This is a genomic window from Natrinema limicola JCM 13563 (assembly GCF_000337475.1).
Classification (GTDB): domain Archaea; phylum Halobacteriota; class Halobacteria; order Halobacteriales; family Natrialbaceae; genus Natrinema; species Natrinema limicola.
On the sequence record NZ_AOIT01000055.1, the window covers coordinates 57672 to 103556 of the forward strand.

Here is a 45885-nt window from a genome sequence, read left to right on the forward strand (position 1 = left end):
TCCCCGACGATGATCGACGTGAGGTCGTGGCTGGTGTCAGGGTTCGGTCGCTTCTCGCGCATGAACGCGACGAACGTCTCGCGGTCCTCGAACGTGCGGTCGGGACGGCGCTGTGAGAACGCTGGCGAGAGGACTTCCTCGAGCGCGTCGTAGTCGTGCTCGTCGAGCGCGTCGTAATACCGACGGACGAGAGCGTGACCGTCGTCCGTCGCGGCGTCCGTCACGTCCGACTCCGGATCCATATCACCGCATTCGTCGCCATCGACAAAAGCGTACGACTCCGATTCCGAACCGTGTGCTTTTCTCGCGCCCGTTCGTATCCCCTTGCGTGGAGTGTCACGTCTACTACGAGGGCGACGACGACCCCGATAAGTGTACCGCGCGTCGCCTCGAGAAGTTCGACAAAGCGACCCTCTATCGGTCGATGGGGCAGGTTCCTTACGGGATCGTGCTCAACCCCCACGCCGAGCAAGCGCTGTCGCCGGCCGACGCCGACGACGGGCTGGGGACACTAGTCGCCCTCGACTGCTCGTGGGAGTCCGCTGAGGCGGCCTCGTTCAAGATGCGCGGCATTCATCGGGCACTCCCCTTTCTCGTCGCCGCGAATCCGATCAACTACGGCCGCCCGTTTCAGTTGACGACCGTCGAAGCGCTCGCCGGCGCGGCCTGTATCCTCGGTGACTGGGAGTTAGCTGAGGACATCCTCGAACCGTTCCGCTGGGGCGAGACCTTCCTGACGCTCAACGAAGAACCGCTGCGCCGGTATAGCGAGTGTGCGGACTCGAGCGAGGTCGTCGCGGTTCAGGACGATTATCTGGCCGACGAGGAGTGACGGAGCGGGCAGCCACTAGAACCGCCAGCCACGGTCATCGTCACCCGTCCGACGACGGTTCTGAACGGCGCGCGAGCCACGACTCGTATCCAGCGTAGCCGAGCACGACTGTGGCGAACATAACGAGGAGCCCGATGGGAACGACCACTCGCCCACCAGCAGTCATTCCCGTCTGTTCGATCAGCACAGTGAACCAGACTGCAGTCATGAGGAACCCGATCCCGATCGCTGCCAATACGATCCGCATCGGGCGCGTCGTTCCGGCTGTTTTCGGCTCTACAGTTGGGGTCGCGGTGAGTCCCGCCTCGAGCGTCTGCTCGACCGTCTCGACGTGCCGATCCGGAACCGGAACGACCACCGGGTTCCCTCGTACTCGGCGAAGCACGACGAGCCGCCACCGTGACAGCGGCCCCAGCGGAACCCGCCAGACGCCGGTGACGTTCTCGAGGCCCACGACGGTCGCGCCACCGAATCCATCGTCGTCGCCGAGGGTCAGTCGTCGTTCCCGTGGCTCGAGTGCGACCGGCGTCGTGAGCGGGCTGGTGACGACGACGATGACCAGCACGGCGGCGACGAAGACCGCCAGCAACTCGGCCGCGACGGCGATCGCGGTCACGATGAGGAGTCCACCGACGACCGCCGAGACGGCGATACCACGTTTCGTAACGCGGGCCGCCCCGGTGTACTGTGTGACCCACTTCGATCCGTTCGAGCCGTAGTTCACGAGGAGCCAGAGATACAGCAGCGACAGCGGTCCGCCGACGAGTGCGAGCACAACGAGCACCGCCAGCACCGATGCGTCGCCGGTCCCGAAGACAATGAGCGCCACGCCGCCGAGCAGGGCCAGAAGGCCGACCCCACCAAAGAGACCGTACGGTGCGTACGTCGCGAGCCCTGCGAGCCAGCTCTCACGCGGGTCGAACGTCCACCTAATCGGACCGGTCGCCATTATCGGCCACTTCGTGTTGCCTGCACCTAACTGTTGGTTCTCGAACCAGTTACTCGAGACGCGAACGCCCCGATCGGATCACAGCGATTAAATGCTCCACGAGCAAAGGCCAGGTATGGCCAGTTTCGACGTCGCTGAGAAACGGATGCTCGAGAAACAGATCTGCATGCGCTGTAACGCTCGCAACTCCAAAGACGCCAAGCGCTGCCGCAAGTGCGGCTACAAGAAGCTTCGCCCCAAGGCGAAGGAAGCGCGCGCGGCATAATCGGGCGTTTTTCTTACCGATCTACAACGACCATAGCCACAGCACCCGGGACGCGCAGCGCTCGCGGTGCTACTCGTCGGGATATTTCGGCGCTCGCTTTTCGGCCCGCTCGAGCGCTGTCTCGACCACATCGCGCACATCACCGTGGAAGACGCCGCCGTGGCCAGCGTACATATGTTCGACAGTATCGGGCATGCGCTCGAGAAGGTCTTGAATGCTCTCGATGAGTCGCTCGCGGGATTGGCCGGCCATGTCGGTGCGGCCGAAGCTGCCGTAGTCGAACGCGCCGTCGTCGTGGACGACCACGTCGCCGGAGAACAGCGACGACTCAGAGACGAGCGAGACGTGGTCGTCGGCGTGGCCCGGCGTGTAGACGACCTCGAACTCCTCGTCACCGATCACGACCGTGTCGCCGTCGTCGATCGCGTGGGTACGCATCGGATGATCGGCGTAGGCGTACACCTCGGGGTCGAACGCCTCCACGACCGCCTCGAGCTGGGCGACGTGGTCGCCGTGCTGATGGGTCATGACGACAGCCTCGAGCCCGTCGGTGTGGTGCCGAATCTCGTCGACGATGCCCTCCATCGCACCGGCGTCGATCAGTGTCGGCCGGTCGTCGACAGCCAGATAGACGTTACAGGTGAACGTCTCCGCGTCCTCGGTGAGGTGGTGAACTTCCATACAGGAGTCGTCGACGGCCGGGGGCAAAAACGGTATCATCGATGACTGCTCTGGACCGTCCGACAGTTCTCCGGTCGGCCCACTATATGACGAGATAGTTATATTCGATGCCCGGACCGGTCGTGTTGGGCCACCTCCGGAACGTCCCGGCGACTTGGGAATCCCTAATAAACCAGTGACCACTGAATTTTTCAATCCGAACCGCATAATGGGCACTGTATGGGATTCGGGAGCTACGACGAATCCGAGCAGCAGGAGGTAGACGCTGATTTTGACGACGATGACGCAGTCAAGTCGGGATCGAACAGCCACAACGGAACCATCGAGTTCGAAAACGGCGCATCGAGCGACGAACTCCTCGATCGGCTCAAGGAGATCAAAGACGAAGACGACACCTGATGAAGTCCGGGGTGCGGGCGCTGGGCATCGCTGAATCGTACCACGACGATCGAGGTCGAAGCACGCTCGCCGGTGCTGTCGTTCGCGCCGACTGCATCTGTGACGGCCTCGCGTACAGTTCCTGTCATCTCGGTGGCACTGACGCGACTGATGCCGTTCTCGGACTGCTCGACGACCTCGAGCGACCGGACGCCCGGTACGTCATGCTCGGCGCTGTCGCCCCCGCATGGTACAATATTCTCGACCTGTCTCGGATTCACGAGGCAGCCGAGCGACCGGTGATCGCCGTCACCTTCGAGGCGAGCGACGGACTCGCGGCTGGTCTTCGTGACGCGTTTTCGGGTCCCGAACTCGAGACACGCCTCGAGACCTACCGGGCACTGCCCGAGCGACGGGAACTGTCGCTCGACGGCGACACCGTCTACGTCAGAGCCATCGGCCTCGAGCCCACCGAGACGGACGAGACCGTTCGAGCGTTTACGCCCGCAGGTGGCCGTCCGGAGCCGATTCGCGTCGCCCGACTGGCGGCTCGCGCGGCCGATTCGTACGCCCGGTCGCTCGAGTGACGGCGATTGCGACGGCGACCGGCACCTGCATCCCGAAAGAGGTAGAAGGCGACCGCCTGAGCCATCAGTATGGGCGAGATGGAAGACCTCTGTGTCACGGAGTGTACGCGCTGTCCGGCGTTAGTCGACTCTCGGAGCCGAATCGTTAACGGCGTCGGCCCCGAGGACGCCGACCTGCTGTTCGTCGGCGAAGGGCCCGGGGCCAACGAAGACGACCAGGGCGAGCCGTTCGTCGGCCGCAGTGGCTCCGTCCTCGACGACGGCCTCCGAACCGTCGGTCTCGCACGCGCTGACGTTCGGATCACTAACTGCGTGCGCTGTCGGCCCCCCGAAAACCGCGATCCGACGACCGAGGAACTCGAGCACTGCCGGGGCTATCTCGAGCGCGAGATCGACCACCTCGATCCCGAGGTGATCGTCACGCTGGGGAAAGTCCCGAGCGAGCACCTCCTCGATCGGTCGGTCGCGGTCACCAAAGAAGCAGGCTCGCTCGAAGAGGTCCGGATCAACGGGACGCCGCGGCGACTGTTGATCTGTGTCCACCCGGCGGCGACACTGTACGATCGCAGTCAGGCGGAGACGTTCGAGAACGCACTCCAGCGGGCAGCGGAGCTCGCGGACGTCGACGACAGCGACGGTGGGCAAACGCGACTCGACGGCTTTTGAGGGCCGGCAGTCGGACCCGCGTTACACTTCACTCGAGGAGTCGAAGTCGACGAAGGCAGCTAGAACGCGTCGGTTTCGACGGTAACGTCGCCCATCGTTGTATTGTGCGCTATGTACCATACAACCAAATGTCTTGCAAATTAGCTGTCGAGGTGAAGAGTCGAATACATCACGAGTTCGGGAGGAGAACTGACTAGAGTTGGAGCCCGTCACAGAGCGTAGTCGACACCTTCAAATGCAGTTGTGCTCATTTGCTACTATATTAATTGTGTATGAGTAATATAGAACGAACCACAGACGACACGTGGTCGCGGATCGCGACCACGATCGAATTCTTCGGACCACAGTGGTTCGGGTCGACGATGGGGACGGGTGTGCTCGGTATCGCACTCGCGCTGGTCGCCACACGGGCCGATCTCGCCCCCGTCGCGACGCTCGCCATGGCGTTCGTCGGCCTGACAGTGGTCGCGACGGTCGCGTACCTGATTCCGTGGTGCTTGCGACTCGTCCTCTATCCCAACCGGGTGTGGGCTGACTTGACCCACCCGATCCGAAGCCAGTTCTTCCCGACGATGCCGATCACGCTGATCGTACTTGGCGTCGGCATCGCTCAGACGATGGGCGACATCGTGCCAGCGGCGATGCTGCGACCGCTACTGACGGTCCTGTTCGCCGCCGGGAGCGTCGGCATCTTCGGCTTCGGCTTCCTGCTGGTTACGCTCATGTTCACCAACGACCGGATCGGTCCCGACGACGGCGTCTTCGCGTGGTACATCCCGCCGGTGTCACACCTCGTGATTCCGTTGCTCGGGTTCCTGCTCGTCAGTGAGTACTACGCCGGCACGCTCGCCGGACAGACGATCTTTACCGTCTCGGTGGTCGCCCTCGGCGTGGGGACCTTCCTGTTCCTGTTTTTCGGCTCGATCGTCCTCTACCGGTACGCCTACGAGACGCTGCCCCACGAGAAACTCGCCCCGACGTTCGCTATCGGGCTCGCGCCGACGTCCGTCCTCGTCATCGATCTCGCGCGACTCACCCACGCGTTACAGGCCGGCGTCGGCTTCGACATCACGGTCGCACCGCTGGTACCACTCTTGAAGGTGCTGGCACTGTTGCTGTGGGGCTTTTCGGCCTGGTGGTTCGTCCTGACGGGCGCGCTCGTCGCCTACTACGTCACGCGTCGGACCCACCCGTTCTTCTTCACGTGGTGGGCTTACACCTTCCCGATCGGCGCGTTCGCCGTCTCGGCAGACGTGCTCGCGACCTTTCTCGGTGTCGCGGTTTTCGGCCACGTCCTGCTTGGAGTGACGGCGCTGCTGCTGGTCATCTGGACGATTACCGCAGGACAGACCTGGCGGCTCGTCGCCCGTGGCCGCGCGTTCACAGCCGATTAACACCACCAGTCAGCCGCCGTGTTGTCGATACCAGACGCGGGACCCGATCGGTGACTCGTCGTCCGCGAGGTCGAGCCGTCGCAACACCAGCTCCCGGATCGCAGTCGTGACGACGAGTTCGATCGTCTCGCCGGCGGCGGTTCGGACCTCGAAGACACAGTGGCCGTCCCGGTCGGTAATCGACTCGATCGTGCCGACGGACCAGCGCTCGAGGTCGTGTGTCGGTTTCCGGGCGTGGATTCGGTCGTGAGTCATGGTCATACGGACGGATGGCGATCGGTTGAGCGTCGTGGTCGACTCGAGCGCGTAGTGTGGTGATCGATCCGTGTCAATCAGTAGTCGCCGAGCACACCGAGTCGTCGCGCCCGGCGGGTCGCATACTGGAAGACGACATATCCAAGCGCCAGATAGCCGGCCGCAGTGACGAACAACAGCGCGAGGTCAAACGCTGTGAACTCCCAGAGACGGATACCGTCGACCATCGTCCGCTGAAGGAGGGCGCTGCCGTGGGCAAGCGGGAGCACCTGCATCCACCCGAGGTCGAACGCGGGAGCAGAGATGAGAACGATGAATCCAAACTGGAGGAGGTTCAGCCAGTTGCCGATCTGTTTGTAGAGCACCGTCACCCCACCGGCTGCGAGTCCGAGTCCGAGCACCGAGACGATGCTCAGCGTCGCGACGACGACGATCGTGAGCAGGTTCAGTTGGAGCGTCGTGCCGGTGAGAAGAATCATTACGACCAGAATGACCGTCGAGGTAATGAACGTCCGGACGATCTTCGCGACGCCTTTCAACAGCGCCACGGGTGCGAACCCGAACGGCGTCATCACGTGGCGCTCGAGGGTTCCCCACTGGACCTCGCTCGCGATGTCGTTCGAGATCGAGGAGTACGCGCCCACCGACAGCGTCCACAGGAAGTAGCCGACGATGATCCCCTCGATCGAGTCGGTCAGCGCTTGTCCGGCGATCATCTGTCCGCCATAGAAGAGGACGCCGAAGAAGAACACCGAGATGACGATGCCGCCAATCGCGTTGGCGGGATAGCGGACGAAGATCAGAAATTCGCGGGTGAGTACTGCCCGCGCGAGGTGATAGTAACCGGCCGGACGCGGCGTTTCATCCGTGCCCTGCTGGTTGGCCATTATCGGTCCCTCCCGGCCGTCAAGTCGACGAAGACGTCCTCGAGATCCGGTTCGATCGTCCGGACGCGTTCGAGGGAGACGTCTTCGGCGCGGAGGTGGGCCAACAGCGTGTACAGTCCATCGCTGTCCGTCGTCACGGTGATCCGGTGCCCTCGCTCGCGCGGTTCGACGCTGATCGTCTCGAAGCGCTCCTCGAGGGTCGAGACGATGGCCGAATCGAGATCCCGACTCGTAATCTCGATGGAGTGCAAATCGGTGCCTGACAGCAGCGCGTCGACGGTGTCGTCCGCGATAATCTCGCCGGTGGACATAATGAGGACGCGGTCACACACCGTCTCAACGACGTCCATGTCGTGGCTGCTGAGCACGACGGTGAGAGCTTCTTCCTCGACGAGGCGTCGCAGTTCCCGCTGGAGCGTTCGCGAACTCTCGATATCCAGTCCAAGGGTCGGCTCGTCGAGGAACACAACCTCGGCACCGCCAGCGAGGACGCTGGCCAACGAGACTTTTTGTTTCATCCCTCGCGACAACTCACGAACGGGGACGTCCGCTTTCTCCGCAAGTCCCAACTGTGTCAGAAGCCGCTCATGGCGGCCGCGAACTGAATCCGGGTCGACGCCGCTGATCGTCGCGAAGTACCGCAGGTTCTCCCTGACGGTCAACCGCCAGTAGTCGTTCCGGGCACCCTCGAGCATCGCATCAACGTGCGCGTACGCGTCTCGAGGGCGTTCATAGACATCGACGCCGTTGATCCGAACGGACCCCTCATCTGGAAGCACCATGCCCAGAATCGACTTGATGAGCGTCGTTTTTCCGGCACCGTTCGGTCCCAACAGACCGACAATCGAGCCGGTTTCGATGTCGAAGGAAACGTCGTCGACGGCGGTAACGGACTCCGTTCTGTCACCGAAGCGCTTTCGCAGACCAGTAACGGAAACAGCGATGCCGCTGTCATCGGTCGACGGTGTGTTAACACGGGAAGCGCGGTCCAACAGCGGATCGGTTCCCTCGCTGCGAGTCCCGTCGTCGAGCGACAGCTGATCGGCGGCGCTCACAGCCGATCGGTCACCGAGACGGTGATCGACGGGCTCACCGTTTGGCTGCCGCTCGTTTTCCCGCGCGGTCACGAGCGCTATTTAAGTACCCCAGCTACAAAAGTGCGAGGCCAACGCCTTCGGCAGCCGTTGAACGGCGAGAGTCAACGGTATATTGCCGACGACTGATTACAGGGATCCACATCAAAGCCCCATCATCAAAGACTGAGGGGCGTATGCGCCGAGAGAGTAGGTGGGTAGTTTACAGGTCCTCGAGCCACCCGAAGGAAACGTCTTCGTCGTCGATCGAACCGACGTAGGGTTTCACGTCGATGACGGGCGTTCCGTCGACGAGATCGAGTCCTTTGACGTGCAGCGTCGTCCCATCGCGCTCGAGCAACTCGACGGTCGTCTGGGCGAGTGGGTTCGGTCGGTGAGGACTCCGCGTCGCGAAGGTGCCGACCTCGAGGTCGTCGGCGTGTGGCGGTCGAGCGGTCGCGTGGTACTCGTCGATCTCGTCTAAGTGAGCGAAGATGACGATGTGTGAGAAGCCGTCGATGCCCTCGAGGCCGTCCTCGTAGTCGTCCTCGAGGACGATTTCGCCGGTCGTCTCGTCGACCGCGTCGTGGTCGACGGCTGCGGGCGTGTCGTACGGTGAGCGAACGTGTCCGATTGGGGTGAACGTGATGGTCATGGATGTCGTGTGTTTGTGATCCGAAGTGGGTTACTGTGCGTGCGATTCAGGCGGGCGGCCTCGCTTCGAGACCGAAAGCACTGCGGCGGCTGCGACGAGCGGGAACACGGCGAGCACGCCAAAGAGCAGCGAGTAGGAACTGCTCGAGAGGAGCCAGCCGGCCAGTGAGGCACCGAGTGCGCCGATTCCGAAGTTGACGGTAAAGACGAGCCCGAAGCCGATGCCCTGTCCCGCGTCGGGCGTGTGTTTCGCAACGAGTGACGATTGGAGCGGCGCGAGGGTAAAGAGGAGGGCACCGAAGACGAGCCCGACCCCGATGACGGCAGTGCCGGAGAGTCCGCCGAGCGCGAGCAAGGCGAGACTCGTCGCGGCGAAGACGCCGAGCAGGACGCGCTCGATCTCGAATCGCTCGCCGAGGTGACCGCCGACGATCTGGCCGACCGAACCGGTCAGCAGGATCAGCGAGTAGAGCCACTGCCCAGCACCGACGGATGCCCCGGCGAGATCCAGACTCGGCAGCGACGACAGCGTGTCGATGAACTGTGGGAGGAAAGTCAGCGTACCGCGATAGTAGATCCCTGCGAACACGTAGACGGCGATAATCCCGAGGAAGACGGGAGTGACGAGCGCACGGAGCTGGGTGAGGACGTCACCGATCGAGTGCGACGACGCCGTGTGGTCGTTCGAGTCCGAGGGACCACGGAGCGCAAAGAGCACGCCGAACCCCAGCAGTGGGACCGCGAGCAGTCCGAGGACGGTCCGCCAATCGCTGACTGCGAGTCCGGCGGTGATGAGCAGCGGCCCGATGCCGATCCCGAGATTCGCGCCGATGCCGTGGTAGGCAAAGCCCTTGCTCGGCGCCTCCGCCTCGCGGCTGATGAAAGCAAGCGCTGGCGGGTGGTAGAACCCGGCACCGACGCCTGCCAGCGCGACCACGACTGCCAACGTCGCAAACGAATCGATGAATGGAACAGCCAGGAACACCCCTCCGGTCAACAACAAGAAGCCGGTGATCACTGTGTCCGCGCCGAACCGATCGCTGAGAATGCCGGATGGAAGCGCCATCGCACCGTACAATCCGGTCATGAGCGTGACGAGCAGCCCCAGCTCGTACGTCGTCACCTGGAACTCGGTGATCCAGATGGGGATAAACAGCGGAATCGAGAGGATGACGAGGTGATCGAGTGCATGTGCCCCCGTCGTATAGCCGATGAGCCGCTGGTCCGCTGCCGGGACGCCACGTGCGTCAAAGAGATCTCGTATCGTGTGTCTGAGTCGCATTAGTCTTGTATTCGCCACGCAATTATTATTCGGCGTTCGATCGTTAATAGTGCCTTCGGTACCGGAGACAGCTGCACCCCTTGAGAGGCGACACTGCCCGCATCGAAATGGCCCCTCCTGGCGATTATTGACTCCACAGAGAAGTGGCTGATCTCGTATGAGCAAACACACAGTCACTGTATGGCAACGGGACTACCGACCATCTCGCACCGATTTTGGCTATAGTGTTTACAATGATAAACAATATTTCACCGAATCGAGAGAGACACCGTCGATGGCAGCCAACGGGATGGCAGTCGACCGACAATCCCGATCGCGGGCACCCGCGAGACAGTCTCTGATTGCAGGCATCCGTGACCGCCCCGCGAGGATGATTGCCCGAATGGTAATTCACTTCAACGGGCCACACCGAGTAGACGTATGAGCACCGTCTCGTCTCCACCGGAGGAAACGCTCGCCTCCGTCATCATTGTCGACTACGGGCTGGGAAACCTCCGTAGTGTCACTCGTGGCTTAGAGCGTGCGGGTGCCGACGTCGAGATCACCGACGACCCTGCGGCTTTCCACGACGCCGACGGCGTCGTCCTCCCAGGTGTTGGCGCGTTCCGCGAAGGCGTCGAGAACGCCGATCCGCTTCGCGAAGATCTCCTCGAGGTCGCCGAAAGCGGCACGCCACTCTTTGGCATCTGTCTCGGTATGCAGATGCTGCTCACGACGAGCGAAGAGGGCGAAACTGACGGCGAGTCGGCTGTCCAGGGGCTCGATCTGATCCCCGGGACGAACGTCCGATTCGCTGAAGGCCAGAAGGTCCCCCACATGGGCTGGAACGAACTCGAGGTCCAGCGCGAGCACCCGCTCGTCGAGGGCGTCGACAGCGTTGCGTCGGAGACGCAGCGAGAAGACGGAGCCGTCTCTGGGGGCTCCGTCGACGGGGACTACGCCTACTTCGTCCACTCCTACTACGCAGCCCCCGACGACGAGAACGCAGTCGTCGCGACGACGGACTACGAACGGGAGTTCCCCTCGATTGTCGCGAACGAGGCTGGCAACGTCTTCGGCACGCAGTTCCACCCCGAAAAAAGCGGGGAGACTGGGCTACGGATTCTGCGGAACTTCGTCGAAATCTGCGCCGAGGAGTAGCTCCATCGCGTATTCGATTCGTTCTGACTCGAGGGTTTCCGACCAGAGTAGCAACACGAGCGGTAGTGACCAATGACACGAGCAGCGAAGTTGAGCGGGAGAGAAGAGACACACCCCACGGTGCCGCTGTAAGACGGCGGAATAGCGACTCTATCGGATAATCTCAGTGGAACAGTTTTGATCGAGTAGAGCGGCGAATTCGAACACCCTGATGATCAACTCGAAAGACGGTATCGTTAAATATGACTGGTGTGTTATCGTCCATTGAGTGTTTTGAACGCAGAACCACCGCTCGAATCGATAAAGTGGATTGCAGTCCATTCTGGCTGTTCGCTCGAGCGGCCTACTGAATCCATCGGCCGGTCGATTCTCCCTTTCGAACCCCCGTTTCTCGTGATCTAACACTGCTAGGCGCTTACAGCGGCATTACGGGGTGTGTGTCTCCGCATACAGCGGCACTACGGGGTAGAGAACGACTGGAGCAGTCCCTATGGAAACCCTTTTGCATTTATACAGGAGAAATCCGGTACTCGGCCGCGGCCAGATCAGTCCAACTACTTTTCGAGCTTGGGCTGCTCGCTCGCGATACAGCGGCACTGCGGGGTGACCGTCAGGAGACTCCTGTGTCGATTACAGCGGAACTCCGGGGTCCTGTTTCACAAATACAGCGGCACCGTGGGGTGCTTTTTCTGCCGTTTATCCCCCTCAAAATGCAAAATAATGTGGATACAGCGGCACCGCGGTTCGAACAGGTTAAGTGCTCTCCGGGGAATGTCTCCGACAACTGAATGCCTGATTCGATGGATTACTTCGGCAGCGAAAACGAGATCTTCAGGAACAAGGAACTCCTGCAGGTCTCGCACCTCCCCGACGGCGACCGAATCATCGGTCGTGAGGACGAACTGACGGATCTTGCGAACGCGATCAAACCGGCCACACGCGGGAACACACCCAACAACGTCCTCGTCTACGGGAAGACGGGAACCGGGAAGTCCCTCTGTTCGAAATTCATCACCAACCAGGCCATCGAGCGTGCGAAGGATAACGACGTCTCGATCGGCGTCGCCTACGTCGACTGCCTGCAAGAGTCGACAGAGACACAGGCTGTCCAGTCGGCTGGCCACCAACTCAACGACCAGGCGACAACGGATATCTCGATTCCTCACTCGGGGTTGAGCACCTCGGAGTACTATCGGCGGCTCTGGCGGATCGTCGATAGTCGGTACGACGTCGCGCTGATTATTCTAGATGAAGTGGACAAGATCGAGGACGACGACATCCTGATGCAGCTCTCGCGGGCGGTCGAATCCGGCAAACTCACCGAGAGTACGATCGGCGTCATCGGCATCTCGAACAAGGTTCGCTACAAGGACTCGCTGGACGAGCGGATCAAATCCAGCCTCTGCGAACGGGAGTACGTCTTTTCGCCGTACGACGCGACCCAGATCCGTGAGATCCTGCGATCGCGTTCGGATGCGTTCCACGAGAGCGTCCTCGAGGACGGCGTCATCCCCCGCGTGGCCGCACTCGCTGCCCGTGAACACGGCGACGCCCGGAAGGCAATCGACATTCTCCGCTTTGCTGGAGAGATTGCCGAGGAGAGTGACCTCGAATCTGTCACGGAGGACTGCGTCGATCACGCCCACGAACGTGAAGAGACGAGTCGACTCGCCGAACTCATCTCCAAGAGTCCGAGTCACGCGAAGCTGGTCCTCGAGGCAATGGCGCTACTCACCCAGCAAAAGGAAGGCGATAACGCACCGGTGACGACGAACGAGGCCTACGACCTCTACAAGCGGCTTTGCGAGCGCGACGAGTCCGATCACCTGAAGCTCCGGCGCGTCCGCGATATCCTCTCGGAACTCGAGTTTCTCTCGATCATCGAGCAGGAACGCAAGTGGGCCGGACGAGGAAAAGGCAATTATATGGAGAATCGGCTGATCGACGATCCGAAGGTCATCATCGCTGCCTGTAACGAGTCCGAGTAGTGGGAGCAGCGATTCGCTGGGCGAGAGGCTGCTGTCACAGGAGCTCGCGCACGTCCGAGTACCACATATCGTGGTAGTCGACATGGCCCACTCGGCGCGCGATCGCGACAGCGAGCGAGTGCCAGCAGCGTTCGGTTGGGTCGTCGTCGTCCAGATTGTACTCGCTGTCCTTGCAGGTACAGTTCCCGTCTTCGACGATGTACTCGTCGTCGTAGCCGACGACGATCGTGAAATCGCGGTAGGCCTTCACCCGGTTTTCCCCCACTGCTTCGATGGCTCGAGCGCCGCGGTCACCGTGGATCCGCGTGATCTGGCCGACGATCTCCGGCGTGAGTTCGCCGGCTTCCTCGAGAGCGGCTTGCCATCGCTCGACGGGATCTGCCTTCGACACGTCCGAAACTGTGCGCTCAACTGTAAAATCGGTTTGGTTGTCCGGCCAGCGGGGCCGCTCGAGACCACACCGTTTTTCGCTCGCTACCGACGAGACGTGGTATGCGCGTCACCGAGGGCGGGGTCGAACTCGAGGTGCCCGGCGAACAGACCGACGGCATCGAGGAGGCGGTCTTCTACAACCCGCGACAGGAGTTGAACCGGGACCTGACGATCGCAACACTGCGGGCCTACCGCGAGCGAGAAGAGCGTGCCACGTCGTATTTAGACGCGATGACCGCAAGCGGCGTCCGCGGCGTGCGGGCAGCAGCCGACGGCTGGGACGTCACCTGCTGTGATGTCGACGAACAGGCAGTCGACCTGGCGCGGGAGAATCTTGAGCGAAACGACTGCGAGGCAAGGGTCGAACACCGCAACGTCAACGCCGTGATGCACGACGAGCCGTTCGACGTGATCGATCTCGACCCCTACGGGACGCCGATGCCTTTCGCCGACGCCGCGTTCGCCAACTGCCGGGATCTGGTCTGTGTCACTGCGACAGACACCGCGCCGCTGTGTGGGGCCCACTTCAACAGCGGCGTCCGCTCGTATTCTGCGGTGCCGCGAAACACGGATTATCACGCCGAGATGGGCGTGCGCGTGCTCATTTCTGCGCTCGCCCGCAGCGCCGCCCGCTTCGACGTGGGCGTCGAGCCGATCCTGACTCACGCGACCAGCCACTACGTCCGGACGTACCTCGAGCTCGAGCACAAGGCCACGTCGGCCGACGCGGCGATCGACGAGTTAGGCCACCTCTACCACTGTGAAGACTGTCTCTACCGCGAGGCCGATCCCGGCCTGATCGCCGATCCGCTCGAAACGTGTCCCCACTGCGGCGGGAATCGCATGCTGATTGCCGGACCAGTCTGGCTCGGCCCCGTCCAGGACTCGGCGTTCATCGCCGCCGTCCGGGACGAAATCCCCTACACCTTCAACACTGCACCACAGGCGCGCGAACTCTGTGATACGGTCGCGGCCGAACTCGACGAGCCGACCCACTACGACCAACACAAGCTCTGTCGGAACTGGGGGCTGCCTGCCAATGCGATGGACGACTTCCTCGCCGACCTCCGTGACGCCGGCTATGAGGCCTCGAGGGCCCACTATGGCGGCACGACGTTCAAAACGGACGCGAACGTCGGCGAGATTCGCGCGGCGACCGAAGACAGTCTCGAGTAGTCGGCTATCGGAGCCGATCGAAGCCAGCGGCTACAGTGTTAACGCGCTCACCAGCCCGACACTGCAGGCACACATAGGCCCTACAACAGCCGGTTATGTGCCTGTGCCGTGTGATTACATATTGTGGGTGAACCCGAAACAGGGAGTGTGACCGACCACGGATGGGGGCGCGAGTTCGTGGGGCAGGCCGTTCGGCTCGCGAGAGACGAACAGGTGACGCTACTCGCTGCCGGCGTCGCGTTCTACGGCTTTCTCTCACTTGTCCCACTCACGCTACTGGTACTTGGAATCGCGGCGTCGATCGGCGGCGAGACGCTTGCAGCGCAACTCTCGGTCGCGGCCAGCGACATCCTCACGCCGGCAGCTCGAGAGGTACTCGCCGAGACGATCATCGACGAGACTGGCCGGCAAAGTGCAACCGTCGTCGGCATCCTCGGCTTGCTGTGGGGTTCGAGTCGAGTCCTGCGCGGTCTCGATCGGGCCTTCTCTCAGGTATACGGGACAGTGGGATCGAAATCATTGCTCGATACGTTCTGGGATGCGACAATCGTCGCAATCAGTATCACGTTGGGCCTCGTTGGGGTCGGTGTACTCGAGTTCCTGATCCTGGTCGTGCCGGGGGTTGAGTTGGCGGTCGTTGGCCAGCTGTTCGTCCTTGTGGGATTGCTCGTGACGTTTCTCCCGCTGTACGTTATCTTTCCGGACGCCAGTGTTGAGATCCGTGAGGCGCTGCCGGGAACGGTCGTCGCAGCCGTCGGCTGGGTCGTGCTAAGCGGGACGTTCTCCCTCTATACCGATTTCGCCACTGGGTACACGATCTACGGTGCGCTCGGTGCCGTTTTTCTCGTGCTCGTTTGGCTGTATGCCGGTGCGATTATCCTCGTCTTCGGGGCGGTCATCAACGCAACCATCGCCGACCGTGAAGTGGATCGGCAGCTACAAAGTCCCCGCGGACGACAGGTCTCGACAGAAGCGATGACCGACGACGCCACGGGTGCCGACGAGGGGGCGACCGAGGACCGCGCCAGCGACCGCGCGAGCGCCCGGACACACGACCGCGCGGACGATCCCGAAGTACTGCGCGAGGAAATCGAACGGCTACGCGATCGCGTCGCAACCTTCGAGGACGACGTCGAAGATCGCACCGTCAGAAAAGAGTCCCTCGAGAGCGAACTCAAGCGTTACGTCCGGAGACGCGTTCGCCGCGGCCACGCTCGCGACTGGGGGCCATATATCGTCTTGCTCTACGGGACCGCGATGTCGATCGCGGCGTTTTACTTCCTCAAGGGGCCGTGGGCGATCCTCTCGATGCTGGTCGTCTGGACCTCGACGCTCGGCGTCTACGTGCTGATGGTCCTGTTCGGATTCGGCATCTCCATGCTCGACGTGCCTGGCCGCCTGCGCGATGCGATCGGCGAGCGACGCTCCTGATACGACTGGCCAAACGTCAGTGAATACTCGAGCGCGTCTCGATGGCTGTCGCCGTCGGCAACAGCGTTGTGGGTGCGATCGAGGGATGAACCGTTTTGTCCGGCAGTACGAGTGGTCGTCGATCGGTCCCGGTCCCGGAATCACCGTCGTTCTCCCAGCTGTTTTTGACTCGTCGGTCCCTGTTCGATCGGAGCCGTTTCACGGGTCGCGAGAGCCAGCTCGGTCAGGTCGACTGACGTGTCCTGGCCTCAGACGGTCTGTTGTGACGATGTCCTGGTGGGCCCGCAGTGCGGGGGGTTTCGGTCCCACCGGAACTGATTGACAGGAGTCCGTCTCATACGGTCTACTGTAAGTCATTGCCGGTGCAACCGCGACCGCCCTGCGGTTGCACCGGTACATCGTTACAGCAAACCGTCTCAGTCATTGACTGCGTCTCGTTCAGTTCTGCTTCCATCGTCGGATGCATTCGAGAGCGGAAGTGATCCCTCGAGCCGAATGGCGTCCGCGGTACGCTCTCGAACGATCGTCCGTTCGAGCGTCACGGTCATCTCGACAGCCCCCTCCCAGCCGAGCGACGATGTGATCGATTCGACGGCCGACAGATCCGGCCTGACATGGGCGATGTCGCCTTCGACTGCAGTGATGACGCCGACCGCCTCGCCGTTACCGTTCTCGACGGCCTTACCGACGTCGTCGTCGGAAAAAGTGGCGCACATGTCCATCGGTACTGCGACCTGAGACAAGCACGTGGTGCCTGCAACAGCCGGCGACACGTCTCTCTGTCGATCGGAACACAGAGCAATGCACCGAGGCCGTCGAACGCCGCGGCGAACCGCTCGCCGTCGAGAGCAGCACCGTTTCTCGAGAGCGTCGTCCACCGCTTCCCGGCCGTCGGCGACGGGCACCTTGTCGTCTCGGATCGCCTCGAGCCTCTCGCGGGCGTCGCTGCGGTCGCGCTCGTCGATGGCGTCCCACCGTGGGGCGTGCCCGTCGCTATGGCCGGGTCAAAAGTGAACGTCCTGTCGGCGTGTTCAGCCGTCGCCGTTCACCGATCGCGCTCGAGCTGATCGCCGCCGAACTCGTCATCGCTCTGGATTCGGGAGGCCTGCGGGCCGTCCTGATCCTGATACTTCGAGCCACGCTCGCTGCCGTAGGGGCGTTCGGCTTCCGTCGTGAGTTCGGTAAAGGTGAGCTGGGAGATGCGCATCCCCGGCGTGAGCGCGACCGGTGCCGTTCCGAGATTCGAGAGTTCGAGGGTGATTTGGCCGCGATAGCCGGGATCACAGAGGCCGGCGGTCGCGTGGACGACAACGGCGAGCCGGCCCAACGAGGAGCGACCCTCGACATGGGCGATCAGGTCCGGCGGGATCTCGACGCGCTCGTGGGTCGTCCCCAGCACGAAGTCGCCGGGATGGAGAATGAAGTCGTCACCGTCCTCGACGATCGTTTCCGTGACGTATTCGTCGACTTCCTGTTCGGAGTTGGGGTGGATACAGGGGATGTTCGTCCGTTGGAACTCGAGGAATTCTCGTCCCAGCCGAAGGTCGACGCTCGCAGGTTGGATCTGCAATTCTGGGTCGTCGAGAGGCTCGACGACGAGGTCGCCGGCCTCGAGACGCGCTAAGATGTCCGCATCGGAGAGGATCATACCGAGTAGGAGCGAGTACGGGGCCCTAAATTCCTCGGTCCGCGCTCGAGCGGCCAGCGAGCCGCCACGCATCACCATGTGTGGTGATAGCTAACTCTTATTGCCTATATGGAATTATAGGCTGAACGGCCTAATAAATTATAATGATACATGATGAACGGCGGTGCATGGATGGGGAACGGGATCGCTTCAACGGCGATACGAAAGTCTTGCATCAACGTGCGGTTCGGGTTCCACTTCCCGACACCACGGCCGAGCGAGCCTTCCACGAGAACATGATGACCGTGGCGGACGCTCGAGAGCGGAAGGCGGAGTTACTCGCCGATCCCGAGATTCCACTGTTGGCTGCCTACGAGGCGGAACTCGAGCGCATTGCCGAGAGTTTCGAGCGGCGGCTCAGGCGGATTGCAGGCGATGACTACGAGGAGGTCGCGATGGCATATGCTCGTGGCGATCGCGACGACCGAATCGGAGCACTGGTAGCCTACTACTTCGAGGGACTGTGGCGGATTCAACAACGAACCACGATTACGGAGATGATGTTTTCACCAGTTATCCTCCGGTATCCGGAGAGCTTTACGATGAATATCCGCTTTACCGATGGATACACGACGACGAAGTCGATCTGCTACGAGTCCCCAGAACACTCCACCGAGGACCTGGCCGACGAATACGCCGAGGCGTACTACGAGGACAGTTGTTACTCACAGCAGCAGGCGGCAACGTATCTCAAAGAGACCGCACAGATCATCCGCGAGGAGTTTCCCAACCCGGACGACACCTCCTTCGAGGAACGCAAATACGGCGGCATCGTCTCGGCCGGCGGCCGGCGCGGCTCGGTTTTCTCCGCGATGCTCGAGCCGCTCGAGCCGGACCCGGACCGGTTTTCGGAACCAGTCGACAAGCCAACCCTCGTCGAAGCGGGTCCGGAGGCGAAACGGACGGAACGAGAGCTTCTCCGCAACGAAGCCATCGTCCTGTGAGCGAGCGGCAAAGCCGCCTGCAGAGTGGCGACGGGCGACGACTCGTTCTGGACTCGCTCGAGCCGTTACCGCCCGAACCACACGAGCGCACCGACTGACAGCAATCCGAGGAACGCACCGGCGGCAAGTGTCGGAAACGCCGCGGCGTAGCCGCCACGGTCGAGTGCCAGTCCGAAGACGATCGGTGAGACGACCGTCGTCGAAAAGCCAGCCAGCGACTGGACTGACAGCGCGGTGCCGACGTGTTCGTCGGCGACGACCTCGGTGACGAGCGTCGACGTGGGCGCGCTATCGAGCGCGAGGACGACGCCGTAGACGAGCGTGACAGTGACAAGTGCGGCCAGTGGGAGCCCGCCAAGGAGTCCGAACGTCGCGCTCAAAATGGTACTGGCACCGAGGCCGGCAGCAATCGTCTGCGGCCGACCGATGCGGTCGCTAAGCCAGCCACCGGTGGCGTTGCCGACGCCGCTCATAGCATTGACCTCCTCCCGCGCCTAAAGTCCTGTCTCTTACCCACAAATGGAGCCGCTGTAGTGAGAGAACGGATCAATGAATACGACCACAACTCCCGGTATTCACGGGCCTGACCAGCCGTAAGGATCGATTTCGACGATATCGCACATCCGCATTCGTCCATTCTCTCCGCTGAGATTGCCACCCGAATCGATCCTCACCTCGAGTTTCCGGTCGCAAATCGAAGCTGCGAGCGTCTAAAACGCTTGTTTGGAACACCGCGAACATCTGGGTAAGAGACAGGCCTGAAGACGCGGGTATGCGCTTACACTATGTATCATCGCGCCGACGACCAGCCCCGGCACGACCGCCGAGTCGGTCGCCACAAACGCTGGTGTCATCACAAGAAAAGCCAGCAACCAGTTGCGGACGCCGAACAGCTCCCAGTTGTGCCACGAGTGAAGTACCGCGGGGGCAAGCCCCGCGGCTTCACCGTTTTGACCGCACGTCCCGAAACGGGCCGTGCGGTCGCAGGCGAGTTTAATTCCCCTCGGACTTCCCGTGACGAGTCGTCTGGAATTAATACCCGAACGCTCGGTGCGTCCGTGAGGGTCGGCCGCTCCACCACGGCCCGGCAACTCCCGTCTCATCACGCCAAAGACGCGGGTTTTGAGAGGAGTCGCATTCCTCGCAACTGCCGGCAGTTGCTTCGGATTAAGGTCTTTAATCCACGTCGCAACTGTACTCTCCAATACGGTGGTACCCATCATATAGCTTACTCGATTCACCTTCGGGGTCAAGCCCCGAGGCACTCTCGCTGTATCTCTGTAGACGCCAGCGACGAAGAGTCCGGAGAGAAATCGCAAGACAGTGCCGACGAGAACGCCGTCGGCAACCGCGGCGAACGCGAGACTCGGGAGCGCCGTCCCAGTTGCACCGACGGCGATCACCCACCGCGGCGAGTAGTGATCTGCGAGCCAGCCTGCGGGAACGATCGCGACGAGATAGCCCGCCTGAAGTGCGCCGAACACGACCCCCGCTTCGGTCCCCGAGAGGCCCCACTCCTCGACGATCAGGGGCAGCACCGCCGAATAGTTGAACCAGACAAGTACCGAAAAGAACAGCGCGACCGATGTCACGACGAGAACCCGACGACGCTCCTGCATGACAGACCGTGTGATTCTCATGCACATCAATGCTATCGCCATCTGGACCGGTTGCCGGTTCCGCAGTCGCGATAGGTACAAGTAAAGGGATTCCCGTCCTCGAGTCGGCTATGAAACAGGCCATCGTCGCTCGAACCGACATCGGCATGGGACAGGGGAAACTCGCCGCACAGGTCGCCCACGCGTCGCTGTCGGCCTACGAGAAGGCAGACAGCCAGCTGCAATCACAGTGGAAACAGGGCGGGCAAAAAAAGGTCGTCCTCAAAGGCGAGAGCGAACGACAACTACACGAACTCTCTGAGATCGCCGACAGTAACGGCATCCCCAACGCGCTCATCCGCGACGCCGGCCACACCCAACTCGAGCCCGGCACCGTCACCGCGCTCGCTGTCGGCCCGGCAGCCGACGATCGCGTCGACAGCGTGACCGGCGACCTCTCGTTGTTCTAACCGTCACAGCGCAGTCTACGACTCGAGCCAGCCTCGAGCGCCAGTGAATCATACGGGCTGCTGTAACTGTTTCCCGGCGCAACCGTAACACGGTCGCGGGTGCGCCGGAACTGACTGACAGCGGTCCGTATCAGTCCGAGCGGTAGCCCCGCGGTTCCTCCCTGACGACCGACTCGCCGTCGGCAGACGAGGACGGCACGTCGGAGCCGACGTCCGGGAGCAGCGAGCCGATCTCGATCGACTTGCTGCCGAGCACGGCGAAGCCGGCGAAGATCGTCAGGAAGCCGGCGATCGCGATCGCATCGATCGTCTCACCGAGCAGTGCCCAGCCGCCGAGCGCCGAGACGACGGGCACGACGTAGAAGATCAGGTTCGCGCGGATCGCGCCGGCCGAATCGATGAGCCCGAAGTAGGCGACGTAGGCGATGGCACCAGCGAAGACACTCACGTAGCCAAGCGCCAGCAGCGCCTCGGTCGTCCACGTGATCGCAGCCGCCGACTCGCCGCTCGCCCAGGCTAACAGGTGGCTCAGCGCCGCGGCGAAGGGCAGCCCCCAAGCGACGCGGACCGGACTCGAGAGGTCGCTGTCGGCCCGGCGGATCAACACGGCACCCAGTGCGGCGCTGATCGCGGCGACGAAGAGGATGCCCTTCCCGACGGCCCCCGCCAGCAGATTTGCGGGATCCGGGCTGACCACGAGCCCGACGCCGACGAGGCCGAGTCCCATCCCGGCCGCGCCGCGCCGAGAGAGGCGTTCATCGGAGAGCAACGCCGCGGCGAACACCGGCGTCATGATCGGGTTGAGACTGTAGATGATCGAGGAGACAGCACTCGAGACGTACTGCTGGCCGACGAACAGCAAGGCGTTCGTCACCCCGATCGCGAGGACGCCGGTCGCGAGAATGCTGGCGACGTCGCCGCGACTCTGCGGGAGCAGCGTCGACCGCGAACCGGTCAGTCCGACGTACGCCAGCATGACTACCGCCGCAATATCGTAGCGCAGCGCCACGAACAGCAGCGGCGGGAAGTACGAAAGCCCGGCCTTCGCGGCGACGAAGGTCCCGCCGAAGAGTAGACTCGAGAGCGCGAAGAAGACGGCACTGCGACGGGACATCATTCTCCCGTCACCGCCGTGGAGACCAGCTGCGCCGACTCGAGGGCGGCCGGCGCGTGAATCGCGAAGATCATCGTACTACACCGTATGAGCTGTAGGTTTATAGTTTCGTTCAGAAAATATTTCACGACAAGAAAGGGTGGCGAGCCGGGAAAGCGGCCGGGACCCTGCTATCGCTGCACCCTCTGAAAACCTTGCACGGTGCGAAACCAATTTGCCGTGGCGGCGACGAGAACCCGTATGGAATCGGCGCTCGAGGAGATCGAGTTTCTCGCACTGTCGTCAAATCGCGTTGAGGTCCTCCGGTTGCTCTCGGAAGGGCGACACACGCGGACCGAACTAGCTGCGGCGACCGGAGCCTCGCAGGCGACGCTGGGTCGGATCCTCGGCGACTTCGAGGACCGGTCGTGGATCAGACACGACGGCAACGCGTACGTCGCGACCGCGACAGGGCGACTGGTCGCGGCGGGGTTCACTGATCTTCAGGAGATCCTCGAGACGGAGGCCAAACTCCGCGAGATCGTCGACTACTTGCCGACCCACGCGATGGAGTTCGACCTCCGGCGGCTCTCGGACGCGACGATTACCACTCCCAGCGCGACGCGGCCGAACGCGCCGCTGAGTCGGTTGCTCGAGTTTCTCCGGACGGGCGAGGAGGTTCGGACGTTTTCGCATACGTTCAACGAGCAGACGCTGGGCGTCGTTCGAGAGCGTGTGACTGCGGGCGAGCAGCAGTTTCGAGGCGTCTTTGGGCAGAACGCGATCGACGCGCTGGCCGACGAGTCGGGACTTCGCCGTCAACTCGAGGCGCTGCTCGACGCCGACACCGCTGAGATCAGAGTTCGAGAGGAGGGCGTCCCGATCGCGATCATGATCGTCGACGCGGACGTCTGTCTGCTCTTGCGCGACGAGAACGGCATCCTGCGGGCCGCCGTCGACACTGACGACGACGCCGTCCGCGCGTGGGCCGAAGACTCGCTCGATCACTACTGGCGGACGGCGACGCCACTCGAGGCCGACGCGCTTTCGGAGTAACGGGCACAGCAGCGTGCTCGGGGCGGCCGCGTCAGGACGGGATCGACTCGAGTCCCGGTATCGGCCGTGCGTGTGCGGGCAGTTCCGGCCCAACTGCGATGGATGCTGGCTCCGGCTGTGTCTCGTCGTCCCCGGTTTGCTCGATGACGTACTCCTGGCCCACCGTCGATGCCTGGAGGTCGCCGACGGGTGCGTGCTCCTCGGTCAGCAGCGGCACGTCGTCGGTGTTCGGCGCGTCCATGTAGGCGTCGACCTCGCTACGCAGGTCGATTCCCAGGTCGCGCTGGTCGTTTCGTGTCTCGAGGTCGGCCTCGGTGAAGTTCGTCTCGGCTTTCGTCGCGGCGATTTCGATGTTCTGGACGGAGTCCCAACTCGAGGTGCGGAAGCTATACGTCGACGCGAAGGCCTCGTCGATCGTCTTGTACTGTGCCCGGTAGAACGCCGAGCCGGAGCCGCTGGGTGCGGCGATGACGTTCGCGAGCAAGACGCCATCCTCATCCAGGTGGCTCTCGGCCAACTCCATAAATTCCACTTGGGTCAGGTGGATGGGAACCTGATCCTTCTGGTAGGCGTCGAGAACGATCACGTCGTATTTCTTGTCGGTCTCCTGGAGGAAGATCCGCCCGTCTTCCGTGTGCGCGGTCAGGTTCTCGCTTTCCTCGAGGCGGAAGTATTCCTTGGCCGTCCGCGTCACTTCGGGGTCGAGTTCGGCGACGTCGACGTCGACGTCGTACTTCCGCTCGAAATCCTTCGGCCCGGTGTAGCCGCCCCCGCCGATGAACAACACGTTCTCGACCTCGTCGGGATCGTCGACCATCAACATGGGGAGGTGGAAGTAGCGCGTGTACTCGAAGACGTGCCGGTCGGGGTCCTCGAGGTCCATCGCGCTGTGGCGTGCCCCATCGAGATACAGCGTCCGGACGTCGCCGTCGTCGATCACCTCGAGTTCCTGGTAGGCGGTCTGGGTCTGGTAGACGACGTCGCCGCGATGGTCGAACGCCACCGGGCCGAGGCCGGCCGCAACGACGAGCAGCAGCGCGATCGCGACGCTGGCCGAGGCTGGCTTCGGGGAGAGTCTGGGCAGCGTCAGCGCGAACGCGGTCCCGACGAGGATGAACCCGAACAGGAGGCCGATGGCGTCGATGCCGAGTGCGGGAACGAGGACGTACGTCGTCGCACCCGCGCCGACGATGCTGCCGATGGTGCCGAGCGCGTAGACGTGGCCCGACGCTTCGCCGGTGCCGTCCTTCTGAGAGAGTTCGGCCGCGTAGGGACTGATAAAGCCCAGCAGATAGGTCGGCGGTCCGAAGAGGAGGAGTACGGCCGGCAACGAGGCGTACCGGGCCGGCAGCGGGATCGCCGACGCCGAGAGCAGCAGTTGGTCGCTCGCGTAGATCACGATCGCGACGTAGCCCGCCGTCCCAAGCAGGAGCCAGCTCATGCGCCGGTTCGACGCCGTCGCTGCCTTTTTCCCGCCTTGCCAGTAGCCGAGACTCAACGCGGCCAGAAAGACGGTGATGATGCTCCCCCAGGTGTAGATACTGCTGCCAAACTGGGGGGCAATGATCCGACCGGCGAGAATTTCGAGACCCATACTGGTGACGCCGGAGACGAACACCGCGACGTCGGGTTTCGTCGGCCGAAAGGCGGCGGGCTTCCCCATACTCATTGTCGGCCTAACGTGGGCCCGTGACGAGAACCTGTCGGCGCAATACGGACTCGCCGGCTCTCGAGTCCCGTCGAGGTGCGTCAGTTCGTCGTGATGACTTCGATTACGTCGCGGGGCTCGACCTCGTAGTCTTTGCCCAACTGGCGGTTCGTCCGGCAGTCGATCGCATGCAGGAAGCCGTCGCCGATATCCGAATGGAGGCTGTAGGCGAAGTCCTCCGCGGTCGAGTTCGGCGGGATCAGATAACAGTCAGGCAGCACCTCGCCACGTTCGTTGCCCAGCCCGTTTGCGCCGCCGGGGAACACCGGCGTCACGCCGAGGACGTCGAACAGCGCCGTCTCGAGGGCTGCCTGGACGCCCGTCGCGCCGAACTCGTCGAGGAAGTCTCGAATCTGCTCGAGACCCTGTTCCTGATCACCGGAGACATCGCCGGTGATCTCGAAGTCGCTATCGCCTGGCCGGTAGTCGACGACGCCGGCCTTGTCGGCCGACTTCAGCGCCTTCTCGGCGTGGGCGCTGCAGGGAACGATCGTCAGGTGGTCGTAGTCGGGATCGTTCGTGATCTCTTCGTAGTTTGCCTGGGCCTCGGGGGTGTCCATCTTGTTCGCCGCGATGACCATCGGCTTGGTCTCCTTGCGGATCTCGCGGGCGAGTGCGAGTTTGTCATCGTCGTCCCACTCGCCGGGCTCGAAGCCGATGTCGACGCGCCGGATGAGGCGTTTGATCTCGTCGTCGTTCGTCTTGAACGCGCTCATCTGTTCGGCGAGTTCTTCCTCGATGGCGTCGTCTTCGGTGGTGTAGCCCGTTTCGTAGCGTTCGATGCCCTTCTTCAGGATGCCCAGATACCACTGATCGAGTTCCTCCTCGAGGAAGCCGATGTCGTCTCGCGGATCGTGGCCCTCGGTGGGTTCGCCCTCGGCGTCCGTTTTCCCGGAGAAGTCGACGACGTGGACGAGGACGTCGGTTTCGTTCAGGTCTGAGAGGAACTGATTCCCGAGTCCGTTGCCCTCGTGTGCGCCGGGAATCAGTCCGGCCACGTCGACGAGTTTCGTCGGGACGAATCGCGTCCCGTGGTCGCAGTAGCCAACCGATGGCGTACACTCCTCGTCGAACTCCGGTGCTGCACAGTCGACGCGAACGTAGGCCTCGCCCACGCTGGGGTCGATCGTCGTGAACGGGTAGGCCCCCTCGGGCACGTCGTTCATCGTCGCCGCGTTGAAGAAGGAGGACTTGCCGACAGAAGGTTTGCCGACGAGTCCGATCCGGTAACTCGTACTCATTGTTCGTCCGTGGTGCGGCCCGCCTAAACGGGTTTCTGTCCACCGGCGGAGTGGTACGAGGCAACGTAGCAAAAGCCTCGACAACTGGCTCGAGGCCGGGGCGACTCGCCCTAAACGTGCGTCGGCGGTTCGACTGCCGTCTCGATGTCGAGTTCCGCGGCGACGTCGTCTAACAGGTCGCCTTTGACTTCCGAGCTCCGCCAGCCGATTTCGGCGACCAGCGGCGGCTCGAACGTAGTGCGGATCGTCTCGAGCCGCTCGTCCTCCGTCGCGACGCGTTCGCGGAGGTAGCGTGCGCCGCGGCCGTTCTCGTCGGGGCCGGGCGACGGCGTGAGTTTGTTGGCGACGAGGCCGCGAACCTCGAGATCTTTCTCTTGCAGGTTCTCAATCGCGCGCTCAGTCTCGTTCAGCGAGAGTTCGTCCGGGTTCAAGACGAGGAAAAAGGCAGCGTCGTCGTGCAGCGCTGCACCGGCGAACTCGAAGAACTCCTTTCGCTCTTCGAGTCGCGCGAGGACGGGATCCCCCTCCATCACGCGGCGTGGTTCGTTGTTGCCGACTGCGGCCTTCTCGAAGAGATCGATACTCGTCCGGCGCTTGTACATTAGCCGATCGATCCACCCCTCGAGCAGTTCCGGCAAGCCGAGCAGCCGGAGCGTGCTGCCGGTTGGCGAGGTGTCGAAGACGACGCGGTCGTACGGCTCCGAGTTACGCATCACGTCGACGAAGCGGTCGAACAGGGCCGATTCGTAGGCCCCCGGCGTGCCGTGAGCCATCTCGAGTTGGCGGTTGATCTCGTTGACCATCGACGCCGACACCTGTTCGGAGAGGTCCTGACGGATCTCGTCTAGGTGACGGGTGACTTCGTCCTCGGGGTCGATCTGCATCGCGTCGAGTCCGTCGACGCCGTCGACCGGCTGTGGAGAGTCATCAAACGGCTGGTCGAATACGTCGGTGACGGAGTGGGCCGGGTCGGTCGAGACAACGAGCGTTCGCTGACCGTCGCGCGCACAGCGCAGCGCGTAGGCACACGAGACGGTCGTTTTGCCGACACCGCCTTTCCCACCGAAGAAGACGAATGGCTCCATCAGAAGTGGTACTGCTGGCCCTTGCGCTCGAGGTACGTCCCACGGTCCCACAGCCGCCGTTCCCACGCCTCGAACTCGTCTTCGAGGTAGGGAAGCAGCTCTGCCGTGTAGTACGAAACCGGTGACGGAATGCCGAATGCGTCCGGGAAACACGCCAGAATGAAGGCGTCCTCGGCGTCCTCGGCTTCCTTCTCGATTTTCTCGTAGGCCGGATGCGAGATCATGCCGTGATAGAGCCCTCGCAGCCACTCTTCGAGGGTCTTACGAAACGATTCGATCCGATCGGCCAGATCCATGCCTGTCTCTGGGTGCCGAACGCTCAAAACTCCCGTGGCTCGCTTTCAAGACGCTGTGGCCCCTGGAGCGAGATATGGAGACGGATGGGGAACTCCCGGTAACAATCCTCTCGGGCAGTCTCGGTGCTGGCAAAACGACGCTGCTTAACCACCTGCTGTCGAACGCCGGCGACAGGACGCTGGCCGTTCTGGTCAACGATATGGGCGAAGTCAACGTCGACGCCGAACTTGTCGCGGAGGGATCGGAACTCGAACTCGACGACGGCGTCGCCGAACTCTCGAACGGCTGTATCTGCTGTGAACTGCAGGACGACCTCGAGACCGCCGTGGTTCGACTGGCCCGCGACCGCTCGTTTGACCACCTCATCGTCGAGTCGTCGGGCATCTCCGAGCCCGCTCCCGTCGCGCGGCTGTTCACGACTGAATCCCGCGTTGCGGCCCTATACGACGTCGACACGCTCGTGACCGTCCTCGACACGCCTGCCTTTCTCGAGGCGTTCGCGGGCGAGGGAACGCCACAGCGCCGAGGGACCGAGGACGACCGACCGCTGTCGGATCTGCTCGTCGAACAGGTCGAGGTGTCGAACGTCGTCTTGCTCAACAAGGCCGACCTATGTACCGACGCGGAACTCGAGGAGGCCACGGAACTCGTCAACGCGTTGCAGCCCGACGCCGAGACGATCCGCACCGAATTCGCGGCAGTCGACCCCGATCAACTGCTCGGTGCTGGCCTGTTCGACCCCAGCCGAGTAAACGACCTGCCGGGCTGGAAGCGCGCGCTCGAGGCAGCCGACGACGATCATGGTCACGAGACGACCGCAACCCACGACGAACATCGTCACGGCGGCGACACCCATCACGACGAGCACCACGGCCACCACCATCCCGACGAGGTGTACGGCGTCACCTCCTTTGTCTACCGACGCCGCCGGCCGTTCCACCCCGATCGATTCGCCGCGTTTCTCGAGGACCTCCCCCCGGCGATCGTCCGCGCGAAGGGGACTGCTTGGATCGCCGACAACGACATGCGGGTGGCGATCGCCCAGGCCGGGCCGTCGATCCGTGCCACCGCGCAGGGCCCCTGGATCGCGAGCCTTCCCGAAATCGAACGCGACATGTATCGATCGAACCGCCCCGACCTCGAGTGGCACGACGAGCACGGCGATCGACGCACCGAACTCGTCTTTATCGGCACCGACTACGACGAATCGGCGCTCCGGTCGGCCCTCGAGGATGCGCTTGTCACCGACGAGGAGTGGTACGCGTCGCTCGAGGGCCCCTTCCCAGACGAGCAGAACGCGGACGTCGTCGTCCGCGAGCCCTGATTAGCACGCACAGCTCCGGCCGGTCGAGCGCTCGAAACGCATCTCGGCACCGCAGTCCGGACAGACTGGTTCTCCCTCGAGATCGACGCCTCTGATCCGGACGTCACAGCCGTCACACCAGTACGCGCCGTCGGAGCCGTCGTCAGGACGGCTCTTTGGGGCGGGTGTGGCGAGGGTCGCTTTCACCGAGTCGATGAGACCCATAGTCGGTCGTTGTCCGTGGACGCCAATAAGGGTGTGCCACTAGATAACATTGCACGCGATAATGAACGCCTAGCGGTGTCGGCACGCAGTTCGCCTACCAGAGCACTAACGGCACCGAAAGCGCGATGATAAGCGCCGCGAGGATCGGAATCAGGTAGAACAGTCGCTCGGCGCGGATCGCCGACGGGACACTGCCGGTCGCTTCCGGGTAAAACGTCCAGACCTGCCGATAGAAGGCGACAGCGGTGGCGACGGCGAACAGCACAGCTGAGAGCACGATCGCGGTCTCGAGGCCCAGCCCCAGTTCTTGACCATATAGCGGGCCGAACGACAGCAGGACCATAAACGAGAGCCCGACGACCACGACGAACGGAACGGGATCGACGGGTGTTCCGTGACGGTTGCGAAGGTGCATATGTGCCGTTCGTTCTCAAGGAGCAAAGAGCTATACCGTGATCGCTTCGGTTCTGAATGGAGTGGCCACAGCAGTCGGTGAACTGCTGCCGACGAACAGTTAAGTAGCGGTGCCATCGTCTCCCTGTATGAGCGATGGCGATGCCGACGCGGAGGGGTTCGAGGCCGGTGTGGAATCCTCGGAGGGAGATCCTCGAGTCCTGCTCGTGATGAATGCCGTCCTGTCGACGCTCTTTGGCTGGACGATCGTCTGGGGGTTGTCGTATCTGGGCTTTCTCGAGTTCGGGGTCATCAACGTCGCCACGGCGGCGATACTCCTGTTCGCGATGACGTATCTCGTGACGATGTCTTAGAGCCGCAACCGGACTAGCGGCCGTAGATGAGCCGCCGACCAAGGTCGTCGAGTCGCTCGGTCACCCGCCCCATCCAGGCACCCGGCGAGACGCGCCGGAGCGTCTCGTCGTCGACCTCGATCGCGGCGTTGCCGAACGGATCTCGGGCGTCAGTCACCTCGGCGTCGCCGTCATCGTCGTCGCTGGACGACGCGATGTCGACGACTGTCGACATGGAACAGCGGCCACAGGCTTCGGTTTTCTTTCCTCCCATGCGTATCCCTTGCACAATAGTACGGCTCCGAGGGCTAAAACCTGCCGACCGAGTGAGGCAAGTAGTTGGGAGCGGGGTCGATCGGCTCCCGTCTCGGATCACACCACCGACGAGTATTTGCCATTCCGACGGCAACCGGTGGTATGGGTGAACAGGTCACGGAACTGGATAGAGCAGACCGAGCGCCGGTCTGTGAACGGCCACCGACACTTACCACCGGAACACGATGAGTGAACGAGCGACGCCGGACGAATTACCGGCGGAGATCCGCGAGGCCGTCCCCGACTGGGACGACGAGTATTTAGACCGGGTGTCCGACCGGCTGATGTACAACTATGATCTCGAGAAACACTATCGCGCCGGCGGCCAGCGGTGGGACCTCTACGGCGAGATGCGTGTGCGCAGCCAGAAGCAGTTCTTTCACCCGGCGTTGAGTTACGCCGACCACGAAGCAGAAGAGTACCTCTTTGCCCGACGTGAGTCGACGCCGACGGTGGCAGGGCTCGAGCACCTCGTCGACCTCGGCCACGAACTGGCGGACGAACACGTCGTTGCCGACGAGGAACACTTCGGGACGGATTTCACGTTCGTCCTCGCTGCCGACGAGTTGCCTGATGACATCCGCGAGTTCGTCGATGGCTTTCGCGACCGGACGTTACTGAAGTTCGGCTACCACGGCCACTACGAGGTCAATCTGGTCGTCGTCGTCCCCGAGAAAGAGACCCACGTTGCCAGCGAGGCTGCCGATGTTGCGGAGGCGTTTACCCTCTGGGACGACGTGACGACTCCCGAGGAGGGCTTTCTCTCGCGGTTCGCGAGGCGTTTCTGGCAATAACGGTCGCGTGACAATACAGCCGTCGCGGTCGAGCACTTTCGTTCTGGCAGTAGCAGCGTTCCGCGACGAGCGAACGTGGCTGCGAAAAACGGATCGTCCGCGGGTCGTTATACGACCAGACAAACGTCAGTGAATACCCGATCGCGTCTCGACGGCTGTCGCCGTCGGCGACAGCGTTGTGGGTGCGACCGAGGGATGAACCGTTTTGTCCGGCAGTATTAGTCGTCGCCCGGTTCGGCGGCAGGCGTCTCGGGGCCACGACGGACGTTGCTAATGTTTCTGTACCCCAGCCTGACGAGTGCGAGCGCCAGGACGATGAGCACGAGTCCGATCGCCATCTGGACGACCGAAGAGAGTATCGCCTCGAGCGAGTCCGCACCACCCTGCAGCAGGTTCAGGTACAGGTTCTCGTAGAACACCAGGATCGACAGCCCGAGGATGGTAATTGTCACCATGATCGCCATCGGGACCCCGGTGGAGACGAGCTGTTTGCTGTCGTCCCAGTTTGCCAGCCAGACGGTCGCGGTCAGCAGCGCCAGCGCCGCAAGCAGCTGGTTTGCCCCACCGAAGAGCTGCCAGAGGACGACCCACTGCCCGGAGACAACCAGCACGTACGCGGGAACGACCTGAAGAATCGGGTTCGTGTACCGGCCGCGGAAGAACGACGCGGGATCGGCGCTCAGTCCCGTGTCAGTCCGCCCAGCGGGCGTTCCGACGATCTCTTCCATCATGTATCGACCCAGGCGGACAGCTGTGTCCGTCGAGGTCAGCAGGAAGCTACACAGCACCAGCGCCATGAACACGGCACCAACAGTCTCGGAGACGCCGAGACTCGTCAGGATGATACCGCCGCCTTCGGCGAAGTTCGGCAGCGCAGCACCGATCCCACCCTCGGGATCGGCGAAGCCGGCGACCGCAAGCGTCGAGAGCGCGACGGCCGCGAGGAGCCCTTCGCCGAGCATGCTGCCGTAGCCGATCAGTCGGGCGTCAGTCTCTTTGTCGAGTTGTTTGGCAGTCGTCCCCGAGGAAACCAGCGAGTGGAACCCGCTGATCGTCCCACAGGCGATCGTAATGAACAGCAGCGGGAACAGCGGTGCTAGCCCGGCTTCTTCGACGCCCCAGAAGCCTTCGAACGCGCCGATGGAGCTATCGATGACGAGCGACTGGGACGACGTCCCGAGGAACGTCCCGACGATGATCGCGACGGTCGCGCCGCCGACCCCAGTGTACAGCAGGAACGACGACAGGTAGTCACGCGGCTGGAGCAACACCCACACGGGCAGCGCGCTCGCGATCGCAGCGTAGACCATGACGAAGGGGATCCACGCCGCGGTGTTCCCGCCGAGGGCACCCGCACCGAAAACCCAGTTGCCGGCACCACCGAACAACACGATCGTCCCGGCCGGGTAGTCGCCGGCGAACAACGCCAGCGGATACTGGAGGCCGACCCAGACGGCAGCGAAGACGCCTGCGACGAACAGGATCGTCCCCGGAATGAACGGGCCGTTGAACTGGTAGAGGTAGACACCGAAGACCAGCGCCAGACCGATGTAGAGCAACGATGCCGTGACGACCTGCGGGTACGCGTTGAAGACGATCGCGACGACCAGTGCGAACACCGCGACGACGAGCACGATCGTCAGGAACGCGAACCACAGCAACATGTTCTTGCCGCTCTCGCCGACGTACTCGCCGATCATGTAGCCGATCGACTTCCCCTCGTGGCGAAGACTACCCGACAGCGAGACGAAGTCGTGAACAGCACCCATCAGCGGGTTCCCGATGGCGATCCACAGCAACGCAGGCACCCACCCCCAGATCGCACCGGCCGTAATCGGGCCGACGATCGGTGCCCCACCCGCAATACTCGAGTAGTGATGCCCCAGCAACACCGGTTTTTTCGAGGGGACGTACTCCTGTCCGTCCTCGTATTTGTGTGCCGGTGTTTCCGCCTCCTCGTCGAGTTCGACGAACCGTGTGAGATACCGCGAGTACCCCACATAGCCGGCGGTAAACGTCACCAGTACTGCCGCAATAATCCATATTACTTGTGTCATGGTACCTCTATACAACTGAAGCGGGTCGAATAACCTTAATTGTTGTTTGTTTTTATTTGGGGGCGTTGGCTGTCTGTTTCAAGGTTAAATGATGCATGAATGCCATTATATATGGGAATTTTGTCCGACCGACAGCGGTCGACGTGTTTCGTGCCGCGAATTGCTCATTGCGTGCCAGCCAGCACGAAGGTGATAGCCAGTTGCGTGTGGCGCTACTCGAGAACGGCCGCGAGCGCGTCCATCGTCCGGTCGACGCGGTCGAGACGCGCGTTGTGTCCCATGTGACCGATCCGGAGGACGTCGTCGGAAAGATCGCCAAGACCGGTCGCAAGGACGATATCGTGATCGTCGGCCATCGCTGACTGGACCGCTTGCGCCCGGCCTGGAATCTCGAGTGCCGTCACGGTCGGCGATGGCCGTGCCTCATCGGGGTACAGTGAGAGTCCGAGGTCGGCCGCTCGGTCGCGACAGTGCGCTGCGGCTTCCTCGTGGCGCTCGAAGACGTGCTCGAGTCCTTCCTCGAGCAGCAGATCGGTCGCGGTATCGAGCCCATAGAGGTTCGACACGAGATGCGTGTAGGGGAACCACTCTTCCTCAGCGGCGTCACGCCACGGCTCGAGGTCGGTGTAGAGACTCGGCGTCTCGACGGACTCGATTTTGTCCCACGCGCGGTCGCTGATCGAGCAGACGGTCAGGCCCGGCGGCGCACTGAAACACTTCTGAGAGGCACCGAGACAGACGTCGATTTTGTCGGTTGGGACCGGCGTCCCGCCCAGCGAGGAGACGGCATCGACGACGCTGATGACGTCGTGGTCGTCGAGGACCTCGAGAATCGGTTCGATGTCATTGAGCACGCCCGTCGGCGTCTCGCAGTGGACCATCGTCGCCACGTCGAACGAATCGGCTGCGAGGTGAGATTCAATTGCCTCGAGATCGAGTGGCTCGCGCCACGGCGCGTCACAGACGACCGCCTCGCCGCCGGCCATCTCGACGAAATCAGCGAAGCCCTCGCCATAGAGGCCGTTTGCGATACACAGCACTCGGTCGCCCGGTTCGACCAGCGACGCGATGGCAGCCTCGAGTCCGAGAATGCCCTCGCCGCCGAGGATGGCGATATCGTCGTCGCCGTAGATCCCCTCGAGTTTCTCGAGTAGGTCGCGGTAGAACGCGAAGAACTCGGGTTCGACGTCAGGATTCGGCATTGGCTCGCTCATCCGCTCACGGACGGCCGCCGGGACCTCGGTCGGACCTGGCGTCATGCGGAGTCGATCGTCGCTCATACGGAGGCTACCGCTGTGTTCCGGCATAAAACCACTCGAGACGGTGCTGTGTCGCCCACGGGGCGCTCGACTTGCCGCCGGCAGAGCAATGGCCGAACTGGCCGTGACGGATGCTATTTTAAGCTCCCTGCGCCGATACTCCTGGTTATGACGACACTCGACGGAGAGACGATCATCGTCACCGGCGCGAGCCGGGGACTCGGCGCGTCGATGGCAACCCGGTTCGCTCGCGAGGGGGCGAACGTCGTACTGACCGCTCGCAGTGAAGCCGACCTCGAGGCGGTTGCCGCCGACGTAGCCGACGCAGCTGGCGAGACGCTCGTCGCGCCGGCGGACGTTACCGACGAGGCTGCGGTCCGCGCGGTCGTCGACGCAACGGTCGATAAATACGGCACCGTAACCGGTCTCGTGAACAACGCCGGTATCGGGCTGTTGAACATGTACGGCGAACAGCGCGTGCTTCACGAAGTCGACGCCGACGACTTCCGGCAGATTCTGGCCGTGAACGTGACCGGCGTCTTCCTGTTCTCGAAGTACGTCGTCCCCGAACTGATCGACAACGGACGCGGGACCATCATCAACGTCTCGTCGGGGCTGGGCCGTCGCGGTGCAGCGAAGTGGGGCCCGTACGTCGCCTCGAAGTGGGCACTCGAGGGCATGACCCGAACGCAGGCCGCCGAACTCGAGGAACACGGCATCACGGTCAACGCCGTCGACCCTGGCGGCCGCGTCGAAACCGGTTTCTGGGAGCATCTTCCGGAATCGGAACGAGATGCGATTCTCGAGCCCGACGTGATGAACGACGCGGCCACGCGCTTGCTCGCGCAGGGACCCGACGGCATCACCGGCGAGTCGATGGCCGCTGATGAGTGGGAGCGACGATTGGCGTAACGGGTCCCGTTAGGAGGTAGCGGGTGTCATAGCAGTCTTCGCTGGTGTGGATTACAGGGTCCTCTCTGGTGAATGGCCCGATAAGTGATACTGCTGGACAGAACGACGTGAAGCCGGTCGTACATATGCGGCCGTCACCTATGGGGACGGCCGCGAATTCCCGCCCGGCTTCGTATTGACTGCTGTCCAGTAGTATGAGTATGCGTATTTCATGATGGAAAAGTTACTATAAGTCTAGCAAATGAAAATCACTAGTCGAGAGGTATCCACGTATATGACTGCTACTCGGATCCGTCGCAGGTTTCATACGGGCTGCTGTCCCGATGTCCCGGCGGGACCGCAGGACGGGTCGCCGTTGCACCGGCAATGACTGACAGCAGCCCGTATCAGGATCAGTTCGCTCGAGTTCTTGGTCTCTGGATCGTCTTCACGGGCATTATCGCCACGATGATTCTCAACGCTCTGCTTCCGTTGGAGTTTCTTGGGCCAGTAAGTGGGTTCGCGTACAACTATGTGATTGGGCCGGGACTGCTCCTTCTCGTCGGGTCCGCTGTTGGGTGGGTCTCGACGCGCCCGTGGCGAGCCACTATTGGAACGGCGTTTCTCCTCTGGGGAGCGATGACGCTATTCCTCGGGTGTACCGGTGGCGCATGTCCAATCCCAGAAAATTACGAGCAGTGGCGGAATATCAAATTCGCCATTGACGCAGGAATGGTCGGTCCGACCCTACTCGTTGACTCTCAACCGGGTGCCTGCGCATTCACCTGTCCCTACAGGATCAGATTACTTCCACTCGCTATCGGGTATGGGTCAGTGGCTTTCGCATTGATTGCAGACGAAGAGTACAGCGGGTCTGATTGAAAAACAACGGCGATATTGGCCGAGAGAAGTTCCAGAGTCAGCCGATCAATCCGAAGAACGTCCGGAGAAGTTGAGCCCCCGCCGGGATAACTATCGGCCAACAGTATATCACTCGAGCCACCGTAGGTGAATCGAGTACGAACATGGCTGACTGCGACCGACGGCACGCGACTGACAGCGACCTGTTTGCGGCGCTGTACGATCGGCTGCCGGACCGCTTCTTGATCGGTCCTCATCGCGAGTACCTCGCGACCGATCTCTCCGGACCCGTCCTCGATCTCGGCGCGGGTACCGGTGCGATGATTCCGTACGTCGACGACGTCACCGATGGCAGCCTCGAGTATCACGCGATCGAACCGGACCCGAAGATGCGACGGCGGGCCGCCCGTAAGGCAGAGACAGCCGGCGTGCAGGTACACCTCCGCGACGCACGCGGCGAGTCGTTGCCCTACGCCGACGATAGTTTCGACACTGTGCTCTCGAGTCTGGTCTTCTGTACGATTTCAGGATTTGATACCGCCCTCGATGAAGTCGCCCGTGTCCTGCGGCCGGGCGGGGAGCTGCGCTTTCTCGAGCACGTTCGCAACGACGGCTGGCACGCGCGAATCCAGGACGCGCTGACGCCGCTGTGGTCGCGTGCGGCTGGCGGCTGTCAGTTAAACCGCGAGACGGTCGCACGCTTTGTCGACCACGACGCGTTCGAGGTCCTCGATGTCGAGCGCGCAAACGTAGGGGTGTTTCCAGCGACCCCGATCGTCCGCGGGCGGCTCCGACGGCGACAGCCGCCGAATCGGTCGCTTCTCTCGAGTCTCATGGGAAACTGACTGACAGGGAATCGTGGAATCGTCGTTAAGTCCATTCCTGTGGTAACAGAGCGCATGAAACGGAAGACGCTGGTCGCGATCGACGGCTCCCCGCAGGCCAACGCAGCGCTCGCGTACGCGCTCGAGGAGTTTCCCGAGTCGTCGATCACGGCAGCTCACGTCGTGCAGGTGTCGGAGGGATACTGGACGGCGTTTTCCGATTCGACGACGAAAATGCCGGGCTACGACGATGCAGTGGCACACGGCGAAGAGCTACTGGAAGCGGCTGCACAGACGGCGGCTGAGGAAGACCTCGAGATCGAGACGGTCATCAAAACGGGCAAGCCGTCTCGGGAACTCGTCGAGTACGCCGTCGACGAGGCGTTCGATCAGATCGTTATCGGCAGCCATGGCCGCCATGGCGTCGATCGGGTGATGCTCGGTAGCGTCTCCGAGACGGTCGTTCGCCGCGCGCCGATGACGGTGATCGTCGTTCACGAACAGTAGCGGGTCGGATTCTATTCGGCCAGCGTATGCGACACAAACCCATAGTACGTCACGATCGTAGGATCACGATAGACTATGTTCGACGACAGAGCCGATGCTGGCGAACGACTCGCCGCGGAACTCGAGGCCCGCGACCTCGAGATCGACGTCGTCCTCGGGATTCCACGCGGTGCCTTGCCCGTCGCGCGACCGGTTGCGGACGCACTCGACGCCGAGTTAGACGTCGTCGTCGCGCGCAAGCTGGGAGCCCCGGGGAACCCCGAGCTCGCCCTGGGTGCGGTCGCCAGCGACGGCAGCGTCTGGTACAACGACGACCTGATCGCTCGAGTCGATGTCCCCGAGGAGTATCTCGAGGAGGTCCGGACCGAAGAAGCGGAGAACGCACGCCAAAAGGCGGCTCGGTACCGTGAGACAGAGGGATTACCGGAGCTGGAGGGAAAGCGGGTCGCCGTCGTCGACGACGGCGTCGCGACAGGGGCGACCGCAACCGCCTGCCTCCGACAGGTCCAAGAGAGCGGCGCGGCGTGGGTCGGGCTGGCCGTCCCCGTCGGCTCGCCCCGATCGGTCGACCAACTCGAGCGCGAGACCGACGAGCTGATCGCCTTACAGGCACCAGCGGATTTCCGCGCTGTTGGCCAGTACTACCGGAATTTTGGACAGGTGACCGACGAAGAAGCGATCGCGTATCTCGATCGAGACGGCTGATACTAGCGGCCGGAACGATCGCAGCGGATTGAGTTATTCGATCGGTGTCCGGCGATTCCGCATCTCTGCACCGCAGTTCGGACAGGAATCAGGCGCGGTTGCGTGGACGACGGTTCCACAGTTGAAACACTCATATGTCGATTCCGTCTTCGGGTCGAGTTTGATGTCTTTCATTGGAGAGACGATGGACGGGTTGGCTCTGGTGGTTGACGCATCTAGGAATAATAGGGATATTAGGATGAACCTATCCGTCAGTTATCTAGCGTCGACAGGAGAATGGGGTTCAGTATTCAACCATTGGACAGCGCCGCCGGAACGCCGAGTTCGTCGAAGACGACATCGAAGAGCTTCCGCTGGGCGGTCCGGACGTGCCGGTAGAACGCCGCGGGAGAAATCTCGAGGGCCGCGGCGACGTCTTCGCCGGACTGTTCGCGTGGCGACTCGAAGTAGCCGCCGTAGTAGGCGACCTGAACGACCTCGAGTTGGCGGTCGGTGAGTCGTTCGCGCAGCGTCGACCGGAAACCCCGCGGCGACGTCCGCTCGACGGTCTGTTTCGATCGGAGCTCGGCGTCCGCAAACGTTTTCGAGACGATATCGGCACTCTCCCGGACGTCGGCGGAACGCGGTACGTCGACGACGACTCGCACGCTCGAGGGGGTCGCCTCGACACCTCGTAACACGATACCGTGATCCGCGAGTTGGAAGGCGAAGACGGGCCGTGAGAGCTGCAGCCGGATCGTCCCGCCAGCCTCGTTCCCAGTAGTATCGGGGGTGTCCGCCTCGCTGCCGGCTCCATCTGCGCGTCCGTCGCTGCTGATGACCTGTGCGCGCTCGACGCCGACGAACTCCGCGGCTACAGCCGCGACGGCGTCCGGTGAGGCACCGTCGACTGTCACGAACACCGACGCCCCATCGTCGTGCTGGCGAACACCGCCGTCGAACGAGACGGTACACTCGACCTGCCGGGCGAGTCGGGCGAACAAAAACGTCTCATCGGCCACGTCGAACTCGAGTCGCGTGCTCGCATCCGACAGCAGTGCGTGTTTGCGCTCGACCGCCGCGATCGCGGCGGCGATCGTCTCGCCGAGTTCTGCGAGGACGGCTTGGATCATGTCGTCGAACGCGTCGGGGCGATCCGCGTAGACGGTCAACACACCATACGGGAACTCGTCGTAGGCCAGTGGGACGCTCATCGCGGACTGGTAGCCACAGGTGAGGGCAGTTGACCGCCACGGTTCGTCACGGAGCCCGTCGGCGACGTTCGAGATGACGGTCGCCTCGCGGTCGGTGGCCGTCCTGACGGCCGGCTCGCTCGCGTCCGCAAGCGCAAGCGAGACGGTGTCTACGTACTCCTGGCCGTCGATCGTGTCGCTTTGTGCCCGCGACTCGAGGCGCTCGCCGCCGGCCTCCGGAGCGCCGATCCAAGCAAACGAAAACCGATCGGCGGTCGTGAGCCGGTCACAGACGGCGTGTTCGATCTCCTCGCGGGTTTCTGCCCGGACCAGCGCCTGATCGAGCTCTCTGATGATCTCGTTGATTCGATTGAAGCGTGTGAGCTGTCGGTTCTGCCGCTTGAGTTCACGATCGCGCTCGCGCAGCGTTCGCTCGCGCTCGAGCCGGTCGAGTGCCGCTTCCGCGGTCGCCGCCAGCAGGTCGGTCAGCTCCCGGGAAACGTCGTCGAACGCCCCCGACTCGCGCGATCCCGCCACGAAGACGCCGTGGTCGCCGAGGGGGACGTACGCAGCGCTTCGCAGATCGGTTTCAGGATTCGAGAGTAACGGGGAGTCATGAACGTCTGCGAAGAACCGCGTTTCTCCGTCGACGAAGACCCGACCGGGGATGCTGTCCTCGGATGCCCGGTGGTCGCGAACCGGCCCGTGTAGCCGCTCGATCCCCGACGAGGATGCGGCTGGCCGTAACACGTTCTCGTCGGTGTCGAACAGGTAGGCAGCGCTGGCCTCGAGATCGAGCACGTCCGTCGTGTCGTCGACGACGATATCGGCGATCTCACGGTCGGTTTCGGCGTACAGGAGCTTTCGAGTCGTTCGATGTAACGCCGTCAGCGCCGCTTCGCGGTGCTTGCGTGTCGTGATATCGCGACAGCTATAGAGGATCGTCCCATCCTGGATCGAGACCTCGCGGACGTTGACCAGCAGCGTGTGCTCGCGGCCCGCCTTGTCGGTTGCCGTACACTCGATGTTGGTCAAGACACCGGTCTCCGCGAGCTCTTCGCGATCGAAGAGGTCTGAGCCGAGCAGTTCGTCGATCGTCCCCATCTCGTAGATCTCGTCGTCGGTGTAGCCGAAGATGAAGTGGACGTTCGGACAGACGTAAGTGAACGCCCCATCGTCGTCCGTGATGAGGACGGTGTCGGTCATGTTGTTGAGCGTCACCCGATGGAGTTCCTCGGATTCACGGAGTTCTTGCTCGAGGCGGGCGCGTTCGGTGACGTCGGTTGCCCGTGCGAGCAGTGAGACGACGGTGCCCGACTCGTCGTAAACCGGACGGACGGTTACCTCGAACGTGGTGGGCGCATCGATCGCGTCGACTCCGCCGCGGTCGGAGGTCTCCGCGGCGTCGGCACGATGGCGTGTCAGTTCGCGGTGGGCGACTGTGCCGGCTGCCGCCTGTTCGATCGCGTCCTCGATCGCAGTCCCACCGTCTCCGATCGACTGCCACCAGGGAAGGGCCGACAACTGCCGGCCGCGAACGTCACCCGCAGTCGCGTCGATCGCCGCAAGCGCGGGGTCATTGGCCTGCCGAACGGCACCATCTGGCTCGAGCACCCACGCATACGTCTCCGAATCCTCGAAGATCGCGTCGAACTGACGGGCGCGGTCTCGCAGTCGACGGCGCTCGTGTCCGTCCGCGAGCGCTTGCTCGATGGCCGCCTGGCAGTCCGCGGCTGCCGGATCGGTCGCACTCGCGCGAGGAACGTACGCCGAGACGTCCGCCGCGATTGCCACGCTGGCCAGCGTTTCGTCACCGTCGGCCGGCGCGAGCACGATCGGGAACTCGAGATCGCGCTCGCGCACCCGCTTGCAGAGTTCGAGCCCTGTCTCACCGTCGGCAAGCGACTGTGCAGTCAGCAGACAATCGATAGACTCGGTCTCGAGTCGCTCGAGTGCTCCGTCGACGGTCGAGACGGCAGTCACTGCGCGTGTCTCGTCTGCAAGCGCACGCGAGAGAACGCGATTCGAGTCGGATGGCTCGGCAACGAGGAGGCGAGTGTCGTCGAGCGTCCGTGCAGAAGCCATTCGTTACGAATAGGGGCTCCCGCGGCTACAAAGCATCGCTCGAGGCAAGCGATTGCTGCCACTCGGAACGCGATTGGAAAAGCGTGGCCCTGGCCCAGTGACCGCAGAGCCGAGGTGTGGGAGGAACTGACTGTGGTCCCTCTTCCCAGTTGTGACCGAAGCGGTTACCGATAGTCGTCCAGGGTTACGGCCCCGTCCGTGGACATCGCAACCCAAGCGTCGTCTCGAGCGATATCGGCGATGACGAGGTGTGATCGACCATCGATCTCGTCGATCGCTGCTACGATGTCGCTCGACGTGTCCACCTGCCGTCCAGCCGACGTCGCTTCGGGTGTCATTATTCGATCGTATACCGACAGCAGTGATGAACGTTCCGAAACTCACTCGATCGATGGTTGAATATCGGAGAAATTTCCTTCATTTCGTATAAATCGAGATGTTATAACCAGTAGCAAGTAACAGCCGGAACTGTTATGTACCCGGTGCGGTCGCGTCTGCGACAACCGACTGGACGTGCCCGACCACACCGCTTTTCAGTCTAACGTGTGGCCCGTCAGGATCCTCACCGTAGACCACCGCGATCTCGCCGATAAGCGGTTCGGTATCCTCGGCGTGTGGATGATCGTCGTCCTGTACGAGTTCGACGGTGAGTCCTCGTTGCAGGTCGTCGGCGCGTGGACGGTCGGTAGCCATAGTCGAGTCTGCAGCGAGACGCTTAAAAAGCACACTGCCTGCAATAGCGATGATCGTCTCATTCGGACTCCTGTCAGTCAGTGCCGGCCGGCCGCGACCGTCCTGTGGGTGTCCCGGGACAGCGGGACAGCAGTCCGTCTCACGCCTCGTCGAACTCGAGGGCGACGGAGTTGATGCAGTAGCGTTTGCCGGTCGGGTCGGGGCCGTCGTCGAAGACGTGGCCGAGGTGGCCGCCACAGGAGGCACACAGGACCTCGGTGCGGCGCATCCCGTGGCTGGTGTCGAGTCGCATTTCGATCCGGTCGTCGTCGGTGTCGTAGAAACTGGGCCAGCCACAACCCGACTTGAACTTCGTCTCGGAGTCGAACAGTTCGGCCCCACAACCGGCACAGACGTACGTCCCGTCGTCGGTATGGTCGACGTACTCGCCGCTGAACGGCGGTTCGGTGCCCGCCTCGCGGAGAATCCGATACTCCTCATCGCTCAGCCGGCTGCGCCACTCCTCGTCGCTCGTCGCGTGGTCTCCCTCGTTGCTCATAGGCAGTGATAGGGTCGAAAGGCTCAAGAGTCTGTCTCCGGCTCGACCGCTGTTCGTCTTCAGCGCGACTCGAGCCACCCGACGGCGTCCGGTTACCGGCTGGTGATGATATCCGTACTCCCGCAGTTCGGACACTGTGTCATGCGGCCCAGTTTGGGGACCTCGATTCGCCGCCATGCGTCGTCCCCGCCGGGCGCTTCGAACCCACAATTTCGGCACCGTGACCGTTCGTGTGCTGAAAGTTCGCTTGCCATGTTCCGACATATGTCGGAGGGTGCCATAGTTGTTGGTTCACTGAACAATGACTTTCAACGATTCCGATGAGTCGGACGACCGATAGCAGCTGCGGACTGACTGTCGGACACCGGTCTGTGAGTACTCGCGCGTCCGATCGGTGTGAGCCGTGCCGTGTGTCCGACAGTATGACAGGGGGATGGAACGTGGACGGCGCTACTGGGAGAGGGCTCCGACGACACTCGTCACCGAAGCACCCATCCGTTCGCGTGGATCGATCGGAGATCGCCTCGTCGGTTCGGCCACCGCCGTCGAGCGCCCGTTGTCGGATAGGTCCGTTGGGTTAGGACCCATCCGGGTCCAACGCTCGCGTCGTCTCCGGGAACTGTCTCCCATGGTACCCGATCTCCGTCGGAAGTGTCCACAAACAGTTATAAAAGCATTGTCGAACATTTCAATTACCTATTATTTCCTGCTGGCCCGGTCTCCCCGTCAGCCCCTGGGATTTACTCGCAACGGACTATCTACCGGACTGATCTGTCGCTGTGGATTCCAGTTGGGTTAAGGGTACGCCAGCCGAATCGAAAGTAAATGGGTTCCGGACACGAACTCGCCGCAACGGCGCTCGACACGCTCCCGATTACCGTCGCGATCATCGACGACGAGGGAGAAATTCAGTTCACGAACCAGTCCTGGAGCGAGTTCGAGAGCGCGGAGCGCGACGACGAACACATCGGCTCAAACTACCTCGCAGCTGCCGTGACGGCAGACGACGAGTACGCCCAGCAGGCAGTCGACGGGATCGAGGCCGTGCTCGCCGGCGATCGCGACTCGTTTTCGATGGAGTATCCCTGTCACTCCCCCGATGAAAAGCGCTGGTTCCTGATGCGTGTCACCCGGTTTCCCCACGACGGCCAGCGGTTGGCATCGCTCGTCCATCTCGAGATCACCGAGCGAAAGCTGGCCGAACTCGCCGCCGAAGCAAACGCCGAGCAGGTCCAGAAAGAACGGCAGGCCCTCGAGCACGTCCTCGAGCGCGTCGACGGCCTCGTCCGGACAGTCACCGACGCGGCCGTCGGCGCGGAGACACGAACCGAGATCGAACACGACGTCTGTCGGCGACTCGCCGCGACCGACCCCTACGTGCTCGCCTGGATCGGCCGCGTCGACGTGACGAACCGCCGGCTCTCGCCCCGTGAGTGGGCCAGCGACGACGACGTTCCCCTCGAGGACGACAATCTCGTCCTCGATGCCGACGGCGCACATCCCGCCGTTCAGGCGCTCGAACGTGACGATGCACAGGTGATCGCGGACGTCACAGCACACGACGCTGCCGATCGGTTGTGGCCGAGGGGGGCCGGCGACTACTTCCAGTCGGTCGCCGCCCTGCCGCTGACGTACGGTGACGTCACCTACGGCGTGCTGGTCGTGTTCGCCGACGAGCCCGACGCCTTCGACGAGCGGGAACTGCTCGTCCTCGACTCGCTGTCCGGAACGGTCGCGACCGCGATGAACGCACTCGAGGTCAGACGAATGCTGACGACCGAGGCCGTCATCGCCGTCGACGTCGCGATCGAAGACCCCTCGCTGTTCGTCACAGCGCTGTCGGCGACGTTCGACGCCACGGTCAGCTACCGCGGCCTGACCGAAGCCGACGACGGCACGCCGCTGGTCGTCCTCCACGTCGATCGGACGCTCGAGGACGACGCAGTCGACGAGACTGGAATCGCACACGACGTGACGATCCTCTCGACGACCGACGACGGGACGCTCCTCGAGGTTGCCACCACGGACGGGCTCGTGACGGCACTAAGCGAGCACGGCGCGGTGATTCGCAAACTGATCGTGACTGACGGTGTCGCCGACCTGGCGGTCGACCTTCCGGATGGGCGCTCCGCGCGGTCGGCCTATGACCTGCTCGAGCGACGGTACGATCGGGTCGAACTCCTGAGCTACTACGAGCGGGACGAGCCCGCTCAGACGCCACACGACGTAACGGCGCGCCTCGAGTCGTCCCTGACCGACCGGCAACTGATGGCGCTGCGCAAGGCCTACTACGCGAACTACTTCGAGTGGCCCCGCGACATCTCGGGAGAAGAACTGGCCGAGTCAATGGACATCTCCCGGTCGACGTTCCACCAGCATCTGCGGGCCGCTCAGCGGAAAGTCCTCGCCGAACTGTTCGATTGATCTCCTCGACACCTATCAAGTTTCGTTTTAGTATACATAGTGAGGGACTGATCCTTTATACGTACATGTCGTAGCGTATACATCCGAACGCTATCGGCCAGGGTCAGCGAGGCAGAGGATGCAACAGGAACACATCGACGCAGGCAAGGCGATACAGAAACGAACCGGGAAAACGTTCTATCTCGCGACGCGGTTTCTCCCCGAACGCGTGCGACACGCCACACACGTCCTCTATGCGTTCTTTCGGATCGCTGATGAGGTCGTCGACGACGCCGACGGCGTCCCCCCCGCCGAGCAACGCGCCCGACTCGAGGAACTTCGCGCAGAGGCCCTCGGCGAGCGCACGCCCGACGATCCCGTCCTCGAGGCCTTCCAAGAGCTCCGGACGAGATACGGCATCACCGACGACGAGGTCACCGAGTTCATCGACGCGATGGCGACCGACATCGACACCGACCGCTACGAGACCTACGCCGACCTCGAGTCCTACATGCGGGGGTCGGCTGCGGCCGTCGGCGTGATGATGACCGCGATCATGGAGCCCGACAACGAGGCAACCGCACTGCCACACGCGATCAAACTCGGCGAAGCCTTCCAGATGACGAACTTCCTGCGAGACGTCCGTGAGGACGTCCTCGATCGGGACCGCATCTACATCCCACAGGAGACGCTTCGGGAACACGGCGTCGATCCGGCAGAGATCGAGCGCCTCGAGTTCGACGAGTCGTTTGCGTCGGCGATGGCCGCCGAACTCCAGCGAACCGAAGACCTCTACCGCGAGGGCGTCGCCGGCATCCGCTACCTTCCCGAAGACTGTCAGCTCCCGGTCTTGCTGGCGGCGGTCCTCTATGCGGAACATCACAGTCTCATCCGGGCACAGGGATACGACGTGCTCACGGAAGAACCGTCGTTGTCGACGACGCGAAAGCTGTGGTGTCTCGCGAAGACGCGCTGGCACTGGCACTGGAATCGCGATCCAGAGGCCGTGTTCCAGCGAGTGTCGGCGATCCCCTCGAGAGAACCGGAGCACCACGGCCCCGAACACGGGGACAGCGTTCCGACCCGCTAGTCGGCTCATCAAACCCCCTCGATATGGTGGCCCTCGTTTCGTTGTGCCGGATGATGTCCAGCCCCATATGTCCGTCGCGCAGAACTCCGAGTTCATAGAGGAGGAACGACAGATGGCACGAACGATCGCGATCAGTCTCGGCGCTGTCTCTTATACACATCTCTGATG

At 62.7% G+C, this 45885-nt stretch carries 51 protein-coding genes (1 of these 51 cut by a window edge); 22 read left to right on the forward strand and 29 right to left on the reverse strand.

The features are described from left to right. Positions 1 to 242, reverse strand: the 5' portion of a protein-coding gene (locus tag C476_RS14040; RefSeq protein WP_008014096.1) for a nuclear transport factor 2 family protein. It extends 118 nt beyond the left edge of the window; only the first 242 of its 360 coding nucleotides appear in the window; it begins with the start codon at positions 240 to 242; its stop codon lies off the left edge, out of view. An 86-nt stretch (positions 243 to 328) separates the two neighbouring features. Between C476_RS14040 and C476_RS14045 the strand changes: the two genes are divergently transcribed. Further along, on the forward strand, positions 329 to 832 hold the full coding sequence (locus tag C476_RS14045; protein ID WP_008014097.1) for a DUF367 family protein: 504 nt from the start codon (positions 329 to 331) through the stop codon (positions 830 to 832). 40 nt (positions 833 to 872) lie between these two features. Here the strand turns inward: C476_RS14045 and C476_RS14050 are convergent, their stop codons facing one another. Continuing rightward, positions 873 to 1781 carry a hypothetical protein gene (locus C476_RS14050; RefSeq protein ID WP_008014098.1) on the reverse strand — a complete coding sequence of 303 codons (909 nt, stop codon included), beginning with the start codon at positions 1779 to 1781 and terminating at the stop codon, positions 873 to 875. Positions 1782 to 1896: 115 nt separating this feature from the next. Here C476_RS14050 and C476_RS14055 point away from each other — a divergent pair, with 115 nt between their 5' ends. Then, positions 1897 to 2046, forward strand: coding sequence for a 50S ribosomal protein L40e (locus C476_RS14055; RefSeq protein WP_008014099.1), 150 nt, complete (start codon positions 1897 to 1899; stop codon positions 2044 to 2046). Positions 2047 to 2115: 69 nt separating this feature from the next. Here C476_RS14055 and C476_RS14060 read toward each other — a convergent pair whose 3' ends face one another. Further along, positions 2116 to 2727, reverse strand: coding sequence for an MBL fold metallo-hydrolase (locus C476_RS14060; RefSeq protein ID WP_008014100.1), 612 nt, complete (start codon positions 2725 to 2727; stop codon positions 2116 to 2118). A gap of 219 nt (positions 2728 to 2946) precedes the next feature. Between C476_RS14060 and C476_RS14065 the strand changes: the two genes are divergently transcribed. The 4 genes from C476_RS14065 to C476_RS14080 all read left to right on the forward strand — a co-directional run bounded on the left by C476_RS14065 (position 2947) and on the right by C476_RS14080 (position 5752). Then, complete coding sequence (locus tag C476_RS14065) at positions 2947 to 3126, forward strand: DUF5786 family protein (protein WP_008014102.1); 180 nt, start codon at positions 2947 to 2949, stop codon at positions 3124 to 3126. After that, on the forward strand, positions 3126 to 3692 hold the full coding sequence (locus C476_RS14070; RefSeq protein WP_008014105.1) for an endonuclease dU: 567 nt from the start codon (positions 3126 to 3128) through the stop codon (positions 3690 to 3692). The genes C476_RS14065 and C476_RS14070 overlap by 1 nt, the downstream gene beginning before the upstream one ends. Before the next feature lie 69 nt (positions 3693 to 3761). Further along, positions 3762 to 4358 (forward strand): uracil-DNA glycosylase, encoded by a 597-nt coding sequence (locus tag C476_RS14075; RefSeq protein WP_008014106.1) that lies wholly within the window; start codon positions 3762 to 3764, stop codon positions 4356 to 4358. A 272-nt stretch (positions 4359 to 4630) separates the two neighbouring features. Beyond that, positions 4631 to 5752 carry a TDT family transporter gene (locus tag C476_RS14080; protein ID WP_008014108.1) on the forward strand — a complete coding sequence of 374 codons (1122 nt, stop codon included), beginning with the start codon at positions 4631 to 4633 and terminating at the stop codon, positions 5750 to 5752. 9 nt (positions 5753 to 5761) lie between these two features. On the opposite strand, the gene C476_RS14085 is transcribed toward C476_RS14080, so the two are convergent. The 5 genes from C476_RS14085 to C476_RS14105 form a co-directional block, all read right to left on the reverse strand. After that, complete coding sequence (locus C476_RS14085) at positions 5762 to 6007, reverse strand: DUF7861 family protein (RefSeq protein ID WP_049911905.1); 246 nt, start codon at positions 6005 to 6007, stop codon at positions 5762 to 5764. Positions 6008 to 6084: 77 nt separating this feature from the next. Further along, complete coding sequence (locus tag C476_RS14090) at positions 6085 to 6894, reverse strand: ABC transporter permease (RefSeq protein WP_008014111.1); 810 nt, start codon at positions 6892 to 6894, stop codon at positions 6085 to 6087. Continuing rightward, complete coding sequence (locus C476_RS14095) at positions 6894 to 7889, reverse strand: ABC transporter ATP-binding protein (RefSeq protein ID WP_241430495.1); 996 nt, start codon at positions 7887 to 7889, stop codon at positions 6894 to 6896. Before C476_RS14095 ends, C476_RS14090 begins: the two co-directional genes overlap by 1 nt. Positions 7890 to 8190: 301 nt before the next feature. Then, positions 8191 to 8622: a tRNA (N6-threonylcarbamoyladenosine(37)-N6)-methyltransferase TrmO gene (tsaA, locus tag C476_RS14100; RefSeq protein ID WP_008014114.1), complete on the reverse strand. Its 432-nt coding sequence runs from the start codon at positions 8620 to 8622 to the stop codon at positions 8191 to 8193. A gap of 30 nt (positions 8623 to 8652) precedes the next feature. Further along, positions 8653 to 9903, reverse strand: a complete 1251-nt coding sequence (locus tag C476_RS14105; RefSeq protein WP_008014115.1) for an MFS transporter — start codon at positions 9901 to 9903, stop codon at positions 8653 to 8655. Between the two features lie 420 nt (positions 9904 to 10323). Here C476_RS14105 and hisH point away from each other — a divergent pair, with 420 nt between their 5' ends. Together hisH and C476_RS14115 are read left to right on the forward strand one after the other, a co-directional pair. Then, on the forward strand, positions 10324 to 11043 hold the full coding sequence (gene hisH, locus C476_RS14110) for an imidazole glycerol phosphate synthase subunit HisH (RefSeq protein ID WP_008014116.1): 720 nt from the start codon (positions 10324 to 10326) through the stop codon (positions 11041 to 11043). Positions 11044 to 11831: 788 nt separating this feature from the next. Next, positions 11832 to 13031 carry a Cdc6/Cdc18 family protein gene (locus C476_RS14115; RefSeq protein ID WP_049911898.1) on the forward strand — a complete coding sequence of 400 codons (1200 nt, stop codon included), beginning with the start codon at positions 11832 to 11834 and terminating at the stop codon, positions 13029 to 13031. Positions 13032 to 13065: 34 nt separating this feature from the next. Here the strand turns inward: C476_RS14115 and C476_RS14120 are convergent, their stop codons facing one another. After that, positions 13066 to 13422 carry a hypothetical protein gene (locus C476_RS14120; RefSeq protein ID WP_008014118.1) on the reverse strand — a complete coding sequence of 119 codons (357 nt, stop codon included), beginning with the start codon at positions 13420 to 13422 and terminating at the stop codon, positions 13066 to 13068. A 101-nt stretch (positions 13423 to 13523) separates the two neighbouring features. On the opposite strand from C476_RS14120, the gene C476_RS14125 reads away from it, so the two are divergent. Together C476_RS14125 and C476_RS14130 are read left to right on the forward strand one after the other, a co-directional pair. After that, the gene (locus C476_RS14125; RefSeq protein WP_008014119.1) at positions 13524 to 14639 is read left to right on the forward strand and encodes a tRNA (guanine(26)-N(2))-dimethyltransferase; all 1116 of its coding nucleotides are present in this window, start codon (positions 13524 to 13526) and stop codon (positions 14637 to 14639) included. 147 nt (positions 14640 to 14786) lie between these two features. Next, entirely contained in the window at positions 14787 to 16070 is a 1284-nt protein-coding gene (locus C476_RS14130; protein ID WP_008014120.1) for a YihY/virulence factor BrkB family protein, read from the forward strand. 416 nt (positions 16071 to 16486) lie between these two features. Here C476_RS14130 and C476_RS14140 read toward each other — a convergent pair whose 3' ends face one another. Continuing rightward, positions 16487 to 16786, reverse strand: coding sequence for a hypothetical protein (locus C476_RS14140; protein WP_008014122.1), 300 nt, complete (start codon positions 16784 to 16786; stop codon positions 16487 to 16489). A 329-nt stretch (positions 16787 to 17115) separates the two neighbouring features. Then, a complete protein-coding gene (gene dcd, locus C476_RS14145) occupies positions 17116 to 17718 on the reverse strand; it encodes a dCTP deaminase (protein WP_008014124.1) in 603 nt (200 codons plus the stop codon). Positions 17719 to 17885: 167 nt separating this feature from the next. Here dcd and C476_RS14150 point away from each other — a divergent pair, with 167 nt between their 5' ends. Then, positions 17886 to 18701 (forward strand): hypothetical protein, encoded by an 816-nt coding sequence (locus tag C476_RS14150; protein WP_008014126.1) that lies wholly within the window; start codon positions 17886 to 17888, stop codon positions 18699 to 18701. Positions 18702 to 18766: 65 nt separating this feature from the next. Here the strand turns inward: C476_RS14150 and C476_RS14155 are convergent, their stop codons facing one another. Both C476_RS14155 and C476_RS19410 read right to left on the reverse strand, forming a co-directional pair. Then, positions 18767 to 19174 (reverse strand): MFS transporter, encoded by a 408-nt coding sequence (locus C476_RS14155; protein WP_008014128.1) that lies wholly within the window; start codon positions 19172 to 19174, stop codon positions 18767 to 18769. Positions 19175 to 19411: 237 nt separating this feature from the next. Further along, positions 19412 to 20293, reverse strand: coding sequence for an MFS transporter (locus tag C476_RS19410; protein ID WP_241430494.1), 882 nt, complete (start codon positions 20291 to 20293; stop codon positions 19412 to 19414). Between the two features lie 137 nt (positions 20294 to 20430). Between C476_RS19410 and pth2 the strand changes: the two genes are divergently transcribed. Next, complete coding sequence (gene pth2 / locus C476_RS14165; RefSeq protein WP_008014131.1) at positions 20431 to 20769, forward strand: peptidyl-tRNA hydrolase Pth2; 339 nt, start codon at positions 20431 to 20433, stop codon at positions 20767 to 20769. 130 nt (positions 20770 to 20899) lie between these two features. Here pth2 and C476_RS14170 read toward each other — a convergent pair whose 3' ends face one another. Next, on the reverse strand, positions 20900 to 21886 hold the full coding sequence (locus tag C476_RS14170; protein ID WP_008014133.1) for a DMT family transporter: 987 nt from the start codon (positions 21884 to 21886) through the stop codon (positions 20900 to 20902). A 237-nt stretch (positions 21887 to 22123) separates the two neighbouring features. Between C476_RS14170 and C476_RS14175 the strand changes: the two genes are divergently transcribed. Continuing rightward, the gene (locus tag C476_RS14175) at positions 22124 to 22918 is read left to right on the forward strand and encodes a helix-turn-helix transcriptional regulator (protein ID WP_008014135.1); all 795 of its coding nucleotides are present in this window, start codon (positions 22124 to 22126) and stop codon (positions 22916 to 22918) included. Positions 22919 to 22949: 31 nt separating this feature from the next. On the opposite strand, the gene C476_RS14180 is transcribed toward C476_RS14175, so the two are convergent. The 4 genes from C476_RS14180 to C476_RS14195 all read right to left on the reverse strand — a co-directional run bounded on the left by C476_RS14180 (position 22950) and on the right by C476_RS14195 (position 27248). Then, positions 22950 to 24587 carry a spermidine synthase gene (locus C476_RS14180; protein ID WP_049911899.1) on the reverse strand — a complete coding sequence of 546 codons (1638 nt, stop codon included), beginning with the start codon at positions 24585 to 24587 and terminating at the stop codon, positions 22950 to 22952. A gap of 80 nt (positions 24588 to 24667) precedes the next feature. Continuing rightward, entirely contained in the window at positions 24668 to 25867 is a 1200-nt protein-coding gene (locus C476_RS14185) for a redox-regulated ATPase YchF (protein ID WP_008014139.1), read from the reverse strand. 110 nt (positions 25868 to 25977) lie between these two features. Then, positions 25978 to 26952, reverse strand: coding sequence for an ArsA family ATPase (locus tag C476_RS14190; protein ID WP_008014140.1), 975 nt, complete (start codon positions 26950 to 26952; stop codon positions 25978 to 25980). Next, positions 26952 to 27248, reverse strand: coding sequence for a hypothetical protein (locus C476_RS14195; protein ID WP_008014141.1), 297 nt, complete (start codon positions 27246 to 27248; stop codon positions 26952 to 26954). The genes C476_RS14190 and C476_RS14195 overlap by 1 nt, the downstream gene beginning before the upstream one ends. Positions 27249 to 27322: 74 nt before the next feature. On the opposite strand from C476_RS14195, the gene C476_RS14200 reads away from it, so the two are divergent. Then, the gene (locus tag C476_RS14200) at positions 27323 to 28573 is read left to right on the forward strand and encodes a CobW family GTP-binding protein (protein WP_008014142.1); all 1251 of its coding nucleotides are present in this window, start codon (positions 27323 to 27325) and stop codon (positions 28571 to 28573) included. Here the strand turns inward: C476_RS14200 and C476_RS14205 are convergent, their stop codons facing one another. Both C476_RS14205 and C476_RS14210 read right to left on the reverse strand, forming a co-directional pair. Continuing rightward, positions 28574 to 28777, reverse strand: coding sequence for a hypothetical protein (locus tag C476_RS14205; RefSeq protein WP_008014143.1), 204 nt, complete (start codon positions 28775 to 28777; stop codon positions 28574 to 28576). A gap of 94 nt (positions 28778 to 28871) precedes the next feature. Next, entirely contained in the window at positions 28872 to 29192 is a 321-nt protein-coding gene (locus C476_RS14210; protein ID WP_008014144.1) for a hypothetical protein, read from the reverse strand. Between the two features lie 127 nt (positions 29193 to 29319). On the opposite strand from C476_RS14210, the gene C476_RS14215 reads away from it, so the two are divergent. Beyond that, complete coding sequence (locus C476_RS14215; protein WP_008014145.1) at positions 29320 to 29544, forward strand: hypothetical protein; 225 nt, start codon at positions 29320 to 29322, stop codon at positions 29542 to 29544. 13 nt (positions 29545 to 29557) lie between these two features. Here C476_RS14215 and C476_RS14220 read toward each other — a convergent pair whose 3' ends face one another. Further along, positions 29558 to 29758 (reverse strand): hypothetical protein, encoded by a 201-nt coding sequence (locus C476_RS14220; RefSeq protein ID WP_008014146.1) that lies wholly within the window; start codon positions 29756 to 29758, stop codon positions 29558 to 29560. A 265-nt stretch (positions 29759 to 30023) separates the two neighbouring features. Between C476_RS14220 and C476_RS14225 the strand changes: the two genes are divergently transcribed. Next, a complete protein-coding gene (locus tag C476_RS14225; RefSeq protein WP_008014147.1) occupies positions 30024 to 30632 on the forward strand; it encodes a hypothetical protein in 609 nt (202 codons plus the stop codon). A 218-nt stretch (positions 30633 to 30850) separates the two neighbouring features. Here C476_RS14225 and C476_RS14230 read toward each other — a convergent pair whose 3' ends face one another. Both C476_RS14230 and C476_RS14235 read right to left on the reverse strand, forming a co-directional pair. Beyond that, positions 30851 to 32689, reverse strand: a complete 1839-nt coding sequence (locus tag C476_RS14230) for a carbon starvation CstA family protein (RefSeq protein ID WP_049911901.1) — start codon at positions 32687 to 32689, stop codon at positions 30851 to 30853. A 212-nt stretch (positions 32690 to 32901) separates the two neighbouring features. Beyond that, entirely contained in the window at positions 32902 to 33969 is a 1068-nt protein-coding gene (locus tag C476_RS14235; RefSeq protein WP_049911902.1) for a pyridoxal-phosphate-dependent aminotransferase family protein, read from the reverse strand. 147 nt (positions 33970 to 34116) lie between these two features. On the opposite strand from C476_RS14235, the gene C476_RS14240 reads away from it, so the two are divergent. From C476_RS14240 to C476_RS14260, 4 genes are all read left to right on the forward strand, one after another. Then, positions 34117 to 34860, forward strand: a complete 744-nt coding sequence (locus tag C476_RS14240; protein WP_008014152.1) for an SDR family NAD(P)-dependent oxidoreductase — start codon at positions 34117 to 34119, stop codon at positions 34858 to 34860. A 1004-nt stretch (positions 34861 to 35864) separates the two neighbouring features. Further along, entirely contained in the window at positions 35865 to 36545 is a 681-nt protein-coding gene (locus C476_RS14250; RefSeq protein WP_008014157.1) for a class I SAM-dependent methyltransferase, read from the forward strand. A gap of 54 nt (positions 36546 to 36599) precedes the next feature. Beyond that, positions 36600 to 37031, forward strand: coding sequence for a universal stress protein (locus tag C476_RS14255; RefSeq protein WP_008014159.1), 432 nt, complete (start codon positions 36600 to 36602; stop codon positions 37029 to 37031). A gap of 75 nt (positions 37032 to 37106) precedes the next feature. Next, on the forward strand, positions 37107 to 37736 hold the full coding sequence (locus C476_RS14260) for a phosphoribosyltransferase (RefSeq protein WP_008014161.1): 630 nt from the start codon (positions 37107 to 37109) through the stop codon (positions 37734 to 37736). Positions 37737 to 37769: 33 nt separating this feature from the next. Here C476_RS14260 and C476_RS18425 read toward each other — a convergent pair whose 3' ends face one another. From C476_RS18425 to C476_RS19005, 6 genes are all read right to left on the reverse strand, one after another. Then, on the reverse strand, positions 37770 to 37910 hold the full coding sequence (locus C476_RS18425) for a rubrerythrin-like domain-containing protein (RefSeq protein WP_008014164.1): 141 nt from the start codon (positions 37908 to 37910) through the stop codon (positions 37770 to 37772). A 116-nt stretch (positions 37911 to 38026) separates the two neighbouring features. Beyond that, the gene (locus tag C476_RS14265) at positions 38027 to 40993 is read right to left on the reverse strand and encodes a bacterio-opsin activator domain-containing protein (protein WP_008014166.1); all 2967 of its coding nucleotides are present in this window, start codon (positions 40991 to 40993) and stop codon (positions 38027 to 38029) included. A gap of 164 nt (positions 40994 to 41157) precedes the next feature. Beyond that, a complete protein-coding gene (locus C476_RS19000; RefSeq protein WP_008014168.1) occupies positions 41158 to 41331 on the reverse strand; it encodes a DUF7556 family protein in 174 nt (57 codons plus the stop codon). A 133-nt stretch (positions 41332 to 41464) separates the two neighbouring features. Then, positions 41465 to 41686 (reverse strand): DUF2196 domain-containing protein, encoded by a 222-nt coding sequence (locus C476_RS14270; RefSeq protein ID WP_008014170.1) that lies wholly within the window; start codon positions 41684 to 41686, stop codon positions 41465 to 41467. A 139-nt stretch (positions 41687 to 41825) separates the two neighbouring features. Then, positions 41826 to 42224 carry a peptide-methionine (R)-S-oxide reductase MsrB gene (msrB, locus tag C476_RS14275; protein WP_008014171.1) on the reverse strand — a complete coding sequence of 133 codons (399 nt, stop codon included), beginning with the start codon at positions 42222 to 42224 and terminating at the stop codon, positions 41826 to 41828. 92 nt (positions 42225 to 42316) lie between these two features. Continuing rightward, positions 42317 to 42478, reverse strand: coding sequence for a hypothetical protein (locus tag C476_RS19005; RefSeq protein WP_008014172.1), 162 nt, complete (start codon positions 42476 to 42478; stop codon positions 42317 to 42319). A gap of 571 nt (positions 42479 to 43049) precedes the next feature. Here C476_RS19005 and C476_RS14280 point away from each other — a divergent pair. Further along, positions 43050 to 44648, forward strand: coding sequence for a bacterio-opsin activator domain-containing protein (locus C476_RS14280; RefSeq protein WP_008014173.1), 1599 nt, complete (start codon positions 43050 to 43052; stop codon positions 44646 to 44648). Between the two features lie 118 nt (positions 44649 to 44766). Then, positions 44767 to 45717: a phytoene/squalene synthase family protein gene (locus C476_RS14285; RefSeq protein ID WP_008014174.1), complete on the forward strand. Its 951-nt coding sequence runs from the start codon at positions 44767 to 44769 to the stop codon at positions 45715 to 45717. Positions 45718 to 45885 lie beyond the last annotated feature (168 nt).

Bases quoted from the DNA above. Each gene is read 5' to 3' on its own strand.
- C476_RS14050 (WP_008014098.1), bottom strand. From the start codon at position 1,781: ATGGCGACCGGTCCGATTAGGTGGACGTTCGACCCGCGTGAGAGCTGG.
- C476_RS14055 (WP_008014099.1), top strand. From the start codon at position 1,897: ATGGCCAGTTTCGACGTCGCTGAGAAACGGATGCTCGAGAAACAGATC.
- C476_RS14060 (WP_008014100.1), bottom strand. From the start codon at position 2,727: ATGGAAGTTCACCACCTCACCGAGGACGCGGAGACGTTCACCTGTAAC.
- C476_RS14065 (WP_008014102.1), top strand. From the start codon at position 2,947: ATGGGATTCGGGAGCTACGACGAATCCGAGCAGCAGGAGGTAGACGCT.
- C476_RS14070 (WP_008014105.1), top strand. From the start codon at position 3,126: ATGAAGTCCGGGGTGCGGGCGCTGGGCATCGCTGAATCGTACCACGAC.
- C476_RS14075 (WP_008014106.1), top strand. From the start codon at position 3,762: ATGGGCGAGATGGAAGACCTCTGTGTCACGGAGTGTACGCGCTGTCCG.
- C476_RS14080 (WP_008014108.1), top strand. From the start codon at position 4,631: ATGAGTAATATAGAACGAACCACAGACGACACGTGGTCGCGGATCGCG.
- C476_RS14085 (WP_049911905.1), bottom strand. From the start codon at position 6,007: ATGACTCACGACCGAATCCACGCCCGGAAACCGACACACGACCTCGAG.
- C476_RS14090 (WP_008014111.1), bottom strand. From the start codon at position 6,894: ATGGCCAACCAGCAGGGCACGGATGAAACGCCGCGTCCGGCCGGTTAC.
- tsaA (WP_008014114.1), bottom strand. From the start codon at position 8,622: ATGACCATCACGTTCACCCCAATCGGACACGTTCGCTCACCGTACGAC.
- C476_RS14105 (WP_008014115.1), bottom strand. From the start codon at position 9,903: ATGCGACTCAGACACACGATACGAGATCTCTTTGACGCACGTGGCGTC.
- hisH (WP_008014116.1), top strand. From the start codon at position 10,324: ATGAGCACCGTCTCGTCTCCACCGGAGGAAACGCTCGCCTCCGTCATC.
- C476_RS14115 (WP_049911898.1), top strand. From the start codon at position 11,832: ATGCCTGATTCGATGGATTACTTCGGCAGCGAAAACGAGATCTTCAGG.
- C476_RS14125 (WP_008014119.1), top strand. From the start codon at position 13,524: ATGCGCGTCACCGAGGGCGGGGTCGAACTCGAGGTGCCCGGCGAACAG.
- C476_RS14140 (WP_008014122.1), bottom strand. From the start codon at position 16,786: ATGTGCGCCACTTTTTCCGACGACGACGTCGGTAAGGCCGTCGAGAAC.
- dcd (WP_008014124.1), bottom strand. From the start codon at position 17,718: ATGATCCTCTCCGATGCGGACATCTTAGCGCGTCTCGAGGCCGGCGAC.
- C476_RS14150 (WP_008014126.1), top strand. From the start codon at position 17,886: ATGGATGGGGAACGGGATCGCTTCAACGGCGATACGAAAGTCTTGCAT.
- C476_RS14155 (WP_008014128.1), bottom strand. From the start codon at position 19,174: ATGAGCGGCGTCGGCAACGCCACCGGTGGCTGGCTTAGCGACCGCATC.
- pth2 (WP_008014131.1), top strand. From the start codon at position 20,431: ATGAAACAGGCCATCGTCGCTCGAACCGACATCGGCATGGGACAGGGG.
- C476_RS14170 (WP_008014133.1), bottom strand. From the start codon at position 21,886: ATGATGTCCCGTCGCAGTGCCGTCTTCTTCGCGCTCTCGAGTCTACTC.
- C476_RS14175 (WP_008014135.1), top strand. From the start codon at position 22,124: ATGGAATCGGCGCTCGAGGAGATCGAGTTTCTCGCACTGTCGTCAAAT.
- C476_RS14180 (WP_049911899.1), bottom strand. From the start codon at position 24,587: ATGAGTATGGGGAAGCCCGCCGCCTTTCGGCCGACGAAACCCGACGTC.
- C476_RS14185 (WP_008014139.1), bottom strand. From the start codon at position 25,867: ATGAGTACGAGTTACCGGATCGGACTCGTCGGCAAACCTTCTGTCGGC.
- C476_RS14190 (WP_008014140.1), bottom strand. From the start codon at position 26,952: ATGGAGCCATTCGTCTTCTTCGGTGGGAAAGGCGGTGTCGGCAAAACG.
- C476_RS14195 (WP_008014141.1), bottom strand. From the start codon at position 27,248: ATGGATCTGGCCGATCGGATCGAATCGTTTCGTAAGACCCTCGAAGAG.
- C476_RS14200 (WP_008014142.1), top strand. From the start codon at position 27,323: ATGGAGACGGATGGGGAACTCCCGGTAACAATCCTCTCGGGCAGTCTC.
- C476_RS14205 (WP_008014143.1), bottom strand. From the start codon at position 28,777: ATGGGTCTCATCGACTCGGTGAAAGCGACCCTCGCCACACCCGCCCCA.
- C476_RS14210 (WP_008014144.1), bottom strand. From the start codon at position 29,192: ATGCACCTTCGCAACCGTCACGGAACACCCGTCGATCCCGTTCCGTTC.
- C476_RS14215 (WP_008014145.1), top strand. From the start codon at position 29,320: ATGAGCGATGGCGATGCCGACGCGGAGGGGTTCGAGGCCGGTGTGGAA.
- C476_RS14220 (WP_008014146.1), bottom strand. From the start codon at position 29,758: ATGTCGACAGTCGTCGACATCGCGTCGTCCAGCGACGACGATGACGGC.
- C476_RS14225 (WP_008014147.1), top strand. From the start codon at position 30,024: ATGAGTGAACGAGCGACGCCGGACGAATTACCGGCGGAGATCCGCGAG.
- C476_RS14230 (WP_049911901.1), bottom strand. From the start codon at position 32,689: ATGACACAAGTAATATGGATTATTGCGGCAGTACTGGTGACGTTTACC.
- C476_RS14235 (WP_049911902.1), bottom strand. From the start codon at position 33,969: ATGAGCGACGATCGACTCCGCATGACGCCAGGTCCGACCGAGGTCCCG.
- C476_RS14240 (WP_008014152.1), top strand. From the start codon at position 34,117: ATGACGACACTCGACGGAGAGACGATCATCGTCACCGGCGCGAGCCGG.
- C476_RS14250 (WP_008014157.1), top strand. From the start codon at position 35,865: ATGGCTGACTGCGACCGACGGCACGCGACTGACAGCGACCTGTTTGCG.
- C476_RS14255 (WP_008014159.1), top strand. From the start codon at position 36,600: ATGAAACGGAAGACGCTGGTCGCGATCGACGGCTCCCCGCAGGCCAAC.
- C476_RS14260 (WP_008014161.1), top strand. From the start codon at position 37,107: ATGTTCGACGACAGAGCCGATGCTGGCGAACGACTCGCCGCGGAACTC.
- C476_RS18425 (WP_008014164.1), bottom strand. From the start codon at position 37,910: ATGAAAGACATCAAACTCGACCCGAAGACGGAATCGACATATGAGTGT.
- C476_RS14265 (WP_008014166.1), bottom strand. From the start codon at position 40,993: ATGGCTTCTGCACGGACGCTCGACGACACTCGCCTCCTCGTTGCCGAG.
- C476_RS19000 (WP_008014168.1), bottom strand. From the start codon at position 41,331: ATGACACCCGAAGCGACGTCGGCTGGACGGCAGGTGGACACGTCGAGC.
- C476_RS14270 (WP_008014170.1), bottom strand. From the start codon at position 41,686: ATGGCTACCGACCGTCCACGCGCCGACGACCTGCAACGAGGACTCACC.
- msrB (WP_008014171.1), bottom strand. From the start codon at position 42,224: ATGAGCAACGAGGGAGACCACGCGACGAGCGACGAGGAGTGGCGCAGC.
- C476_RS19005 (WP_008014172.1), bottom strand. From the start codon at position 42,478: ATGGCAAGCGAACTTTCAGCACACGAACGGTCACGGTGCCGAAATTGT.
- C476_RS14280 (WP_008014173.1), top strand. From the start codon at position 43,050: ATGGGTTCCGGACACGAACTCGCCGCAACGGCGCTCGACACGCTCCCG.
- C476_RS14285 (WP_008014174.1), top strand. From the start codon at position 44,767: ATGCAACAGGAACACATCGACGCAGGCAAGGCGATACAGAAACGAACC.